Source organism: Lentzea sp. NEAU-D7 (assembly GCF_026242055.1).
Classification (GTDB): domain Bacteria; phylum Actinomycetota; class Actinomycetes; order Mycobacteriales; family Pseudonocardiaceae; genus Lentzea.
Window position 1 is genome coordinate 50100 of the sequence record NZ_JAPJDL010000033.1, and the last position, 54693, is coordinate 104792.

61 protein-coding genes and 1 tRNA gene (1 of these 62 cut by a window edge) are annotated in these 54693 nt (G+C 68.9%); 20 read left to right on the top strand and 42 right to left on the bottom strand.

Annotated features, from left to right (window positions below):
* Positions 1-140 precede the first annotated feature (140 nt).
* Entirely contained in the window at positions 141-920 is a 780-nt protein-coding gene (locus ORI60_RS41435) for an SDR family NAD(P)-dependent oxidoreductase (RefSeq protein ID WP_266043474.1), read from the bottom strand.
* Between the two features lie 14 nt (positions 921-934).
* Positions 935-1258, bottom strand: a complete 324-nt coding sequence (locus tag ORI60_RS41440; protein ID WP_266043475.1) for a 2Fe-2S iron-sulfur cluster-binding protein — start codon at positions 1256-1258, stop codon at positions 935-937.
* Positions 1259-1609: 351 nt separating this feature from the next.
* Here ORI60_RS41440 and ORI60_RS41445 point away from each other — a divergent pair, with 351 nt between their 5' ends.
* On the top strand, positions 1610-3028 hold the full coding sequence (locus tag ORI60_RS41445; RefSeq protein WP_266043476.1) for an alpha/beta fold hydrolase: 1419 nt from the start codon (positions 1610-1612) through the stop codon (positions 3026-3028).
* Positions 3029-3084: 56 nt separating this feature from the next.
* Here the strand turns inward: ORI60_RS41445 and ORI60_RS41450 are convergent, their stop codons facing one another.
* Together ORI60_RS41450 and ORI60_RS41455 are read right to left on the bottom strand one after the other, a co-directional pair.
* Positions 3085-4314 (bottom strand): cytochrome P450, encoded by a 1230-nt coding sequence (locus ORI60_RS41450; RefSeq protein WP_266043477.1) that lies wholly within the window; start codon positions 4312-4314, stop codon positions 3085-3087.
* 30 nt (positions 4315-4344) lie between these two features.
* Entirely contained in the window at positions 4345-5103 is a 759-nt protein-coding gene (locus tag ORI60_RS41455) for an SDR family NAD(P)-dependent oxidoreductase (RefSeq protein WP_266043478.1), read from the bottom strand.
* 99 nt (positions 5104-5202) lie between these two features.
* Between ORI60_RS41455 and ORI60_RS41460 the strand changes: the two genes are divergently transcribed.
* Positions 5203-5532, top strand: a complete 330-nt coding sequence (locus tag ORI60_RS41460; RefSeq protein WP_266043479.1) for a hypothetical protein — start codon at positions 5203-5205, stop codon at positions 5530-5532.
* Positions 5533-5580: 48 nt separating this feature from the next.
* Here the strand turns inward: ORI60_RS41460 and ORI60_RS41465 are convergent, their stop codons facing one another.
* Entirely contained in the window at positions 5581-6594 is a 1014-nt protein-coding gene (locus tag ORI60_RS41465) for an MDR family NADP-dependent oxidoreductase (protein WP_266043480.1), read from the bottom strand.
* 14 nt (positions 6595-6608) lie between these two features.
* Positions 6609-7823, bottom strand: coding sequence for a cytochrome P450 (locus ORI60_RS41470; protein WP_266043481.1), 1215 nt, complete (start codon positions 7821-7823; stop codon positions 6609-6611).
* 120 nt (positions 7824-7943) lie between these two features.
* Between ORI60_RS41470 and ORI60_RS41475 the strand changes: the two genes are divergently transcribed.
* Both ORI60_RS41475 and ORI60_RS41480 read left to right on the top strand, forming a co-directional pair.
* Positions 7944-9068, top strand: coding sequence for an epoxide hydrolase family protein (locus tag ORI60_RS41475; RefSeq protein ID WP_266043482.1), 1125 nt, complete (start codon positions 7944-7946; stop codon positions 9066-9068).
* The gene (locus ORI60_RS41480; protein ID WP_266043483.1) at positions 9065-10471 is read left to right on the top strand and encodes an MFS transporter; all 1407 of its coding nucleotides are present in this window, start codon (positions 9065-9067) and stop codon (positions 10469-10471) included. Before ORI60_RS41475 ends, ORI60_RS41480 begins: the two co-directional genes overlap by 4 nt.
* 47 nt (positions 10472-10518) lie before the next feature.
* Here ORI60_RS41480 and ORI60_RS41485 read toward each other — a convergent pair whose 3' ends face one another.
* A complete protein-coding gene (locus ORI60_RS41485) occupies positions 10519-11727 on the bottom strand; it encodes a cytochrome P450 (protein ID WP_266043484.1) in 1209 nt (402 codons plus the stop codon).
* A 142-nt stretch (positions 11728-11869) separates the two neighbouring features.
* On the opposite strand from ORI60_RS41485, the gene ORI60_RS41490 reads away from it, so the two are divergent.
* Complete coding sequence (locus tag ORI60_RS41490) at positions 11870-12706, top strand: NAD(P)H-binding protein (RefSeq protein WP_266043485.1); 837 nt, start codon at positions 11870-11872, stop codon at positions 12704-12706.
* A gap of 63 nt (positions 12707-12769) precedes the next feature.
* Here the strand turns inward: ORI60_RS41490 and ORI60_RS41495 are convergent, their stop codons facing one another.
* A complete protein-coding gene (locus tag ORI60_RS41495; protein ID WP_266043486.1) occupies positions 12770-13222 on the bottom strand; it encodes a hypothetical protein in 453 nt (150 codons plus the stop codon).
* Positions 13223-13394: 172 nt separating this feature from the next.
* On the opposite strand from ORI60_RS41495, the gene ORI60_RS41500 reads away from it, so the two are divergent.
* Both ORI60_RS41500 and ORI60_RS41505 read left to right on the top strand, forming a co-directional pair.
* Positions 13395-13619, top strand: coding sequence for an acyl carrier protein (locus ORI60_RS41500; protein WP_093600101.1), 225 nt, complete (start codon positions 13395-13397; stop codon positions 13617-13619).
* A 9-nt stretch (positions 13620-13628) separates the two neighbouring features.
* Complete coding sequence (locus ORI60_RS41505) at positions 13629-14669, top strand: ketoacyl-ACP synthase III family protein (protein ID WP_266043487.1); 1041 nt, start codon at positions 13629-13631, stop codon at positions 14667-14669.
* 54 nt (positions 14670-14723) lie between these two features.
* On the opposite strand, the gene ORI60_RS41510 is transcribed toward ORI60_RS41505, so the two are convergent.
* Positions 14724-16202 (bottom strand): amino acid adenylation domain-containing protein, encoded by a 1479-nt coding sequence (locus ORI60_RS41510; RefSeq protein WP_266043488.1) that lies wholly within the window; start codon positions 16200-16202, stop codon positions 14724-14726.
* A gap of 140 nt (positions 16203-16342) precedes the next feature.
* Here ORI60_RS41510 and ORI60_RS41515 point away from each other — a divergent pair, with 140 nt between their 5' ends.
* On the top strand, positions 16343-16816 hold the full coding sequence (locus tag ORI60_RS41515; protein ID WP_090070900.1) for a hypothetical protein: 474 nt from the start codon (positions 16343-16345) through the stop codon (positions 16814-16816).
* 117 nt (positions 16817-16933) lie between these two features.
* Here ORI60_RS41515 and ORI60_RS41520 read toward each other — a convergent pair whose 3' ends face one another.
* The 3 genes from ORI60_RS41520 to ORI60_RS41530 all read right to left on the bottom strand — a co-directional run bounded on the left by ORI60_RS41520 (position 16934) and on the right by ORI60_RS41530 (position 20456).
* Entirely contained in the window at positions 16934-18682 is a 1749-nt protein-coding gene (locus ORI60_RS41520; RefSeq protein WP_266043489.1) for a DHA2 family efflux MFS transporter permease subunit, read from the bottom strand.
* Positions 18683-18929: 247 nt separating this feature from the next.
* Positions 18930-20009 (bottom strand): acyl-CoA dehydrogenase family protein, encoded by a 1080-nt coding sequence (locus tag ORI60_RS41525; protein ID WP_266043490.1) that lies wholly within the window; start codon positions 20007-20009, stop codon positions 18930-18932.
* Positions 20010-20030: 21 nt separating this feature from the next.
* On the bottom strand, positions 20031-20456 hold the full coding sequence (locus ORI60_RS41530; RefSeq protein WP_036013177.1) for a nuclear transport factor 2 family protein: 426 nt from the start codon (positions 20454-20456) through the stop codon (positions 20031-20033).
* Between the two features lie 160 nt (positions 20457-20616).
* Here ORI60_RS41530 and ORI60_RS41535 point away from each other — a divergent pair, with 160 nt between their 5' ends.
* Complete coding sequence (locus ORI60_RS41535) at positions 20617-21099, top strand: SRPBCC domain-containing protein (RefSeq protein ID WP_266043491.1); 483 nt, start codon at positions 20617-20619, stop codon at positions 21097-21099.
* 78 nt (positions 21100-21177) lie between these two features.
* Here ORI60_RS41535 and ilvN read toward each other — a convergent pair whose 3' ends face one another.
* The 3 genes from ilvN to ORI60_RS41550 are packed head-to-tail and all read right to left on the bottom strand — an operon-like array spanning position 21178 to position 23985.
* A complete protein-coding gene (gene ilvN, locus ORI60_RS41540) occupies positions 21178-21444 on the bottom strand; it encodes an acetolactate synthase small subunit (RefSeq protein WP_266043492.1) in 267 nt (88 codons plus the stop codon).
* Positions 21444-23150 carry an acetolactate synthase large subunit gene (locus ORI60_RS41545; protein ID WP_266043493.1) on the bottom strand — a complete coding sequence of 569 codons (1707 nt, stop codon included), beginning with the start codon at positions 23148-23150 and terminating at the stop codon, positions 21444-21446. The genes ilvN and ORI60_RS41545 overlap by 1 nt, the downstream gene beginning before the upstream one ends.
* Before the next feature lie 19 nt (positions 23151-23169).
* Positions 23170-23985 carry an AfsR/SARP family transcriptional regulator gene (locus tag ORI60_RS41550; RefSeq protein WP_030474542.1) on the bottom strand — a complete coding sequence of 272 codons (816 nt, stop codon included), beginning with the start codon at positions 23983-23985 and terminating at the stop codon, positions 23170-23172.
* Positions 23986-24412: 427 nt separating this feature from the next.
* Here ORI60_RS41550 and ORI60_RS41555 point away from each other — a divergent pair, with 427 nt between their 5' ends.
* A complete protein-coding gene (locus ORI60_RS41555) occupies positions 24413-25516 on the top strand; it encodes a sensor histidine kinase (protein ID WP_266043494.1) in 1104 nt (367 codons plus the stop codon).
* A gap of 149 nt (positions 25517-25665) precedes the next feature.
* Here ORI60_RS41555 and ORI60_RS41560 read toward each other — a convergent pair whose 3' ends face one another.
* The 3 genes from ORI60_RS41560 to ORI60_RS41570 form a co-directional block, all read right to left on the bottom strand.
* On the bottom strand, positions 25666-26271 hold the full coding sequence (locus ORI60_RS41560) for a response regulator transcription factor (protein WP_030474540.1): 606 nt from the start codon (positions 26269-26271) through the stop codon (positions 25666-25668).
* Positions 26272-26545: 274 nt separating this feature from the next.
* Positions 26546-27229 (bottom strand): SDR family NAD(P)-dependent oxidoreductase, encoded by a 684-nt coding sequence (locus ORI60_RS41565; RefSeq protein WP_266043495.1) that lies wholly within the window; start codon positions 27227-27229, stop codon positions 26546-26548.
* A gap of 67 nt (positions 27230-27296) precedes the next feature.
* Positions 27297-27887 (bottom strand): TetR/AcrR family transcriptional regulator, encoded by a 591-nt coding sequence (locus ORI60_RS41570; RefSeq protein ID WP_266043496.1) that lies wholly within the window; start codon positions 27885-27887, stop codon positions 27297-27299.
* An 89-nt stretch (positions 27888-27976) separates the two neighbouring features.
* On the opposite strand from ORI60_RS41570, the gene ORI60_RS41575 reads away from it, so the two are divergent.
* From ORI60_RS41575 to lipA, 3 genes are all read left to right on the top strand, one after another.
* Entirely contained in the window at positions 27977-28285 is a 309-nt protein-coding gene (locus ORI60_RS41575) for a hypothetical protein (RefSeq protein ID WP_266043497.1), read from the top strand.
* The gene (locus tag ORI60_RS41580; protein WP_266043498.1) at positions 28282-29172 is read left to right on the top strand and encodes an oxidoreductase; all 891 of its coding nucleotides are present in this window, start codon (positions 28282-28284) and stop codon (positions 29170-29172) included. The genes ORI60_RS41575 and ORI60_RS41580 overlap by 4 nt, the downstream gene beginning before the upstream one ends.
* 219 nt (positions 29173-29391) lie before the next feature.
* On the top strand, positions 29392-30393 hold the full coding sequence (lipA, locus tag ORI60_RS41585) for a lipoyl synthase (RefSeq protein WP_266043499.1): 1002 nt from the start codon (positions 29392-29394) through the stop codon (positions 30391-30393).
* Positions 30394-30520: 127 nt separating this feature from the next.
* On the opposite strand, the gene ORI60_RS41590 is transcribed toward lipA, so the two are convergent.
* Genes ORI60_RS41590 through ORI60_RS41630 form a run of 9 tightly spaced genes read right to left on the bottom strand, consistent with a single transcriptional unit; the run spans position 30521 to position 34298 of the window.
* Positions 30521-31060, bottom strand: a complete 540-nt coding sequence (locus ORI60_RS41590) for an alkaline shock response membrane anchor protein AmaP (RefSeq protein ID WP_266043500.1) — start codon at positions 31058-31060, stop codon at positions 30521-30523.
* The gene (locus ORI60_RS41595; protein WP_266043501.1) at positions 31057-31575 is read right to left on the bottom strand and encodes a DUF6286 domain-containing protein; all 519 of its coding nucleotides are present in this window, start codon (positions 31573-31575) and stop codon (positions 31057-31059) included. The genes ORI60_RS41590 and ORI60_RS41595 overlap by 4 nt, the downstream gene beginning before the upstream one ends.
* Positions 31572-31886, bottom strand: coding sequence for an Asp23/Gls24 family envelope stress response protein (locus ORI60_RS41600; protein ID WP_266043502.1), 315 nt, complete (start codon positions 31884-31886; stop codon positions 31572-31574). Before ORI60_RS41600 ends, ORI60_RS41595 begins: the two co-directional genes overlap by 4 nt.
* Positions 31887-31888: 2 nt before the next feature.
* A complete protein-coding gene (locus ORI60_RS41605) occupies positions 31889-32065 on the bottom strand; it encodes a hypothetical protein (RefSeq protein ID WP_093600157.1) in 177 nt (58 codons plus the stop codon).
* Between the two features lie 11 nt (positions 32066-32076).
* The gene (locus ORI60_RS41610) at positions 32077-32517 is read right to left on the bottom strand and encodes an Asp23/Gls24 family envelope stress response protein (protein ID WP_266043503.1); all 441 of its coding nucleotides are present in this window, start codon (positions 32515-32517) and stop codon (positions 32077-32079) included.
* A gap of 57 nt (positions 32518-32574) precedes the next feature.
* Entirely contained in the window at positions 32575-32859 is a 285-nt protein-coding gene (locus tag ORI60_RS41615) for a hypothetical protein (RefSeq protein WP_266043504.1), read from the bottom strand.
* A gap of 2 nt (positions 32860-32861) precedes the next feature.
* Complete coding sequence (locus ORI60_RS41620; RefSeq protein ID WP_266043505.1) at positions 32862-33209, bottom strand: Asp23/Gls24 family envelope stress response protein; 348 nt, start codon at positions 33207-33209, stop codon at positions 32862-32864.
* Between the two features lie 4 nt (positions 33210-33213).
* Positions 33214-33756: an Asp23/Gls24 family envelope stress response protein gene (locus ORI60_RS41625; protein ID WP_266043506.1), complete on the bottom strand. Its 543-nt coding sequence runs from the start codon at positions 33754-33756 to the stop codon at positions 33214-33216.
* Entirely contained in the window at positions 33747-34298 is a 552-nt protein-coding gene (locus ORI60_RS41630; protein ID WP_266043507.1) for an RNA polymerase sigma factor, read from the bottom strand. Before ORI60_RS41630 ends, ORI60_RS41625 begins: the two co-directional genes overlap by 10 nt.
* Before the next feature lie 192 nt (positions 34299-34490).
* Between ORI60_RS41630 and ORI60_RS41635 the strand changes: the two genes are divergently transcribed.
* Positions 34491-34697 carry a CsbD family protein gene (locus ORI60_RS41635; RefSeq protein WP_266043508.1) on the top strand — a complete coding sequence of 69 codons (207 nt, stop codon included), beginning with the start codon at positions 34491-34493 and terminating at the stop codon, positions 34695-34697.
* Here ORI60_RS41635 and ORI60_RS41640 read toward each other — a convergent pair.
* The 6 genes from ORI60_RS41640 to ORI60_RS41665 all read right to left on the bottom strand — a co-directional run bounded on the left by ORI60_RS41640 (position 34687) and on the right by ORI60_RS41665 (position 38727).
* A complete protein-coding gene (locus ORI60_RS41640; protein WP_266043509.1) occupies positions 34687-35715 on the bottom strand; it encodes a saccharopine dehydrogenase family protein in 1029 nt (342 codons plus the stop codon). The two genes, ORI60_RS41635 and ORI60_RS41640, sit on opposite strands and share 11 nt — an antisense overlap.
* Positions 35716-35724: 9 nt before the next feature.
* Positions 35725-36018 (bottom strand): hypothetical protein, encoded by a 294-nt coding sequence (locus ORI60_RS41645; RefSeq protein WP_266043510.1) that lies wholly within the window; start codon positions 36016-36018, stop codon positions 35725-35727.
* A 76-nt stretch (positions 36019-36094) separates the two neighbouring features.
* Positions 36095-36580: a GNAT family N-acetyltransferase gene (locus ORI60_RS41650; RefSeq protein WP_266043511.1), complete on the bottom strand. Its 486-nt coding sequence runs from the start codon at positions 36578-36580 to the stop codon at positions 36095-36097.
* 12 nt (positions 36581-36592) lie between these two features.
* Complete coding sequence (locus ORI60_RS41655; protein WP_266043512.1) at positions 36593-37795, bottom strand: cytochrome P450; 1203 nt, start codon at positions 37793-37795, stop codon at positions 36593-36595.
* A 48-nt stretch (positions 37796-37843) separates the two neighbouring features.
* A complete protein-coding gene (locus ORI60_RS41660; RefSeq protein WP_266043513.1) occupies positions 37844-38206 on the bottom strand; it encodes a hypothetical protein in 363 nt (120 codons plus the stop codon).
* A 167-nt stretch (positions 38207-38373) separates the two neighbouring features.
* A complete protein-coding gene (locus ORI60_RS41665; protein WP_266043514.1) occupies positions 38374-38727 on the bottom strand; it encodes a hypothetical protein in 354 nt (117 codons plus the stop codon).
* Between the two features lie 565 nt (positions 38728-39292).
* Here ORI60_RS41665 and ORI60_RS41670 point away from each other — a divergent pair.
* Entirely contained in the window at positions 39293-39586 is a 294-nt protein-coding gene (locus tag ORI60_RS41670) for a GNAT family N-acetyltransferase (protein WP_266043515.1), read from the top strand.
* Positions 39587-39655: 69 nt separating this feature from the next.
* Here ORI60_RS41670 and ORI60_RS41675 read toward each other — a convergent pair.
* The 3 genes from ORI60_RS41675 to ORI60_RS41685 form a co-directional block, all read right to left on the bottom strand.
* Positions 39656-39730: transfer RNA gene (locus ORI60_RS41675), tRNA-Val, on the bottom strand.
* Between the two features lie 39 nt (positions 39731-39769).
* Complete coding sequence (locus tag ORI60_RS41680; protein WP_266043516.1) at positions 39770-40234, bottom strand: peroxiredoxin; 465 nt, start codon at positions 40232-40234, stop codon at positions 39770-39772.
* A gap of 75 nt (positions 40235-40309) precedes the next feature.
* A complete protein-coding gene (locus ORI60_RS41685) occupies positions 40310-40741 on the bottom strand; it encodes a DUF3052 domain-containing protein (protein ID WP_266043517.1) in 432 nt (143 codons plus the stop codon).
* 319 nt (positions 40742-41060) lie between these two features.
* On the opposite strand from ORI60_RS41685, the gene aceE reads away from it, so the two are divergent.
* Positions 41061-43820 (top strand): pyruvate dehydrogenase (acetyl-transferring), homodimeric type, encoded by a 2760-nt coding sequence (gene aceE, locus ORI60_RS41690; RefSeq protein ID WP_266043518.1) that lies wholly within the window; start codon positions 41061-41063, stop codon positions 43818-43820.
* Positions 43821-43868: 48 nt separating this feature from the next.
* Here aceE and ORI60_RS41695 read toward each other — a convergent pair whose 3' ends face one another.
* Genes ORI60_RS41695 through pnuC form a run of 3 tightly spaced genes read right to left on the bottom strand, consistent with a single transcriptional unit; the run spans position 43869 to position 46902 of the window.
* Entirely contained in the window at positions 43869-45086 is a 1218-nt protein-coding gene (locus ORI60_RS41695; RefSeq protein WP_266043519.1) for a GNAT family N-acetyltransferase, read from the bottom strand.
* A 41-nt stretch (positions 45087-45127) separates the two neighbouring features.
* A complete protein-coding gene (locus tag ORI60_RS41700; protein ID WP_266043520.1) occupies positions 45128-46300 on the bottom strand; it encodes a M14 family zinc carboxypeptidase in 1173 nt (390 codons plus the stop codon).
* Complete coding sequence (pnuC, locus tag ORI60_RS41705; RefSeq protein WP_266043521.1) at positions 46297-46902, bottom strand: nicotinamide riboside transporter PnuC; 606 nt, start codon at positions 46900-46902, stop codon at positions 46297-46299. Before pnuC ends, ORI60_RS41700 begins: the two co-directional genes overlap by 4 nt.
* 73 nt (positions 46903-46975) lie before the next feature.
* On the opposite strand from pnuC, the gene ORI60_RS41710 reads away from it, so the two are divergent.
* Both ORI60_RS41710 and ORI60_RS41715 read left to right on the top strand, forming a co-directional pair.
* The gene (locus ORI60_RS41710; RefSeq protein WP_266043522.1) at positions 46976-48064 is read left to right on the top strand and encodes a phytase; all 1089 of its coding nucleotides are present in this window, start codon (positions 46976-46978) and stop codon (positions 48062-48064) included.
* 9 nt (positions 48065-48073) lie between these two features.
* A complete protein-coding gene (locus ORI60_RS41715; protein WP_266043523.1) occupies positions 48074-49117 on the top strand; it encodes a winged helix DNA-binding domain-containing protein in 1044 nt (347 codons plus the stop codon).
* A gap of 160 nt (positions 49118-49277) precedes the next feature.
* Here the strand turns inward: ORI60_RS41715 and ORI60_RS41720 are convergent, their stop codons facing one another.
* The 3 genes from ORI60_RS41720 to ORI60_RS41730 form a co-directional block, all read right to left on the bottom strand.
* Complete coding sequence (locus tag ORI60_RS41720; RefSeq protein WP_266043524.1) at positions 49278-50321, bottom strand: glucose-1-phosphate thymidylyltransferase; 1044 nt, start codon at positions 50319-50321, stop codon at positions 49278-49280.
* 156 nt (positions 50322-50477) lie between these two features.
* A complete protein-coding gene (locus tag ORI60_RS41725; protein ID WP_266043525.1) occupies positions 50478-51248 on the bottom strand; it encodes a mechanosensitive ion channel family protein in 771 nt (256 codons plus the stop codon).
* Positions 51249-51544: 296 nt separating this feature from the next.
* On the bottom strand, positions 51545-53101 hold the full coding sequence (locus ORI60_RS41730) for an alpha/beta hydrolase (protein WP_266043526.1): 1557 nt from the start codon (positions 53099-53101) through the stop codon (positions 51545-51547).
* Between the two features lie 122 nt (positions 53102-53223).
* On the opposite strand from ORI60_RS41730, the gene ORI60_RS41735 reads away from it, so the two are divergent.
* Both ORI60_RS41735 and ORI60_RS41740 read left to right on the top strand, forming a co-directional pair.
* Positions 53224-54423, top strand: a complete 1200-nt coding sequence (locus ORI60_RS41735) for a PucR family transcriptional regulator (protein WP_266043527.1) — start codon at positions 53224-53226, stop codon at positions 54421-54423.
* Between the two features lie 194 nt (positions 54424-54617).
* Positions 54618-54693 carry the start of an ACP S-malonyltransferase gene (locus ORI60_RS41740; protein WP_266043528.1) on the top strand. The gene runs 854 nt beyond the window's last position, so the window shows 76 of its 930 coding nt (coding positions 1-76); it begins with the start codon at positions 54618-54620; its stop codon lies beyond the right edge, outside the window.

Consider the following 54693-nt stretch of genomic DNA (forward strand, 5'->3'; position numbering starts at 1 on the left):
GGGGGGGCGGGGGCCCGCCCCCCCCCCCCCCCCCCGCGGGGGGGGGGGGGGGGGGGGGGGGGCCGGCCCCCCCCCCCCCCCCCGCGACCTGGCAGCCCGCCTGCCCGGCCCCGACGACGACTACCGACTCGCCGCGCATGTCAGTAGTTGCCCAGCCCGCCGCAGACGTTGAGCGCCTGTGCGGTGATCGAGGACGCGGTGTCCGTCGTCAGGTACGTCACGAGACCGGCGACCTCTTCCGGCGTGCTGTACCGACCCAGCGGGATCTTGGCGTTGAACTTCTCGAGGACCTCTTCCTCGGTGACACCCCAGTGGTTCGCGTACCCCTGGCGCACCCGGCCGGCCATCGGCGTCTCGACGTAGCCGGGGCACACCGCGTTGACGGTGATGCCGGACTTCGCGAGCTCGATGCCGACGGCCTTGGTGAAGCCGACGACACCGTGCTTGGACGCCGAGTAGGGCGCGGCGAACACCACGCCCTGCTTGCCGCCGGTGGAGGCGATGTTGATGATCCGGCCCCAGGTCTGCTCGACCATCTTGCCGGTGGACAGCACCTCTTTGGTGAAGCGGAAGACGCCGTTGAGGTTGGTGTCGATGACGTCCAGCCAGAGGTCCTCGTCCAGTTCGGCGGTGATGCCACCGCCACCGCGGCCGGCGTTGTTCACGAGGATCTCGATGGGCCCGAACACGTCGACGGCCTTCTGGACCGCGGTGCGGATGTCCTCTGTGGACGTCACGTCGGACGCCGCGCCGTCCGCCTCGATGCCCTCTTCACGGAGCTGCTTCACCGTGGTCTGGACGTTCTCGGCGTTGCGGGCCACGACGAAGACCGCGTGCCCCTCCTTGCCGAGGCTGCGCGCGACCTCGAGACCGATTCCACTGGTGGCGCCCGTGACCAGGGCGACCCGTCGCTGGCTCATGCTTCTTCTCTCCCTCAGAGTTGCTTCTCAGGCATGTGCACGACGAGCCCGTCCTGCTCCTCGGTCACGGGGATCTGGCAGCTCAGCCGGCTGTTCTCCTTGCGCTCACAGGCCGTGAAGTACAGGAGCTCGTCCTCGACCTGGTGCATCTGCGACAGCGGCTTGGTGTTCTCGGGATCGATGTACACGTGGCAGGTGCCGCACGAGGCACCGCCGCCGCACTGGGCGACGATTCCCTTGATGCCGTTGAGAACCGCGCCGCGCATCACGGTGTCGTCCTGGGCAACGTCGACAACGGTCTCAACCCCGTCGTGCGCTACGTAAGTGATCTTTGGCATGGCAGTTCTCCCACGGATCTGCGGCTCGCCGGACGTGGTTCACCTTGAACGGCGGCGCTTTGCACGTGGTGGAGACCACCTTGAGCGTTTCCGCGCCTGCCGTGACCGCGGTTGGTTCGTGCTTCCGTACCGGCGCCGCAAGGGCCTGTCTCGGCATGGTCATCTTCGCCGCCGCAAGAGGAAGGCGCGGCCAAGGCAGGCACGATCGGGGCAGGCGCCGCACCCGGTACCCGGACGTCATCGCGAACCCACCGACAGCTGACCATGCGCTGAGCCCCGTGTTCCAGGGGCGTTCGAGCCCGCCTTGCGACTCTGCGGTGTCGGCGTACACCCACACGCGGAGGTTCCACCGTGCCCCTCAAGGAGTTCTACGACCAGCAGGTGAACTGGTCACCGCCGTTCGAGGACGGCCTTGAACGCGCGACGGTCGTCGTGCCACGCGACTATTCCGACCCGGACGGTCCGAAGCTCACCATCGCCCTCGCCCGCCTCAGGGCGACGGACCCGGCGCGCCGGCGCGGCGTGCTGCTCGCCGTCAACGGCGGGCCCGGTGGCGACGGCGGCGACGGCCTCGGGCTGATCAAGCGTCTCGGCAAGCGGGTGCGGACCGCCTACGACCTCATCGGGTTCGACCCGCGCGGGTACGGCGAGTCCACCAAGCTGTACAGCGAGGTGACGATTCCCAAGGCGCCCTTCGACTCTCGGCCGCCGGACTCGCTGTTCGAGCAGCTGGCCGAGGACATGCGGCTGCGCGAGCTCGGCTGCCAGAAGGGCGGCGGCGAGCTGCGCCCGCACATCACGACGCGCAACACCGCGCGGGACATGGACCTGATCCGGGTCGTGCTGGGCGAGGAGAAGATCTCGTTCGTCGGGTACGCGTACGGCACGTACGTCGGCGCCGTCTACGGCACGATGTTCCCGGAGAACCTGGACCGCACGGTCCTCGACTCGTGCATCAATCCACAGTGGACGTGGCGCGAGCAGTTCGTCACGCAGGCGGAGGCGGTCTACCGCAACGTCGCGCTGTGGGCGGAGTGGACCGCGGAGCGCGACGGGCACTTCCACCTCGGCACCAGCTCCGAGCAGGTCATCGCCGAGATCGAGGCGGTCGTCGAGAAGCTCGAGGAGGGTGACCAGATCCAGCTCCGCACGCTGTTCGACGGCGCGGTCGGCACCCGGTCGACGGACCGGGCGCAGTGGGACTCGCTGGGCTACCTCATCGGCGACCTGCGCACCACGTTGCAGGACGCCAACTACGAGAAGGCGCGGGCGCTGATCGTCGGGCAGGCCACGTGGCGGCCGCAGGACTCCGAGGGCGACCTGCGGGTCGGCGTGCTGGAGGCCATCACGCTGGAGACCTACTGGCCGCAGGACCTGGAGGTCTACTACGACGACGTCCGCAGGCACCGCGCCCAGCACCCGTACGGCTACGGCGTGCTGCGGGCCCAGCCGTGGGTCGGCGCGTTCCGGACGTTCGAGAGCCTGGAGCCGCCGACGAAGCTGGCGCAGCCGGGGTACCCCAAGGGTCTCGTGGTGCAGGCGGACGGCGACCCGATGGACCGCGTCGAGGGCGGCGTCGAGCTGGCCGCGCTGCTCGACCACCCGCTGGTCGTCATCGAGGACTCCGGCGACCACGAGGTGTACGCGCTGGCGGGCAACGAGGTGCTCGACGCCCTGGTCGACGACTACCTCGTCGACGGCGTGCTGCCGACGAACAAGCACACCAGGATCCCCGGGCACGTGCAGCGCCCGAACATCCCGAAGGACTGAAAGCACAACGCAAAGGGGGCCCCGCACCGAAGTGCGGGGCCCCCGTTGCGTGAAGCTCAGTCCTCTGCGGGGATGTCCCAGGTGACCGGCAGCTCCCCGAGGCCGTAGATCACGGCGCCCTCCTTGCGCGGGATCTCCAGGAACGGCTTCGCGAGCCGCAGCGACGGGATGCGCTGGAACAGCGTCGACCACACGAGCTGCATCTCCAGGCGCGCGAGGTCGGCACCGATGCAGTGGTGCAGGCCGTGCCCGAACCCGAGGTGCTTGCGGGTACCGCGTTCCAGGATCAGCTTCTCCGGCTCCGGGAAGATCTCCGGGTCGCGGTTGCCGTTGAGGCCCAGGCACAGGATGCCGTCGCCGGCCTTGATGGTCTTGCCGCCGATCTCGATGTCCTCCAGCGCGACGCGCGGGATGGCGGTGTCACCGATCGTCGCGAGGCGCACGAGCTCCTCGACGGCGGGCTCGATCATGCCCTCGGGGTCGTCCAGCAGCAGCTTGAGCTGGTCGGGGTTCTCCAGCAGCGCGGCGGTGCCGAGCGACAGCATCGAGGCCGTGGTCTCGTGGCCGCCGTTCATCAGCAGGCGGATCATGTTGAACAGGTCGCGGCGCGTGTACTCCTCGCCGGAGGCCGCGTACTCGGCCATCGCGCGCGACAGGAGGTCCTCGCCGGGCTCCTTCTCCTTCAACGTGATCAGCTTGTCGACGTAGGCGTTCACCTCGACGATCGCGGCCTGGCGCTGCTCCGGTGTGGAGTGTCCGCCCAGGAGACACGTGCCGTGCTCGATGAAGAAGTCGTGCTCGTCCTGCGGAATGCCGAGCAGCTCGCAGATGACCGTCATCGGCACGGCGAGCGAGAACTCGCGGTGGAAGTCGATCGGCGGCGTCATCGTGAGGATCTTGTCGATGTACTCGTCGACGATCTCCTGGATGCGCGGGCGCAGACGCTTCACCTGGCGGTTGGTGAACGTCACGGCCGCCTTGCGCCGGGTCTTGGTGTGCTCCGGGTTGTCGTAGCCGATGAACGACGTCTCGGTGCGGAACTCCGGCGGCGCGATGAAGTAGAACGGGAAGTTGTCGTGCTTGCGCGACGCGCTGATCCGCGGGTCCGTGAGGAGCTGCTTGATCGTGTGGTAGCCGCTGATCGTCCAGATCCGCAGACCGGAGCCGGTCAGCGTCACCTCGACGACGTCCTCCTCGGCCATCTGCGTGTACTGCGCGGGCGGCGTGAACGGGCACGTGCGCTTGTACGGGAACGTGTCCACACCCGGCTCGGCGGTGCTGGTCATCTGGGTCTTCCTCCTAGTCGAAAGGTTGGCTCACGCCAGATCAGCGCCGCCATCGAGCGTGATGACTTGGCCGGTGACCCACGAGCTCGCGGGCTCGGCGAAGCGGGTGATCCACGGAACGACGTCGTCGACCTCGCCGGTGCGCCCCAGAGGCGTCTGCGAGGCCTGGAAGCCGAAGTAGCCCTCGACCTCCTCGGGGCTCAAACCGTTGGCCGCGTAGACCTCCGTGCGCACCGCGGCGGGCGCGACGGCGTTGACGCGGATGCCCTGCGGTGCCAGTTCGAGGGCCCAGCTGCGCACGAGGCTGTCCACGGCCGCCTTGCTGGCGCCGTACACGCCACCGCCCGGCACGGCGATGTGCCCGGCGTTGCTGGAGACGAACACGATGCTGCCGCCGGGCGAAGTCAGCTGCGGCAACAGCTTGGCGGTCAGCACCAGCGGGCCGACCAGGTTGGTCTCCAGCACGTCGCGCGCCGTGGCGAGGTCGAACCCGGCGACGGGCGTGAAGCGGAAGATGCCGGCGTTGTGCACCAGCACGTCCACCTTGCCGCCGCCCAGTTTCACGGCGTCGGCGACCTTCTGCGCGCCTTCGTCCGTCGTCACGTCGGCGACGACGGCGGTGATCGCGGGGTGCAGGGCGACGACCTCGGTCAGCCGGCTCTCGCGACGACCTGTGATGATCACGTTCGCGGCGCCGAGGTCGGCGAACGCCAGCGCCGCCGCGCGGCCGATGCCGGTTCCCCCACCCGTCACGACGACCTGCTGTCCGGCAAATGGTGCGTCCGACATGACGCCTCCAGCTTCTTTCCACTCGGTAGGGCAGTCAGGAACAACCCTGCTGGGTGTTCCTTGAGTCCAGGTCTAGCTGGGACGGAAACCCTGGGGAGCATGGGAATTCTTGCGGTGGGCAGGTGGCGCGCACGGGTCGGCAGACCCGGTGGCCACACGGAGAGCGAGTTCGAGTTCGCGCGCGACGGCACGGCGATGCTGGTCGTGGGCGGAACAGGATCCGGCACGTGGACCCAGACGGGTCCCGACACGTTCAGCTACCGGATCAACGAGGAACTGACCGAAGCACCGGGCACGATCGAGATCGCCCAGGACGCCGTGCTGCGCGGCGACGAGTTCGTCAGCAACGGCAACGCGGTGGTGCGCCTGGCGAACGGCACCACGGCACGCGAGGCCGCGATCCGGATCACGGCACAAAGGCTGGGCTAGCACCTCGAAGGGGGCGCCAGGCAGGCGCCCCCTTCTACAACACGCGCGTCAGGAGATCTTGACCGTCACGTTGCCGGTGTACTTGCCCGCCAACAGCGACAGCAGCGCCTGCGGCGCGGTCTTGACCCCGCCCTCGTCGACGATCGTGTGCGGGAAGACGAACTTTCCCTCCTGCAACCACTGTCCGAAGTGGACGACCCAGTCCTGGATCTGCTCCGGCAGGTGGTAACAGGCGAACGGGCGGATCTCCAGGTGCTTCGTGATCGCCGTCATCAGGTCGAGCCGCGGGTGCTCGGCCGTGCCGTCGTTCTGGTTGGCGAGCGCGCCGCACAACGCGAAGCGGGCGTGCGGGCGGGCCGCCTGGATCGCGGCCTCGAACTGCTCGCCGCCCACGTTGTCGAAGAACACGCTGATGCCGTCGGGGGCGAGCTCGCGCAGCCGGTCGGCCACGGGGCCGTCCTTGTAGTTGAACGCGGCGTCGAACCCGAGCTCGTTCACCAGCCAGTCGACCTTCTCCTGGCTGCCGGCCGAGCCGATCACCCTGGCACCGCGGGCCTTCGCGATCTGCCCGGCGAGCGACCCGACGCCCCCGGCGGCACCGGTGACGAACACGACGTCACCCTCGCCGGCCTGCGCGAGGGTCGCCATGCCGTAGTAGGCCGTCGGTCCCTGCGACAGGAAGTAGACCGGCGAGGGCACGTAGTGCGGGTTCTGCTTGATGAACTGCTGCGCCGGCCCGGACCAGTACTCCTGCCACGGCCCGAACGACTGCACCAGGTCCCCGACCTCCAGGTCGGGGCTGTTCGACTTGACCACGGTGCCCACACCGCCGGCACCGGCCGGCTCGCCGACCTTCCACGGCGGCACACCGGGGATCTGGCAGTCGGACCTCATGAACTCCTTGAAGGCGGCGGCCACCGACACGTAGTCGACGCGCACCAACACCTCACCGTCGCCGGGCTCGGGGACGGCGACCTCGACGACGTCGAAGTGCTCGAGGGTCAGGTCGTTCTCGACGTGCTTGGCGAGCCTGACCTCCCACTGCTTCTCGGGGATGCTCATGGCTCTCCTTCTGACTATCCCCAGGTGACGGGGAGGCTGACGAGTGAGTGGTTGATTTCGCCCTGGTGCCACTGCAGGTCCTCGTAGGGCACCGCGAGCCGGAGGTCCGGGAAACGGCGGGTCAGACCTTCGATGGCGATCGCCATCTCCATGCGCCCCAGCTGCTTGCCGAGGCAGTAGTGCACGCCGTGCCCGAACGCGATGTGCGGGTTCGAGGCGCGGTCGATGTCGAGCTGCCGCGGGTTCTCGAAGACGTCCTCGTCGCGGTTCGCGGACGACAGCACGAAGAACACCGCGTCGCCCTTCGCGATCTTCTGCCCGCCGAGCTCCAGGTCCTCCGCCGCGATGCGGTGGAAACCCGTGGTGTCGGTGGCGAAGAGGTTGACGTGCCGCAGGAGCTCCTCGACGGCCGCGGGGATCAGCGACGGGTCGGCGACGAGCCGCCGCCACGTGTCCGGGTGGTCGTGCAGCAACGCCAGCACGGAGTTGGAGATCTGGTTCGCGGCGGTGTCGAAGCCGGCGCCGATGAGGGTGAACGCGAACGTCACCAGCTCCTGCTCGCTCAGCTTGTCGTCGTCGTCCCGCGCGGAGATCAGGTCGGACAGCATGTCCTGGCCGGGCTTCTCGCGCTTCTGCGCGATCAGTCCCATGACATACCCGGCGAGCCTGCCGAACGCCCGCATCGGCGCCTCGGGGTCGTTCTCGTCGAACGTCGCGAACGCCCGCGCGTCCGTCTCGAAGATCTTCAGGTCCTCGGTCGGCACACCGAGCAGGTCACCGATGATCGTCAGTGGCAGCGGAACGCACAGCGCCTCGACGAGGTTGACCGGCGCGCCCTTGAGCTCGACGGCGTCGAGCAGCTCGTCGGCCACCTTCTGCACACCCGCGCGCATGGCCTCGACCTTGCGGACGGTGAACGCGCCCATCACCAGCTTGCGCAGCCGCGAGTGCTCGGAGCCGTCCAGCGAGATGATCATCTCGGGCGTGGTGGTCATGGCGCCGCCGACCTGGGGAGCACCCTCGACGCACGTCAACGCGCGGCTCAGCCTGGAGTCGGCGAGCCCGGCGCGGACGTCGGAGTACTTGGTGATCACCCAGGTCGGCGTGCCGGAGTTGGTGGGCACCTTGGCCACCGGGCACTCGGCGCGCAGCCTGTCGTACTTGGGGTCCGGGCCGCGGTAGGAGGAACCGCTGAACGGGAACTCCTCGTCCAGTTCAAGGGGCAGCACGGGACACCTCCGGGATTGCTTCGGCCTGGCCTCGCGCCGAACCTTGCTACTCCCACCTCGAAGGCGGCTCGAAACCTGGATGTCGACCGGGATTTGAGCCCCCGTACCTACCTTCGCGCCATGGACACTGCACTCGTGCCGTTCCGGGTCGAGGTTCCCGACTCCGAACTGGCGGACCTCACCCGTCGGCTGGCAGCGACCAGGTGGCCGGACGCGGAGACCGTGGACGACTGGTCGCAGGGCATGCCGCTGGCCTATGCCAAGGAACTGGCCGAGTACTGGGGAGGCGTCTACGACTGGCGCGCCACCGAGGCGCGGCTGAACGCCATCCCCCAGTTCAAGACCGAGATCGACGGTGTGGGAATCCACTTCCTGCACGCGAGGTCGCCGCACGCCGACGCGAAACCGTTGCTGCTCACGCACGGCTGGCCGGGTTCGGTCGCGGAGTTCCTCGACGTCATCGAGCCGCTGACCAACCCGCCGGACCCGGCCGACGCCTTCCACGTCGTCGCGCCCTCGTTGCCCGGCTACGGTTTCAGCGACAAGCCGACCGGAACCGGCTGGACGCTGGAACGCATCGCCGCGTCGTTCGTCACGCTGATGGGCCGCGTCGGCTACGACAAGTTCTACGCGCACGGCAACGACTGGGGCTCGTTCATCACGGGCATCCTCGGCCACATCGCGCCGGACCACGTCGAGGCGATCCACCTCGTGATGCCGTTCGCCTCCGCACCCGAGGCCGAAGTCCAGCTGACACAAGAGGACTACAAGGGCCTCGGCGCTCTCAAGGAGTTCGCCGCCAAGGAGTCCGCCTACGCGGCGGTGATGAACACCAAGCCGCAGTCGCTCGCCTACGGCCTCACCGACTCCCCCGTCGGCCAGCTGGGCTGGGCCGGCGAGAAGTACTGGTCGTGGAGCGACCACGACGGTGACGCGGAGAAGATCATCTCGCGCGACCGGATCCTCGACATGGTCTCGGTGTGCTGGTTCACCGCCACGGCCGCGTCGTCGGGCCGGTTGTACTGGGAGAGCTACAACAAGTCCCCGCTGACTCGAGTCGACGTGCCGACCGGGTTCTCGGTGTTCCCCGCCGACGCCCGGATGCCGAAGGCGTGGGCGGAGCACCGGTTCACCGACCTGCGCTACTGGCGGGAGATGCCGTCCGGCGGCCACTTCCCCGCGCTGGAGAACCCCGTCGTGCTCGTCGAGGAGCTGCGGACGTTCTTCCGCCTGGTGCGCTCATGACGGCCACTCTCGACAAGCCGGGCACCAAACTCGGCCTGGTGCTGGCCGTCTGCTGCCTGGCGCAGTTCATGAACGTGCTGGACGCGTCGGTCATGAACGTCGCCCTGCCGTCGATCTTCGAGGACCTGCGGTTCGAACGCCACGACCTGCAGTGGGTCAACAGCGCGTACACGATCGCGGTGTGCGGCTTCCTGCTGCTGGGCGGACGGCTCGCCGACCTGTTCGGGCAGCGCAGGGTGTTCTTCCTCGGCGCCGCCCTGTTCACGGTCGCCAGCGCGGTCGGCGGCATGGCGACCTCGCCCGGCACCCTGATCGCGGCCCGCGGCTTCCAGGGCCTGGGCGCGGCCGTGATGGCACCGGCGTCGCTCACGGTCCTCGGCACCACGTTCCGCGATCCCACCGCCCGCGCGAAGGCTTTCGGCTGGTGGAGCGCGGTGTCCGGCACGGGCGGCGCGGTCGGTGTGCTGCTCGGCGGCATCGTCACCGAGTCGCTCGGCTGGCGCTGGGTGCTGCTGATCAACGTGCCGCTCGGCATCGCGCTGGTGGCCATGATCCGCGGTGCCGTGCCGGAGACGCCGAGCAACGGCGGCCGCAGGGCACTCGACGTCCCCGGTGCGTTCACCGTGACGATCGGCCTGATGGCGCTGGTCTACGGCATCGCGCAGTCGCACGAGCTCGGCTGGGGTTCCTGGCAGGTGGCCGGTTCGCTGACGCTGGCGCTGGTCCTGTTCGCGTTCTTCCTGCGCCAGCAGACGGTGTCCGCCCACCCGCTGATGCCGCTCGGCATCTTCCGCAACCGCGCGGTGACCGCGACGAACATCGTGGCGTTCTTCGCGATCGCCGCCCTGTTCAGCACCTTCTACTTCCTCACACTGGTGCTGCAGCAGGTGATGGGTTTCAGCGCGCTGCAGACCGGTCTCGGCTACTTGCCGTTGTCGATCGGCATCGCGCTGGGCGGCTTCGGCGTGGCGCGGATCGTGCCGAAGATCGGCCCGCGGCCGGTGCTCATAGCCGGTCTGCTCACGGCGACCGTAGGCCTGCTCTGGGTGTCCACAGCGGACGAGACGTCGACGTTCCTCGGCTCGATCCTCGTCCCGACCACGTTGCTTGGCCTGGGAATGGGCGCCGTTCTCAACGCGACCACGAACGCCGCCACGTCCGGTGTGCCTCGCGAGCAGGCGGGTCTCGCGTCCGGTCTGCTCAACACGATCCGCCAGATGGGCAGCGCGATCGGCCTGGTCGTCCTCGCCACGATGTCGTCGGCGCGGGCAGACTCCCTGCTGGCAGAGGGCGAACCGCTGCGGCACTCGCTCGGCTCAGGCTTCGGGCTCGCGTTGTTCGGTGCCGCCGTGTTTACCTTCTGCGGCGCGCTGGCCGCGATCGCCGTGCCCCGCAAGAAGTAGGCCGCACAGCAGAAGGCCCCCGGTTGATCCCGGGGGCCTTCCGCGTTTCAGAAACCCTTGCCGTGCAGGTCGACCGGCAACGCGACGAGCCGGTGGTTCATGTCGGCCTTCTGCCACTCCAGCGCCTCCTCGGCGACGGCGAGCCGCGCGGCCGGGAAGCGTCGGGTCAGCTCCTCGAACGCCGTGGTCAGCTCCATGCGCGCGAGCGGGGCACCGAGGCACCGGTGGATGCCGTACCCGAACGCGAGGTGCGCGTTGTCGGTCCGCGCGAAGTCGAGCGCGTCGGGGTCGGTGAACAGCGTCTCGTCCCGGTTCGCCGAGGTGGTCGACACGAACACCGCGTCGCCCCGGGGAATCGTGACCCCGAACAGCGTCACGTCCTCCGTCGCGATCCGCGGCAGGCCGGTCGTGTCGTTGGTGGACAACGTGATCCAGCGCAGCAGTTCCTCGACCGCCGCCGGCACCTCGTCGGGCCGCTCCCCCAGCCGCACCCAGACGTCGCGGTGGTGCCCGAGGAGCGTCAGGACCGAGCTGGCCAGGTGGCAGGCCGTGGAGTCGCCGCCGGCGCCCAGCAACGTGTATCCGAGGCCGATGAGTTCGCCGACCTCCAGCTTGTCGTCACCGATCCGGGCCTCGGTCAGCGCCGACAGCACGTCGTCGCCGGGCGCGGCCATCTTCCCGAACACCAGCCCGGCCATGAACTCGCCGAGCTGCTCGCCCGCGGCGGCCGCCAGTTCCGGCGCGTCGACGGCGGCGAACTCGCGGATCAGCCGTGCGAACGTGTCGCGGTCGCCGGCGGGCACACCCAACAGGTCGCTGATCGCGATGATGGCCAGGGGGAACGTGAACCCGCCGAGGAGGTCGACAGGCCCCTCGAGGGCTTCGGAGTCCGCTTGGTCGAGCAACTCTGTCACGAGCTGCTGGATTCTCGGTCGCATGGACTCGATGCGGTCGGCCGAGAACGCCTGCGAGACGAGATCACGCAGCCGGGTGTGCGCGGGCGGGTCGAGCGAGATGATCATTCCGGGCGGTGCCTGGAACAGTCCGGGGAAGGTCGGCGCCGACGGGTCGTAGGACGCCGCGCGGGAGAACCGGACGTCGTCGAGCACGACGCGGACCGAGTCCTGCGTCGTGGCGATCCAGCAGTGACCGCCGCCGTTCGCGGGCAGGCGCACGACAGGGCTCGACGCGCGGAACCCGGCGAACTCCGGCGCCGGACCGCGGTAGCTGGATCCGGGAACGGGAAAGGAAACCACCGTGCGCTCCTCGCGGCTCTGGGGATTGTTTCCGCAGGTTAGGAGCCTTGACCTGAAGCCCGATCTAGTGCCGTTCGAGTGACCGGGTGAACGCTGAGCGTGATCGGCCATCCAGGCGAACCACCCAGTACGGGAGATTCACATGACCATCCTCGTCACGGGAGCGCGCGGCAACGTCGGCCGCCGCGTGCTTCAGCGGCTTTACGCGGCGGGTCACAGCCTCCGCGCGTCCGGCCGAAATCCCGCGGAACTCGACGTCCCAGAAGGCGTGGAGACCGTCGCGCTCGACCTCAACGACCCGGAGACGTTCGTCGCGGCCCTCGCCGGCGTGTCCAAGGTGCTGCTCTACGCCGAGCCGGACGGCATCGTGAAGTTCCTCGACGAGGCCGAGAAGGCCGGCGTCGAGCAGATCGTGCTGCTGTCGTCGAACACCGTGGGCCTGCCGGGCGCCGACCAGGACCCGCTGGCACACCACCACGTGCTCGTCGAGGAAGCGGTGGTCGGCTCCGGGCTGAACTACACGATCCTGCGGCCCGGTGCTTTCATGAGCAACGCGTTCGGCTGGAGCTACTCGCTGCAGCAGGGCGACACGATCGACCAGGTCTTCCCCGAAGCGCAGGTGGCCCCTGTGCACGAGGACGACATCGCCGACGTGGCCGTGGTCGCGTTGACGGAGAAGAAGCTGCAGGACGAGATCGTCGACCTCACCGGTCCCGAGTCGCTGACGTTCCGCCAGGAGCTGGAGATCGTCGGTGAGGTGCTCGGGCGCAAGCTCGTGATCAACGGGCTGACCCGCGAGGAGGGCGAGGCGCAGATGAGCGACTTCGTGCCGCCGCCGGTGCTGACCTCGCTGCTCAACCAGTGGGAGGCCGCGGTCGGTGTCGTCGCGGACACCAGCGCCACGGCCGAGCGGATCACCGGCAAGCCGGCCCGCACGTTCCGCCAGTGGGTGGAAGAGCACGCCTCGTTCCTGGCGTGACGAGCACGGACGCGGAGCCGGGACGAGGGCGGCGGACCCGTCCCGGCTCCGTCGGCGCGCGAGTTACCCGCGCACCATCGTGAACGTGATGTTCGAGGTGCCCAGGTTCGTGCCGTCCGCGAGGAAGAACGTGGACGGGCCGGAGCTGGTGAAGTTGTCCGGTCCACTTTGGACGGCGTCCTGGTCGAAGTCGACGTAGGCGAAGTAGGCGCCGTTCTCGTCGTAGACCTTCTCCCCGCGGAACTTGTAGTGGAACGTGTTCGCGCCGGTGGACCACCAGGTCCCCTGCGTGGTCGTGTTCTGCTCGTTGGTGACGAACACCTTGCCGTTGGCCTTGAACTGCAGCTTGGTCGGGTGGTCCCCGTCTGTGCGGGTCACGTACCCGGTCCACGTGCCGACCGGCGTGCAGGTCGCGTGTGCGGCGGTCACCGTGCCCGACAGGGCGAGCAGGACGACTGCCGCGATCGCTCCCGTGCGTGCGAGGAAGGCCGAACGTTTCGGAGTGAACGTCTGCATCTGTGTGGCTCCTGATCCGGTTGCGTGCGACGGACGCGCGCAACCGTGGACGATCCCCCTCGGCCCAAACTCCAGAACGGCTCGAACACGCGGTTTTCCGCTGCGGCACAAGCTCATCTCGACTCGGGTAACGCAAAGTTTTCGTTACTCATGAGCTGACAGGGAGGACGCCGTGGCCGAACGGGAGACAGAGCTCTGCGAGCTGTTCGGGGAGGTGCTCGGGGTACCGGGGATCGAACCGGAGGACCACTTCTTCGATCTGGGAGGGCACTCACTGCTCGCATCGAAGCTGGTGAAGCAGGTCCACGAGCGGTACGGCGTCCGCGTCCCGTTGCGCAGCTTCTACGAGGACCCGACGGCGCGCGCCGTCGCCAAGCAGCTGGACCAGGCAGCCTAGGAGTTCGAGATGCGATGGAATGACCTGTACATCGCCGGTGTGGGCACATATCTGCCCGAGCAGGTCGAGACGGTGGACGACGCCATCGCGGCCGGCCGGTACACAGAAGAGAAGAAGGCCATGAACGGCTACCGGGAGCTGCGGGTCGCCGCTCCCGGTGAGACCGGGCCCGTCATGGCCGCGCGAGCCGGTCTGGAAGCGGTGGAGCGCTCCGGCCTGAGCCCGCTCGACTTCGGCCTGACCGTGCACGCCTCCCTCTCGCACCAGGGACTGGACCTGTGGACGCCGGCGAGCTACGTGCAGGCCAACACGGTCGGCGGCACCGGACCGGCCTTCGAGGTGAAGCAGGGCTGCAACGGCTTCATGGCCGCGGTGGACCTGGCCGCCTCCTACCTCTCTTCGCACCGGGACCTGCCGGCGGCGCTGGTGACCGCGGGCGACGCGTTCCACCTGCCCTACTTCGACCGGTGGGCCTCCGAGGAGCAGAACGTCAACGGCGACGGCGCGGGGGCGTTCGTCCTGTCGAACCGTTCCGGCTTCGCCCGCATCCGCTCGATCCACTCGCACGCCGACTCGACGCTCGAGCAGATGTCGCGCGGCTACCAGGAGTGGACCACTGGGCCGTTCGCGGACGGTCAGACCCTGCAGCTCAACAGCGGCGTCGAGGACTTCCTCCAGAACGCCGACGTCGACCTCGACGACATGATCGCGCGCATCGGCGGCGGCGTGCGACACTCGCTCAAGATGGCGCTTTACGAGGCGGAGATCGAACTCGCCGACGCGCGCTTCTTCCTGCACCAGCAGCTCGCGGAGACCATCGTCACGCACGGCATCTGCGGCCTCCTGGGCGTCGACCGCAGCTCCACCACGTACGACTGGGCCAAGCAGTACAGCATGGTCGGCACCGCGGACATCGCCCTGGGCCTCGACCACGTGCTGGCCGAACGCGACCCGCGGCCCGGTGACCTGATCGTCCTGCAGTCCTCCGGCGCCGGGTACGTGTGGACGGCGGCCGTGATCGAGATCCTCGAAGTTCCCTCCTGGGTCTAGAGAACACGGCGAAAGGGGCGGGCTCTCCCTGCGAGCCCGCCCCTTTCGCCGTGTTCAGATGTAGAGGGACTTCGAGTTCCAGTCCGGTTCCGGCAGCGCCTTGCGGTCTGTCTTGCCGTTGCTAGTGATCGGCAGCTCGTCCACGACGACGAACCCGGCCGGCACCATGTGCTCCGGCATGGTCGCGCGCATGTGGGCCTTCAGCGCCCGCTTGTCCAGTTCCCCACCGGACTTCACGACCCACGCGATCAGCCTGCGGTCGCCGCTGGGGTGCGCCCGGAGGCTGACCGCCGCGGTGCGGACCTGCGGGTGCTCGGTCAGCGCGTTCTCGACCTCGCCCGGTTCGATGCGGAACCCGCGCAGCTTGAACTGGTCGTCGATCCGGCCGAGGAACTCGACCACGCCGTCGGCGCGTGCCCGCCCCTGGTCGCCGGTGCGGTAGTAGCGCTCGCCGTTCCAACTGGCGCGCACGAACTTCTCGTCGGTGAGGTCCGCCCGCTTCCAGTAGCCGCGGGCCACCTGCGCGCCACCGATCCACAGCTCCCCCGCCGTGCCCGCCGGCGCGGGTTTCCCCTCCGCGTCGACGACCACGACCTCGACGTTCTGCAGTGGCGTGCCGATCGGCACGGCGCCACCCAGGTCCTCCTCCGCGCCGATGCGGTGGCAGGTGGCGAACGTCGTGGTCTCGGTGGGCCCGTAGCCGTTGACGATCTGCAGCTCCGGCACGGCCTCGCGCAGCTGCCGCACGTGCGCGACGGACACGACGTCCCCGCCGGTCATCACGGTGTGCAGACCCTTGAACGCGGCCACGTCGACGTCGATCTGCCGGTGGAACAGCGCCGCGGTCAGCCACAGGACGCTGATCTCGTAGGACCGCAGCAGGTCGCCGAGCTCCTCCGCCTGCACGACGCCGGGCGGGGCGAGCACGACGCGGGCGCCGTTGAGCAGCGCGCCCCAGATCTCAAATGTGGCGGCGTCGAACGCGACCGGCGCGAGCTGCAGGATCCGGTCCTCAGGAGTGATGTCGACGTAGTTCGGGCCGGTGACGAGGTTGGTGATGTTGCGGTGCTCGACCATCACCGACTTCGGCCTCCCCGTCGACCCCGACGTGTACATGAGGTAGGCGAGGTCCTCCGGCGCGACGGCCGGGAGCTCCACAGTGGACCGACCGGCGGACGGCGGCACCCGGATCGTCGTGAAGCCGGCGAAGAACTGACCGATCACGAGCGACACGTCGGCGTCCGCGAGCATCATGGAGACCCGCGACTCGGGGTCCTCCGGGTCGATCGGCACGTACGCCGCTCCGGCCTTGAGCACTCCCAGCAGCGCCACGACGAGCTGCGGCGACCGTTCCAGGCAGACCGCCACCCGGTCGCCGGGCCGCACGCCGGACTCGACGAGCTCACCGGCCAGGGCGTCCGACCACCTGTCCAGCTCGGCATAGCTCAGGGAACCCTGTTCCGCGGACAGCGCCACCGCGTCGGGCGTTCTGGCCGCCCGGCAGCGGAACGCGTCGGTCACCGTTGCAGACATGCGCCAGCTCCTCTCATTTCGCCCATCCTCCGCAACCGGCCTCGAAGTCAGCTCGGGTCACAACTGGCGCTACAGGGGTGCTTGAGCTGCCCGAACAACACTCAGCGCGTCCGCTGCCCACCTCACCGGAGGCGCATCCCATGAACGTCCGCAAGAAGGCAATCGCCGCCGTGGCCGCCTGCGTGCTGGCCGCCCCCGTCGTCGCCGCCGCTGGTGCCACCGCGAAACCCAACTACGACACGGCACTCGTCGGCCGCTGGGACCTCACCGTCACCATCCACATCGAGGAACCCCCGCTGCTCACACCGCTGTTCTGCGACTTCACCGCCGACTACCAGCTGCACTGCGAAACCAAGCCGGGGTACCCCGACCACCTCGAGGGCCGGGGGATCTGGACGATGGCCAAGGACGGCCAGTTCAGCTTCTGGATCACGCACCACGCCCACCGCGACGCGAACGGCAACCCGGTCGGCTCGATCAACGCGAGCCACCTCGGCAAGATCAGCACCAACAAGAAGAAGTTCAGCACCAAGGCGCACACCTACATCGACATGAACGACGGCACCCCGTGGCAGGGCCCCGTCGACATCGAGGGCGCCGCGTTCCGCATCTGAAGCCCTTCCTGCCAGAAGGCCCCTCGCAGTCCGCGAGGGGCCTTCTGACGTACCGGGAACACGCACCGAGGCCCCAGGCGGATCGCCTGGGGCCTCGGGGTTTCCAGCTGGGAGGAACTACGCCTTGGCGGTCTCCTCGGAACCCTCCTCGGAGGCTTCCTCGGCCGGCGCGCCCCACTCCTCCTGCTTCAGCCAGCGAGGCAGGAAGGAGGCGAGCAGCAGTGCCAGGGCGGCGAAGCCGAAGCCGACGTACAGCGTGGTGCGGAAGGCGTCCGTGAAGGACTGTCCCGCGGCCTGGTGCGTGTACTTGTCGGCGATCGCCTTGGCCTGCGCGTCGTTCTGGACCGCCGCGCACGCCGCCGCGTCCGGGTGACCGCCGAGCGTGGTGGCGGCACAGGACTGGAAGGCGCCCGTGAGCTCGGTGGCCTTGGCGTCGGCGACACCGGCGGCCACCAGTTCCTGGCGGAACTGCGGGGCCAGCGACTCCGCGTTGGTCGCGCCGTTGGAGGCCAGCGGAGCGAAGAACGCCAGGGTCACGATCGAGATGCCGACCGCGAAGCCGAGCTGCTGCTTGGTGTTGATCAGGCCGGATGCCGCACCCGCGTCCTCGTGCGGCACCTCCTGCAGTGCGAACAGCGCGATCGGGGTGGCGGTCATGCCGAAGCCGAGACCGATCAGCAGCAGTCCGGGCACCAGGCCCCAGCTGGTGACGTCGGGGCTGATCGTCAGCAGCATCACCGCGACACCGATGGCGATCACGACGGCACCGACCTGCAGGACGGCGCGGCCGAACTTCGGCACCAGCGCGATGACCGAGGCCGACGCGGTGATGAAGGCACCGATGCAGAACGCCAGCAGCGTGACACCGGTCCGCAGCGGCGAGAAGCCCAGACCCTCCTGCAGGAACAGGTAGAGCGCCAGCATGAACATGCCGGTGAAGCTGAACATGCCCAGCATCAGCGCGAGGGCCGCGGAGAAGCTGCGGGACTTGAACAGGCTCAGCGGCACGAGCGGCATGCCGTCCTTGCGCTGCTTGGCGCGCTCGTAGGCGACGAAGCCGACGAAGCCCACGACGGAGGCGGCCATCAGCACGAAGCCCCACGCCGGCCAGTCCATCTCACGGCCGAAGGTCAGCGGGAACAGCAGAGCCGTGAGGCTCACGGTCGCGATGACGACACCGATCAGGTCGAGCCTGATGCGGCTCGGCGCCTTCGACTCGTTGATGTACTTCCAGCCGAGGGCGTAGCCGATGATGCCGATCGGGACGTTGACCAGGAAGATCGTCCGCCAGCCCCAGTCGAAGACGTTCGCGGCGACGAGCACGCCGCCGACGAGCGGTGCGATCGTGGCGGCGAGACCACCGATGGTGCCCTGGATGGCGAAGACCGCGCCCTTCTCCTTGTCGGGGAAGGTGACGTGGATGATCGACATGACCTGCGGGACCATCAGGCCGGCCGCGAGACCCTGCGCGAGGCGGGAGACCACGAGCATCTCCGGGTTGGTGGCGATGCCGCACAGGAACGACGTGATCACGAAGCCGAGCACGCCGAGCTGGAACATCTTGCGACGCCCGTAGATGTCGCCCAGTCGGCCACCGGTGATCAGCGTGAGCGCGAACGCGAACACGTAACCGGCGGTGATCCACTGCAGCTGCACGAAACTCGCGCCCATGCCGTGCTGGATCGCGGGCAGTGCGACGTTGACGATGCTGCCGTCCAGCATGTCCATGAACGTCGCGACGGTCATGATGATGAACGCGATCCAGCGACGCGGGTCGGCCGCCGGCGCGTCAACGACCGGAGCCGCCTGCGCGCCGGCAGTCGCCGACGGCGACTCCAGGTCGTGGTTGGTGTTGGTGGAGGTCACGATTTCTCCTCAGAGGACTTGATTTCGCTGCGCACGACAGGCGATGGCTCAGGACTACTCGTTGTGGCGAAATGCCGTTCGAGTTGAACGAGGTCCCACCTCCTGCCTTGAAAACGACTGCCGGTCGATGACCCCCAGGGTGGTCCCCTCCGCTTGAGTCCCGGTCAGGTCGCGGCGGAGCGTTTCGGGCGCATGCCGAAGGCCCTGGTGCCGGGGAGGTGGGCACCAGGGCCTTCTCGGTTCCGGGTCAGCCGTACAGCGACGCCGGATAGGTGCGCACGGACGCGGTCTCGTACCGCAGCGCGACGTGGCTGGAGCAGCTCACCACGTCACGCCAGAACCGTTGCAGCGCACCGCCTTCCGCGAGTCCACTGGTGCCGGCGGCCCGCACCAGACCGCCGACCGCGTCGACCAGGACCTCGGCCGCGTAGGCGACGTTGCGCTCGTTGCGCGCCATCGCGGCCGGGGTGAACTCGCGGTCGTCGAGCACCTTGGCGTTCTGCTCCACGAGCAGCCTCGCCGACTCGACCTGGCCCGACGCGCGAACCAGGTCGACCGCGGACGTCACGGACTGCTTCTTCCCCGACAGCACCGCGACGCACGCGTCAAGTGCCCCCATCGCCGCACCGACGGCCGGAGCGGCGAACGTGAGGCCGCCGACCGCCTGGAACGGGACGTTGTGGCTCGGCACCGGTGACCAGCTGGTGCCGGTGATGAGATCCGCCCGGCCGAACGAGAGGTGGGACGGCACGAAGACGTCGTCCACCACGACGGAATGGCTGCTGGTGGCCTTCATCCCGACGCTGTCCCAGGTTTCGAGGACGGTGAAGTCCTTGCGCGGCAGAGCGAAGAAGCGGCCTTCCTCGCCGACCATGCCGCACAGCAGCGCCCAGTCGGCGAAGTCCACGCCGCTGACGTAGACCCACCGGCCGCTGAGCCGGTGCCCTCCGTCCACCGCCGTGCCCTTGCCCATGGGCGGCTGGCCGGTCACGACGAACGTGTCGGGGCCGGACGCCCAGATCTCGTCGTGGCCCTGTTCGGGCAGCAGTCCCGCGAACCTCGACGAGAACGCCGACAGCGACGCGCACCAAGCCGCGGCCGAGCAGCCCTGGCCCACGGTGAGGACGGCCTCGGTCAGCTCCGCGAACGTCCCTTCCGAACCACCTCGACCGGCTGCGACGAAGTGCCGCGCGAACCCGGCTTCGCGCAGTGCCTCCACGACCTCGGGAGCCAGCCTGCGGGTGGCGTCGGCCTCGGCCGCGTGCTCCGCGGCGATCAGCTTCACCTTCTCCGCGGCCGCGGCCAGCCCGGTGTTCTGAGCAGTCACCCCGTCACCTCCTGATGAACTTCACGCAGCCTGAACGGGCAGGTCGCGGTGGATCGTGCGGGACTTGGTGTAGAGCTTCCCGTCGATGCGCACGAGCACGTCCTCGATGGAGAAGGTCGGCTCGAAGCTGACCACTCCCTCGGCGGTCGTGCGGGTGACGAGCGACGCGTAGCTGACGTTCAGGGTGTTCTCGTCGACCTCTTCGATCAGGTAGTGGTCGTTCCAGTGCCGCACGGCGACGCCCTTGTAACGGGGCAGCGCCGCGCTGGCGCCGGCGATCAGGGCCGCCCGGCCCTCGACCTTCTCGCTCCGGTGGGCGTGGTCGGTGACCCCGTCCTCGGTGAACGTCTGGGCGTAGCCCTCCACGTCCAGCGCGTCGAGCAGCCGCATCTGCTGGGCGTAGAACGTCTGGACCTCGATGTGGACCGCAACATTGACTGGGGACACGACAACTCCTCGGTCTGCCGGTTTCGCTACCCGCGAATATGGGTGCGGCCGCTGGACATCCGGTCGAGCCGTCCTGGTTCGACCCCGGTTCCAGGTGGCGTCGAGACGAGCCGGGCACGGTCTGAGGCAACATCAACCCCCTATTCGCGAGGAGGGCCACATGGCCTCAACTCCCGATGTCGCCAAGTCGGTGACGGTCGAGGCGACGATCGAGCAGGCGTTCGCGATCTTCGCGACGAAGCCGATCGAGTGGTGGCCGGAGTCGCACGTGTTCGTCAAGGACCGGCAGGCCATCACGATCGAACCGTTCGTCGGCGGGCGCTACTTCGAGCGCGGTGCGGACGGCGAGGAGATCGCCTGGGGCACCATCACCGAGTGGGACCCGCCGAAGCGCCTCGTGATGACGTGGCGGGTCGGCCCGTACTGGCAGCCGATCTTCGACGACGAGAAGGCCTCGTTCATCAAGGTGGACTTCGAGGTCGTGGGCCCGACGACGACGAAGGTCACGCTGACCCACGCCGACCTGCACCGCCACGGCGACATCGCCGAGGGCATCCACAAGGCGCTGGACGGTCCCTCGCCCGGCGAGACGCTGGAGACGTACGCACGCGTCGTCGACAAGCACATCCCGAAGGCTGCCTGAGCAACCCCGGAAGTTCCTCAGGCACAACGAGAATCGGCCGCCCCAAGCCTCCGGGGCGGCCGATTCCTCTTCGCACTCCTAAGCGCCGAGTTCGAGCGCCTCGTCGTGCGTGCCGTCTACGACGTTCTTGACGTCCACGACGCGGCCGAGCTGCTTGATCAGCTGGACGACGGTGCGCCCCTGCTGCAGGCCGACGACGACGTCGAGGCGGGAGAGGTCACCCCGTTCGGCCGGCGCGAGGCTCAGCGACTCGACCTCGACTCCCCGGCTGGAGAACAGCACGACGATGCGCGCCAGCGCGCCGGGTTCGTTGCGCAGCAGCAGGGAAAGCGAATGTCTGGTCATCACTCCACCTCGTCGAACAGGGGCCGGATGCCCCGTGCGGCCATGATCTCGTCGTTGCCCGTGCCCGCGGCGACCATCGGCCAGACCTGGGCGTCCTGCCCCACCACGAAGTCGACGACGACGGGCCGGTCGTGGACCGCCATCGCCTCCAGGACCACTCCGTCCACTTCGGACTGGCTCTCGCACCGCAGCCCGACGCAGCCGAGCGCGTCGGCCAGCTTCACGAAGTCGGGGTGGCGCTGGTGCGTGCCGAGCCGGGTGTTGGAGTACCGGCCCTCGTAGAACAGGGTCTGCCACTGGCGCACCATGCCGAGGTTGCCGTTGTTGATGATCGCGACCTTGATCGGGATGCCCTCGGCGGCGCAGGTCGCGAGCTCCTGGTTGGTCATCTGGAAGCAGCCGTCGCCGTCGATGGCCCACACCGTGCGGTCCGGTGCGCCCGCCTGCGCGCCCATCGCCGCCGGCACCGCGAAGCCCATCGTGCCCGCGCCGCCGGAGTTGATGAACGAGCCGGGGCGTTCGTACTTCACGTACTGCGCCGCCCACATCTGGTGCTGCCCGACGCCGGCGGTGTAGATGGCCTCGGGACCGGCGAGCTTGCTGATGCGTTCGATCACGTACTGCGGCGCGAGCATGCCGTCCGCCGGCCAGTCGTAGCCGAGCGGGTAGGTCGTGAGCAGGCCGCCGAGGTAGTTCCACCAGTCCGTGAGATCGGTCTTCCGCGTGATCACCGCTGAGAGCGCGGCCATCACGTCGCGGCAGTCGCCGACGATGCCGACGTCCGCCTTGCGGTTCTTGGAGATCTCGGCGGGGTCGATGTCGGCGTGGATCACCGCGGCGTGCGGGGCGAACTCCGGCAGCAGACCGGTGACCCGGTCGTCGAACCGGGTCCCGAGCGCGATCAGCAGGTCGGCCCGCTGCAGTGCGGCGACGGCGGGAACCGTGCCGTGCATGCCGGGCATCCCCAGGTGCAGCGGGTGGGAGTCGGGGAAGGCGCCGCGGGCCATGAGCGTGGTGACGACCGGGATCCCGGTCTTCTCCGCGAGCTTGCGCAGCTCCTGCGCGGCGCCGCTGCGGATCACGCCGCCGCCGACGTAGAACACCGGCCGCTTCGACGAGCCGATGAGCTGGGCGGCGTTGCGGATCTGCACCGGCGAGAGCACGGGGCGCGACGGCGTCGTGATCTTCGGCGGTGTGTAGGTCGTGGCGGTGGCCAGCACGTCCTTGGGCAGGTCCACCAACACCGGGCCCGGCCGCCCCGATGACGCGAGCGTGAACGCCTCGGCGATCACCCGCGGAATGTCGGCCGGGTCGTGCACCTGGAAGCTGTGCTTGGTGATCGGCAGCGTGATGCTGCGGATGTCCGCCTCCTGGAAGGCGTCCGTCCCGATCATCGACCTGGCGACCTGGCCGGTGATCGCCACGATCGGCACCGAGTCCATGTAGGCGTCTGCGAGCGGCGTCACCAGGTTGGTCGCCCCCGGCCCCGATGTCGCCATGCAGACGCCCACTCGTCCGGTCGCCTGCGCGTATCCCTGGGCGGCGTGCCCGGCGCCCTGTTCGTGGCGCACCAGCACGTGCCGGATCTTCGAGTCGAACAGCGGGTCGTACGCGGGCAGGATCGCCCCTCCCGGCATCCCGAAGATCACTTCGCAGCCGACGTCCTCGAGCGCCTTGATCAACGCACCTGCACCGGTGGTATCCACGGTTGCTCCCGAACGGATCTCAGCCCGCGAGCTGGCGCTCCAGCTGGCGAGGCGACAACGGCTTGTCGAGCGACGGCTCGGAGCTCAGGATCGCCCGCTGCAACTGACGCAGCCTTTCGGACGGCTCAAGCCCCAGCTCCTCGATCAGCGTGTCGCGCAGCGACTGGTAGGCCTCCAGCGACTTCCACTGCCGTCCCGCCCGGTAGAGCGCGAGCATGTACTGCGCGCAGAGGTTCTCGTGCATCGGGTGCTGCGCGGTGAGCACCGACAGCTCGGACAGCAGCGACTGGTGCTTGCCCAGCTGCAGGTCGGCCTCGATGCGGGTCTCCAGCACGCCGAGGCGGCTTTCCTGCAACCGGGTGACCTCCATGCCGAGCCGGACGCCGATCTGCACGTCCACGAGCACCGGTCCGCGCCACACCTCGGCGGCGCTGCGCAGCAACCTGCTGGCGGACTCCAGGTCGCCGATCTCGAACGCGCGCTGACCGGCACTCGCAAGCCGCTCGTAGCTGCGGACGTCGACGCTCTCCGGCGGAACGTCCAGCATGTAGCCGCCGTACCGGGTCACCAGGACGTTCTTCGCGACACCGGGACCCTCACCCGGCATGGCCGCCTCGATGCGCCGGCGGACCTGCAGCACGTACGTCTGCAAAGTCGTGAGTGCGCTGCGTGGCGGTGTCATTCCCCAAAGCTCTTCGATCAACGTCGGAACCGTGACGACGTGTCCTGCCTGCAGTCCGAGCAGCGAGAGCACCTGCCTGGGCTTCACCGCGCTCGGCGCGATCGAGACGCCGTTCTCCCGTGCCTCCAGCGGTCCGAGAACCTTGATCTCCATTGGAGCCTCCCCTGCTCAGCGGCGGTCGACTTGGTCGTGCCACCAAGTTCACCTGAGCGGGGCTATCGGACGCCACGTATGCGGGCATGACTCTCGGATGGCGAACTACTGCGCCCGGCGTGAGATATTCATATACTCGGACGAACCCAAACCGTCCCGCCTCGTAATCGTTCGAACACAAGCCGTGACGGCAACTCAGAAATACTCGTCCATTGGCGTGACATTGAGCCGCGAGTCAATGCGACTTTGCATTCTGAACCGATTCAGTTGCCGTCCCGAACTGCCTTCGCATGTCTAGTATTCGGCCTGGGCGCGCGCCGTGCGAGGTCATTGACCGGCGTTGACTCTCAGACTTTGCTCTGGAGCAGTTGCTCTTGGGGGGCACGTGAATGCTTCGCCTGCGATACCGAGATACCGCGCGATCATCGTGGCGGTCTTCGCCGCGGTGTGCCTGACCGACCTGACCCGCGCGCTACTCCTCACCGGCGACGTCACCGAATTGGCGGTGTCGGTCATTGATTTAGCGGTACTTGTCCTGCTGCAAGTGTCGTATTTCCGGCATCTGAGCGCACTGCGCCGCCACCTCGCACTGGCAGCCCAGGCGGCACTGCTGGTACTGCCCTACGTCCTCTTCGGCCATTCCTGGACGGGCGTGGCGGGCCTGGTCGCCGGCAACGCACTGCTGGTCCTGCGCCCGGTTTTCGGCTGGTCGGTCTTCGTGCTGACCGTGGTGTCCACAGGCCTCGCCCAGGCCGTCCACGGCGAGGCGATGATGGCCACCGCGGCCACCGCCCTGCTGCTCGCGGGCCTGGCCACGGGCTTCGCGACCCACCGCGACTGGCCCGCCACCCCAGAACCGCGGCCGGCCACCGCCCCACCCGCCCCGGAGACCGCCGCCGCCCCGGACATCGCGATCACCACGACCGCGGCCGTGACCGCCGAACGCGTCCGCGTGGCCCGCGACCTGCACGACCTGCTCGGCTACAGCCTCAGCGCCATCAAGCTCAAGAGCGAACTGGCCCACCGGATCGTCGCCGACCGCCCGGACCACGGCTGGGAGTTCATGCAGGAGCACATCACCGACATCCTGGACATCACCCACCACGCCCTGGCCGACGTGCGCTCCCTCGCCCGCGCCTACCGCCCGCTGTCCCTGGCGGACACCTCGGACTCGGCGAAGGCGATGCTGGCGGCGTCGAACATCGACGTCCGCGTCGAACTGGCCCACGACCCGCTCCCGGAGCCGGTCGAGACCGTCCTGGCCGCCGTCCTGTGCGAGGCCGTCACGAACGTCCTGCGCCACAGCGACGCCAGCACCTGCACCATCGGCGTGCACCAGCGAGGCGCCACGATCCTGCTCGACGTCATCAACGACGGCGCCGCCGTCCGCCCGGTCTCAGCCGACTGCAACGGCGTCCGCAACCAGGCCGAACGCGTCAAGGCGGCCGGCGGCACGTTCACGGCCCGCCACGTCGGCGACGGCTCGTTCCACGTCCACGCCGCCATTCCGGCCACCGCCCCGAAGCCCTAGCTCCCAGGCCTCGCCGCCGCCGTTCACCCCGAAGACGATCTTCACGCAACGCCCTGACCTGGCCCGTAGCAATGACTCGTTTGACGACGACGACAAACGAGTCGTTGCAAGGGCCCACGTGGAGGTCAGATGGGGCGACGGGGAGCCGGTCAGAACCAGCCGGACTTGCGGGCGATGCGGACCGCGTCGACCCGGTTGCGGGCGTCGAGCTTGGCCGTCGCCGCCGTCAGGTAGTTGCGGACCGTGCCGACCGACAGGAACAGCGTCGTGGCGATTTCCATGGCGTCCGCGCCGTCCGAGGCGAGTCTCAGCACTTCCAGTTCGCGGGGCGTCAGCGGGCACTCGTCGGTGTCCCACGCGGAAAGCGCGAGCTGCGAGTCGATCACACGCCTACCAATTGAGACACCGCGAATGGCGTCAGCGAGTTCTCCAACCGGAGCATCCTTGAGGATGAACCCGTTGACTCGTGCGTTGAGTGCCCGGCGCAGAGTGCCCGGCCGGCCGAGACTGGTGAGAATGAGAGTGCGCGTCTCCGGTGCGGTGTCGTGGATCACGGTGGCGGCGGAAAGGCCGTCCATACCGGGCAGGTCGATGTCGAGCACCGCCACGTCCGGTTTGTTCTTCTCGACAGCGGAGATGATTTCGTCACCCGTCGCGACGGACGCGACGACCTCAATATCCGGTTCGAGATTCAACAAGGCGACCAAAGCACCGCGGACCATTTGCACGTCCTCGGCCAGTAGCACTCTGATCATCCGACCCCCTTGCTTGCCCCCAGGTCACCATTTTGAGTCTTACACTCGGTCACCATGCAGGACAAGCATTGAGTCCGGCTGCGCCGAGCGTTACTCCAAATGCGCTAGGAGCAATTAATAAGGGTGATCGGCGGATGACTTGGGGTCACCGCGCGCTCACAGATCGTTCAGGGACCGAATCGCGAACCGGGACAGCTCAAGCCGTACCCGAGCACAAAGCAGTACAAGCGATTCGACCCTGAAACGACCCCTCGAGCATGTGCGGTGACGGCGCTCAGCGCGTCTCGCCCCACCGCTCCAGCAGTTCCAGTCCACCGTCGACGGTGATCACCTGACCCTGGATCCACGCGGCCTCGTCGGTGCACAGCAACGAAACGGCGTTCGCGATGTCCTGGGGAAGGGTGACGCGACCGGACGGGCTCTTGATCGCGAGCCGGTCCACCATGTCCGGGTCGATGTTCATGGGGCCGTTGTCGACGACGGTGGTGACGACGGCGTTCACCGCGACCTTGTACCAAGCCATTTCCAGCGCCAGCGTCCGGATCACGCCGTGGACCGGTGTCACCGTGTAGCCGGCGATGACCACGCGCCCGCCGTCGACGAGCGCCTTGGCGAGCGGCTCCACGATGTTGAGCAACGGCGTGAGGTCCGGCGACACGGCGTGGTGGACGAACACGTCCAGCTGGCCGCGCTCTTCCTTGACCCGGTCGAGCAGGAGCCGGACCGAGTGCTCGTCGTGGATGTTGAGCTTGGTGACCGTCACCGAGCCGGGCTTGCCCGCGAGCACGGTCTTCGCGCGCTCCAGGTCGACGTTGTCCTCGTCGGAGGTCGTGAGGATGACGTGGGCGCCGTTGTCGCAGAGCTTGCTCGCGATGGCGAGACCGAGCCCGTGCGTCCCCGACGTGACTACTGCGATCTTGCCGTCGAGGCCCAGGCGCGTGTTGACAGGTTCGATCATGATGCCGACCACCTCTGTTGTCCGCGTGGTGATCGACGTTGCGCCGGGCCGCTAGGGTCGAACTCGACTACTTCTTGCGCAAACCCTCCAAAACACGCAGGATCGCCGCTTCGACCTCACGGCCGGTGCGCTTCGGGTCGGACGAGCTCGCGATCATGCTGGCGCCCGCGGACAGCGCGCCGAACAGCAGCCGGGCCATGATCTCGACCGGCGCCTCCTCGATCTCTCCCGCGTCCACCAGCAACTGCACGGCCGTGCGGAGCAGACCGAAGCTGAAGTGCTCTTCCGCCTCACGCCAGCGCTCCCAGCCCATCACCACCGGCGCCTCGTGGACGATGATCCGCTGGTACTCCGGCTCCAGGCACTTGCGGACGTAGGCGCGCAGGCCTCCCACCGCGGTCTCCCACGGGTCGCCGTCGGCCGTGATCAGCGCGGTCAGCGAGGAGATCGACTGGGTCTCCACCTGGGTGAAGGCCGCCTCGAACAACGCCTGCTTGCCGCTGAAGTGGTGGTAGAGGGCGCCTTTTGTCACGCGGGCGCGCTTGACGACCTCGTCGAGCGAGGTGCCGGCATAGCCGCGTTTGGTGAACAGGTGCACGGCGCTGTCCACGAGCGCCTGCCTGGTCGACTCCGAGTACTCGGCGCGTCGTGTTCGCACACACGAAACGTATCTCACATACCGCCGGTACGTACCGGTGGTATGGTCGTGTCATACCGACAGTATGCGAGAGACCGGGGGTACGAGACATGGGCTGGGCAGACCACTACCGCCGCCGTGACGCGCTCGACGCCGTCCTGAGCGACGCTCGCCGTGACCCGTCCGCACCGCTGATCGTGGATCCGGACGTCTTCGGCTCGTTGCACGAACTGCTGCTGGCGCTCGACCACCGCTGGCAGAACAAGCTGACCGCACGCATGGAGAGCGCCAGGCTCGACGGCCACGTCGACGAGGACCGCGTCGCCGCCGAACTCGCCGCGGAGGAACCGGTGTTGCGAGCGGTACTGGACGCACACCTTTCGCTCGGCAGTTACCGGACGGTAGGAATGACTCCATGAGTCGTTGGACCGAAGCTGACATCCCCGACCAGACCGGCCGCACGGTCCTGGTGACCGGCGCGAACTCCGGTCTGGGCCTGCGCACCGCCCAGGTGCTCGCGGCCAGGGGGGCCCACGTGATCATGGGCTGTCGCTCGGTCCAGCGCGGCGAGGCCGCGCGACGCACGGTCGAGGGCTCGGCCGAGGTCCTCGAACTCGACCTCGCCGACCTCTCCTCGGTGCGCACCGCCGCCGAGCAGGTCGCAGCACTGGACGTCCTCGTCAACAACGCCGGCATCATGGCCGTCCCGAACGGCCGGACCGTCGACGGCTTCGAGCGCCAGTTCGGCACGAACCACCTGGGCCACGCCGCTTTGACGTGGCTGCTGCTGCCCGCGCTGAGGCAACGGCCTGGCGCGCGCGTCGTCACCGTTTCGTCGCTGATGCACCGGGCGGGCCGCATCGACTTCGACGACCCCAACTGGGACCGGCGCCCGTACAGCCTCCAGGGCTCGTACGGGCAGTCGAAGCTCGCCAACCTCCTGTTCGCACGGGAGCTGGACCGCCGCTCACCGGACGTGACGTCCATCGCGGCGCACCCCGGCATGACCGCCACCGAGCTCACGAACAACATGGCCGACGCGCACAAGTCCGCGATCATGAAGATCGGCGGCCGGATCGGCAGCCTGGTCTCGCAGTCGGTGGAGATGGGCGCACTGCCCCAGCTCTACGCGGCGACGGCACCCGAGGCACGCGGCGGCGAGTACTACGGCCCCGGCGGGTTCAAGGGCCTGCGCGGCTACCCCGCCGTCGCGCCGATGACCGCCGCGGCTCGCGACGACCTCGCCGCCAACCGCCTCTGGGAGCTCACGATCAAGCTGACCGGAATCGCTCCAGACCTTCCGTAGGGGTGTCGGCGCCCTCGCCCCCGAAGGCGCCGACGGGCCCGGTCGTCACCTCCGGGCCGGGAACATCCTGCGCCCTGAGCGGTTGTTCATGTTCGACGGACCTGCGTCAACAACGGATCGTGAACAACGAGCGCTCCACCAGGAGCCCGGTTTCAGCACTTGGCCTGACCTGGGAGTGCGTGACCCCGGACACTTGAGCGCGCAGCGTAGGGTGGGAACGTGACTGTGGTACCTGAGGGTCGGAAGCTGCTGCGGCTCGAGGTCCGCAACAGCCAGACGCCGATCGAGAAGAAGCCCTCGTGGATCAAGACGCGGGCGAAGATGGGCCCCGAGTACCGAGAGCTCAAGGGCCTGGTCAAACGCGAAGGCCTGCACACGGTCTGCGAAGAGGCCGGCTGTCCCAACATCTACGAGTGCTGGGAAGACCGCGAGGCCACGTTCCTGATCGGCGGCGAGCAGTGCACCCGGCGCTGCGACTTCTGCCAGATCGACACGGGCAAGCCCGCCGACCTCGACCGCGACGAACCACGCCGCGTCGCCGAGTCGGTCCAGGCCATGGGCCTGCGCTACTCCACGGTCACCGGCGTCGCCCGTGACGACCTGGAGGACGGCGGTGCGTGGCTCTACGCCGAGACCGTTCGCCAGATCCACGAGATGAACCCCGGCACCGGTGTCGAGCTGCTGATCCCGGACTTCAACGCCGTCCCGGAGCAGCTGGCCGAGGTCTTCGAGTCCCGTCCCGAGGTGCTCGCGCACAACCTGGAGACCGTCCCGCGGATCTTCAAGCGCATCCGCCCGGCGTTCCGCTACGAGCGTTCCCTCGAGGTCATCACCAAGGCCCGCGAGTTCGGCCTGGTCACCAAGTCGAACCTGATCCTCGGCATGGGCGAGACCCCCGAGGAGGTCACGGAGGCGCTCGCCGACCTCTACGACGCGGGCTGCGACATCATCACCATCACCCAGTACCTGCGCCCGTCGCCGCGGCACCACCCGGTCGAGCGCTGGGTGAAGCCGGAGGAGTTCGTCCAGCACAAGGAGACGGCCGAGGAGATCGGCTTCCTCGGCGTGATGGCGGGCCCGCTCGTCCGCTCCTCCTACCGCGCCGGCCGCCTCTACGCGCAGGCGAAGCAGAAGCGCGGCGAGGACCTGCCGGAGAACCTCCAGCACCTGCTGACGGTGTCGGCGTCCCAGGAGATCACGAGCCTGCTCGCCCCGCGCTAGGCGGAGTGAACGGCGGACACACGCGCCCTACCAGCTGGTCACCCACCCCGGGTGACCAGCTGTTTTGCTTCCGGATGCAAAAAACGTTTGCGGACGTCCGCAAACGTTTTTTGCAACAGCGGGTGTGTCAGCGCACTCGGGCGTCGGCTTTGGAGGCCGACATCCGGAACTCCACGACGGCGCGGAGGTCGGGTGTGCCGAGCGCCTCGCGGAGCCGGGGAAGGCCCTCGTCGTCGATGCGGCGGCGGATCCCCCGCAGATCGGCGTCGCCGTGGGCGCGGACGACGAGGGCCAGGCGTGGAGCGGTGTGCGGACCGGTCAGCGCGGCCTCGACCTTGCGCACACCGGGGTAGGCGGTGATCTCCTCGGCGAACGGCTCGGTGGCCGTCGCCGTCGTGATGCGGGTGGCGCCGGCCTCGTCGGCCCAGCGCCAGGTCGCGACCTTGCGCCGCGGGATCTGGGCGGCGAGCCAGCGCAGGCACACGAGCGCGACGACGACCGCCGCGGCCGCGACCACCCACAGCACCCACGTCGGCGGCAACGCCGTGCCGGGCAGCACCGCGGCGTCTCGGTCCACCTGGGGCACGCGCCCCAGGTGGACCGCGATCGCGGCGCCTCCCGCGATCAGCAGGACGAGGCCCAGCAGGCCGAGCGCGAACCGGTTCATGACGTGCTCCTGAGGGCCTTGACCCGCACCACGACCTGCGGCGGCCGGGCGAGGGCGAACTCTCCGACGCGGTTTTCCAGCGCGGCGCGGACGGTGTCACCGAGACCGTCGGCCACGGAGCGCCGGGTGCGCACGACCGCGCGGACCCGGCGGCGGCGCACCTTCACCGCCGCCGACTCGACGCCGTCCACCTGGGCGGCGGACCGCAGAGCGTTGCGCAGGCCGCGCACCGACACGGCGGTGTGCTCGTCCAGTGGCGCGGTCCGCGCCTTTCCGGGCACCACCGCGACGAGGAGCAGCACGAGCCCGATGGCCGCGACGACCCCGCCCGCCACGGCCACCTCCCGCGCCGACCACGTCATGTCGTGCAACGAGCCGGCGAGCGAGTCGTAGGGCAGCAACGGTCGTTCGCCGAGCGCGAGCTGGATCGCGCACACCGCGACCAGCACCGACGCGGCCAGCAGGACGAACGCCGCGAGCGTGGCGGGCAGCGCCCGCCGGGAGCGGCGGGTCACAGGACCCTCCTCACCGGGGCCGTGTCCGCGCGCAGCACGCCGATGGACACGTCCACCACGGAGACCTGCAGCCCGGTGAGCGCGCTCACCCGTTCGACCAGATGAGCGCGCACACGAGCGGCGGTCGACGCGACCGGCGCCGGGTAGCGCAGGTCGACGCGGGCGTCGAGCGTCGTCACTCCCCCGGTCACCCGTGCGGTGACGGCGCAGTCGAGCACGTCCGGGACCTCCATGGCGGCACGTCCGGCGATGCGGCCCACCGCGCGGTCGGCGACGGTGGTCAATCCTGGCTGTGCGGTGAGCGTCGTCATGGTCAGTCCCGATCCCTGCCCAGCAACTGCGCGAGGTCGAGCTTGCCCTCGGCGACCCGGCCCGCGACCAGGCCGAGCGCGCCGAAGACGAGCACGAGCAGAAACGCGCTGAAGCCCCCGAACGCGGCGGCCAGGCCGAGCGCGAGCCCGGTCAGCAGGCCCAGTGCGGTGGTGCTCATGGCGTTTCCCCTCACTGCACGCGGGCGGTTTCGGGCTCTTCGCCCTCGGAGTCGCTCGGGATGTGCACGTCGTTCACGTTGATGTTGACCTCGACGACCTCGAGGCCGGTGATCTGCTCGATCGCGGTGATCACGTTGGTGCGCACCGACTTCGCGAGGTCCGCGATCGGCACGCCGTACTCGACCACGAGCTCCAGGTCGACGGCGGCCTGCTTCTCGCCGACCTCGACCGACACGCCCTGGCCCGCGCTCGCGGTGGCACCGGGGATGCGGTCGCGCAGCGCGCTCAGCGCACGCGTCGCGCCGCCGCCCAGCGCGTGCACGCCGCGGATCTCCCGCGCCGCGAGACCGGCGACCTTCTGGACCACGACGTCCGCGATGGTGGTGGATCCCTTGTCGGTCACCAGCTTCCCGGCCGCGACACCGTTCTTCTCCGCAGTCTGCGTGCTCATCGCAATTCCTTCCTTCGAAGCGTCCACACCAGAGAGACATCGGCCGAAGCCGAAACGTCACGACCCGTTCAGGTGATCGAGGGCACGTTTGTCCACATCGGTCACAACGATGCGCACGACAGCGGTTTCCCATTGCGTGCCAAGGAGAACGGATCGCAGTGCCGCGCCCGCCTCCGCCAGCGCCAGCGGAAGGCGGGTGGCGACGACCCGGACGCACACCAGGCCGTCCTCGACGTCGACGGCCAAGGTGTCGACGTCCCAGGAGATCCAGGAACGCGCGGGCTCGGGCACCGACGGGCGCAGTCCGTCGATCTTCTCCAGCGCCTTCAACAACTCCGTCACGATCACCATGCGACGTCCACCACCGTGACCACCACGGACTCCACCGCGACACCGGTCAGTTCGGGCACGAGCGCGCACACCGACCGTTGCACGGCGCGAGCCACGGCCGCGGCCTGGTCCTGGCCCGAGATCACCACGTCCACCTCCAGCAGCGCGACGGCACCGGACCACCGCACCCGCACGCCCTCGACCGGCGCCGGCTGCAACCCCTTGATCTGCTGCCGCGCCGCGCGCACCACCGAACTCACCAGGCCCGCCACGCCGGGCTGCACCCGCACGCCCGCGACCTTCTCGGCCGCGTGCACCGCGACCGCCGCCACCGCCGGAGCGGACACGACTGTTTCGATCACTCGCTCATCCTTCGAGAACGTCGGCCACGACGAGGTCCAGGCGGGCGAGCCGCACACCGATCCGCGCGGAGGCCGCCGCCAGCACCCGGCGCCGCACCTCGTCGTACACCTGGTGCGTGACGAGCCCCGCGGTGATCGCGATGCTCAGCTCGACCTCGATCACCGGGTCCGACACGGTCGACTCCGGCGCTTCCGCGACACAGCACGCGCGCGCTCGCACGCCGTCCACGCCATCCGCCGCGTACCGCAGCACCGCCGCGACGGCGCGCGTGCTGATCCGGGCCAGGCCGTCACCGGGCAACGGCACGACGTCGGACCTCCGCGCATCGGCGCGCACCGCGGACATCACACGGCTGACCAGGTCGAACGGCGGCTCGATCTCTTCGCGGACCATCTCTTCGGTGGCCGCGCGCAGCACCAGGAGGCTCTCTCTCACGGCCGCGCAGTGCGGGCACGAGCGCGTGTGCTCGTCAGAAAGGTCGATCGCCTCCCAGACTTCTTCGACGTCCCGGCCGCACGGCAGGACGTAGTCGGACGTCACCGCCACGGCGCCATCACCTCCGCGAGTTGTGCCCGTGCCCGCGCGAGCCTGCCGCGCACCGACTGCTGGGTCGTGCCGATCGCCTCGGCGATCTCGTCGTAGGACCGGCCGTGGACCTCGCGCAGCACCCAGCACGCCCGCTGTTCCGGCGTGAGGTCGCGCAGTGCGGCTTGCAGCGCGTCGAGCTGCGCGTTCACCTCCACCGCGCGTTCGGGCCGGGTGCGCGGTGCCGCCGACTCCTGCTCGTCGAGCTCGGTGTCGGCGTGCGGCTTGCGCTTGCGCAGCACGTTCAGGCACTGGTTGGTGGTGGTGCGGTAGAGCCAGCCGAGGAAGGCCCCGTCGTCGTTGAGCTGCCCGAGCCGCCTCCACGCGGTCAGGAACACGTCCTGCACCGCGTCCTCGGCGTCACCGCTGCTGCCCACGATGCGCAGCGCCAGCCGGTACATCGGCCTCTGGTAGCGGCGGACGAGCTGCTCATAGGCACGCATGTCGCCGTCACGAGACCTTGCCACCAGCGTGGCATCGTCGAGTGCGGCTGCTTCAGCCACGCCCATGCGCACACCCCCGCCCAAATTTGCTTCGTCGCCCGATGGACACGTTCGATCGCGGAACGTCACGCGGTTCCCAGATTTCCCGCCGGTGACCACACTCACCCGGTTTTCACCCGACCGTGGCGTGACGAAGGGACGGCGACGCGTATCGAACAGACGTCAGACGAACTTCAAGGCCAGGAGGACGCGATGTCGCTGTCGGACAAGATCGGCAACAAGGCGGAAGAGCTCGGCGGCAAGGCCAAGGAGACCGCGGGTGAGGTCACCGGCGACGAGCAGCTCGCCAATGAGGGCCGCGCCGATCAGGCGAAGGCGGCCGTCAAGGACGGCGTGGAGAAGGTGAAGGACGCCGTCGGCGGGGTCGTCGACAGCGTCGCGAAGCACCTCAAGAAGTAGTACGGACCTCACTCGCGACGACGCCGTCGAGCTCGCGCACGAAGTCGGCGCCGAAAGCGCTGGACGGCGTGTGCGAGCCGGGCGCCACTTCGGCGATCCTGCCGATGGCGCGGAGCACGGAGTCCGCGGTGAGGCTGTAGGCGTTCGGGGTGGTGATCGCGCATTCGACCCTCGTCTGCGCGTCCCACGCCTCGCCGTACACCTCGGCCCTGGTGTTCGCGCGCTTGCGCTCGTCAGGGCCTTTGACCTTGCCGGCGACGGTCGTGGCGAGGTTCTGCACGAACGACGTCCGCAGCACGGGCGCGAAGACCTGCTGCAGCTGACCGAGCATCCCCGGCACGGTCGTGAACGTGGTGATGTTCGGGATGCCGGTCGAGCGGTAGGCGGTGCTCACGTCGCCCCACGGGATGCTGCCGACCTCGCGCGGCCCCGACCGGAAGTGCGCGGTGCGCCTGCGGTGGCCGATGCGGACGCTCCTCAGCTCGCCGTTCACGCGGATCCGCCCGCCCACCGCGGCGGCCTCGACGGACGTCTTGGTCGTGCCCGCGCTCGCCCCTCCCCCGACGACGAACGCGAGGTCGAGGTGCGTGGCGGACGGCAGGGCGTTCTTCAGGATCGCGGCGAGGCAGTCCGTGGGCACGACGTCGAACCCCGCACCGGGCAGCAGCACGATGCCCGCCTCGCGCGCCTCGGCGTCCCTCAGCGCGACGGACTCGAAGACGTCGATCTCACCGGTGATGTCGAGGTAGTGCGTGCCGGTCCGCAGGCAGGCGTCGACCATCGCACCGGACGTGCGCGAGAACGGTCCCGCGCAGTGCACGACCGCCTCGACGTCCTCGAGGTTCGCCCGCGCCTGGTCCAGGCCGAACGCCCGGTGCTCCAGCCCCAGCGCGGCGGCGATCGGCTCGACCTTCTCGAGCGAGCGTCCGGCGAGCACAGGCCGCTCCCCGCGGGCGACCGCGAGCTCGGCGATGAGACGTCCGGTGTAGCCGTTGGCGCCGTAGACCATCCACGTCATACCGCGACCCTACCGGCGAGTAGCCCGTCGGGCGCCGACCAAAGAGCCGATCAGCAGCAACGCGCCGAGCCCGATCACCGGCAACCCCCACAGCATCCGGCGCTGCCGCAGGTCGGCGCAGATGTCCACATAGGCCGGACCGGCCGCGGACGCCACCGGCTCGTCGAACCCGAGGCCCAGGCTGTTGCCGCACGGGATCAGCGCCCCGCTCGGCGCCTCGACGGCCAGCATCACGAACAGGATCGCACCCCCACCGAGCAAGAACGCGAGACCGACCACGACGGCGAAGGTGCGCACTGACATGAGGAAAAGTTACGTCTCAAATGGACTTGAGGATAGCCCTGGTCAGACGCATTGGGGTTGATCCCCTAATCCCCCGCTAAACACCCCCGCGCCCCGATGCGGGCGAGAACGCGTACCGCTGCTCCACCCGGCCGTCACGCGGATGCGGCACGGGGTCGCCGACCTTGGTCCAGCCCAGGCGTTCGTAGAGCCGCACGCCCCGGACGTTGTCGACGTAGACCATCAGCTCGGCCTTCTCGTACCCGTTCTTGATCAACACTTCGGGCAGCGCCCGCAGCAACGCCTCGCCGACGCCCCTGCCCCACGCGTCGGGGTGCACGCCGACGTAGTTGACGAAGGCGGTGTTCGTCTCTTGTGGACCCCCGGCGAGGAAGCCCACCGCCCGGCCGCCTTCCCGGGCGAGCAGCAGCAGCGAGGGCTCCTTCGCGAGAGCGCTCTCCAGCCCTGGCCGCGCCAGTTCGAGCGACGGAACCTCGTCGTAGCCGTCCCTCGCCGCGACCGCGTGCGCCCAGAGCAACGCGGCCGTGTCGACGTGCTCGGGACCCCCTTGAATGATCTCCATCAGGCCAGCTTGTCAGCGCCTGAGCACGACCGGTAGCGATTTGAGGCTGGCCATGATGTCGCTGTGCGTCACCTCGGGCTTCCCCTCACCCGCGTGAACGGTGCGCGGGAACCGGCTCGTCAGCTGCCGCAGCACGGTCTCGGTCTCCAGCCGCGCGAGCGCCGACCCGAGGCAGAAGTGCGGACCGTGCCCGAACGTCGCGTGGCCGGTCGTCGCGCGGTCCAGCCGGTACTCGCCGGCCTTCTCGTGCGCCCGCGGGCAGCGTCCGGCGGAGCCGAGGTTGATCAGCAGCAGCGTGTTCTCGGCAACGGTCGTGCCGGCGATCTCGACCGGTTCGGTGGCGATGCGATGCGTGGCGCTGCGGACGGGCGGGTTGTGGCGCAGCGTCTCCTCCACGAGCCGCGGCACCAGTCCGGGATCTTCAGCGACCTCGTGCCACAGCCCGTTGTCCAGCGCGTCGTGCACGACGTTCGCGATGAGGCCCGCCGACGTCTCATGGCCGGCGACCACGAGCAGGAACGCCATCGCCATCAGCTCGTCGTGGCTGAGGCGGTCCCCGTCGTCATCGGCGGCCGTGGCCAGCACCCCGAACAGCGACCGCGGATCCAGACCGTTGCCGCTGAGCAGCCCGTGGAAGTAGCCACCCAGCTCGTCGCTGGCCGGCTGCGACACCTCGGGTTCCATCGACATCATCGTCTCGATCAACCTGCGGACGTGCGCGCGATCCTGCGCCGGCAGCCCGAGGACCTCCCCGATGACGTGCATGGGCACCGGCACGGTCAGTTCCTTGACGAGGTCGATCTCCTCGTTCTCAGGAAGCCCCCCGATCAGTTCCGCGCTGATCTCCTCGATGCGCGGCGCGAGCTGCTGCACCGCCTTGCCGTTGAACGCCTTCACCGCGAGCGCCCTGAGACGCGCGTGCTGCGGGTTGTCGCTGTTGAGCATGCTCGGCCCGAACAACCCGGCAAGGTTCTCCTGAGCACTTCCACGTTCCGCGAGCTGCCGCTTGATCTCGCGTTGCAGCTTCGCGCTGTCCTTGGAGAGCCGCTGGTCCGCGAGCAGCTGGCGGGTGAGCTCCAGCCCGACCGTGACCACCTGCATCCTGACGCCGTTGGGCAACGTCACGGGATGCAGCGGCCCTTCTTCGCGTGCGTCGTCCTCGATCCGGTGGTGGTCACGTGCGCGCAAGTCGCCGCCGGTCAACAGGTTCGACATGGCCGGTCTTCGCCTCCGTTTGGATTCGACTAAGACCGTTCTACCGGGCTACTGCAGCGCGTCCAACGCCCTGATCGTCTCGACCGAGGGCAACCGGGGCGGCTCCGCGGCGATGGCCTTCCGCCCGAGCACCCACTCCGGCAGGTGGTGCCGGAGCGCCGCCCGCCCCGAGGCCGTGATGTCGACCGGCGCCGCCATCCCGTGGTCCAGGCGCTGCTCCGAGGTGATCCAGTCGCGGAGCCGCATGATCTCCAGGTCGTCCGCGTCCCACTGCTTGGCTGGCCGGTGCTCCAGGTACCAGCTCGTGGCGCCGCGGTGCACGCCTCCCTGCTCCACCAGGGCGAGCAGCTTGATCTGCTCCTGCGTGACGGTGGCAGGGACGGGCTTCGCGGCCTTGGCCTTGCGCTTCACAGGTCGTGGTCCTTCAGAGGTGGCGGGCCCGAACGTCCCCCGACGAACTCGCACAAGGTACTGCACTGCCCCTAGTCGTTCCAGATGGTGGCCAGCAACACATGTGAAACACTTCAACCTTCGAGACCAATTCGACGCAACGCCCCTTCTCTCGTGACAACACGCGGTTATCGACGTAGCGATGCAACGTACTTGTCGACGTCGAACCCGTGATCCTCAAGACGCTGGCGAGCCACACGCAGTTCTTCTTCGGAAAAGAGCACCGCGTACTTCGGACGGAGTACGTAAGCCTCGACACTGTGGCCGAGCTCGCCTGCTTGCCACAGCCGGATGAAACCATCATGGGTATGAGGCCCGCGGAGCAGTATCTGCGCAGCGCCAACGCCTTCGTGAAGTGCCACCATTTCTATGAAAGCCTTGGCCCGATACCGGATCTTGTGCACCAAGTAGCGGTAACTCTCGTGCAGGTCTCGCGTGAACTCGCGGGCAAGCTCCTCGATGTTCGGCTCTGTGCCAGCCATGCGACCACTCCTCATCAGGTGGTGCACTTATCGTTCAACTGCCGATGCGCGTTAGCGAGCAACAGCAGCTGAACTCACATGACGTAGAGGACTTGCGTCTTACGGCGGCACTCGTGGGTGATGTGCTCCGCTGCTCCCCTGCACGGGAAGCTGCACATCTATCGCCGAGTGCTGGACGATGCAAAGCGTCTTCTGGAGCCAGGATGGACAGGATTTCAGAACCAGACAGAAGTCAGGGCCCCGTGGTGTCCGCGGCGCGGCGTGTCGCTGGAGGCTTGGAGGCGCGCCGCAGAAACCACGCAACCGCTCCGCCAGCGACTGGACTACCTACGCGGCCGCCGGAACTGCGATCAGCAATGAGACAACGAAGAACACTCTGGGAGCATCCACCATGACGTCCCCACACGGTGTCGATACGGCAGACCGACGAACGCGACACCGCAGCACTAGCGACCTTGCGGCGAGCTTGGTCGGAAGAACAGGCGGGGCATCCGCTCGACGACGATCTCTTCGAGGAAACTTCGCTCAGTGGTACGCGACGGAAGCGCCGCGCCGGGCGACGTTCGTGGCCGAGCTCGACGGCGAAGCCATCGGCATGATGAACCTCGCCCTGTTCGAACGGATGCCCAGACCGGGACGACCAGCCAGCCGATGGGCATACCTGGGCAACGCGTTCGTGCTCGCCGCTCCCCGCAACCGCGGAGTCGGAACCACCCTGCTCAACGCAGGCATCGCGCACGCTCGCGACCGTCGCTGCGCCCGGATCGTCCTGTCGCCCAGCGAACGCTCGGTGTCCTTCTACCAACAAGCCGGCTTCGGCCCAGCCACCATGCTGCTCGCGCACGTCCTGGACAGTTGACCAGTGGCACGGGCCGATCACACAGCTACACGACAGGTGCTCGCCGCCCTCAGAGGCGCCAGCGAGAACTGGTGGGCGCGACAGGGTTCGAACCTGCGACCGCTCGGGTGTAAACCGAGTGCTCTTCCGCTGAGCTACACGCCCCAACCCCCAAGCGCGCCGAAGCGCAGGGGTACAGCTACATCATGCCCTGAGAGAGGCTACGGCCTTCTTCCAGGCGTCCTGATCGCGGGCCTGACCGGGCGCGTTCACCTCGGCGAAGCGCACGACGCCGGAGACGTCGATCAGGAACGTGCCCCGCAGCGCCATGCCCACGGCCTCGTTGAACACGCCGTAGGACTGCGCGACGGCTCCGTGCGGCCAGAAGTCGGACAGCAGGGGGAACTGGTAGCCCTCCTGGTTCGCCCACGCCTTCAGCGCGAACGGCGAGTCCACGGAGACGCCCAGCACCTGGACGTTCTCGTCCTCGTAGGTCCCCAGTTCGTCACGCAGCTGGCAGAGCTCGCCACGGCAGGTGCCGCTGAAGGCGAACGGGTAGAACACCAGCAGCACGGCCTTGGAGCCTCGGAACGACGACAACGTCACACGTTGCTTGTTGTAGTCGTCCAGCGTGAAGTCCGGGGCCTCCGAACCGACCTCGACCGCCATGAGACAGACCCCTCCGGTGCGACAAAGGACCACGAGCGGGTGAGCGCCCGTGGTTCAACCCTATGCCAACGAAGGTCAGCGCTTGGCCTTGGCCGACTTCGGCCACACCAGGCGGATGCCCGCCCAGTCGTCGCCGACGCTGATGTTGGAGGTCTGCGACAGGCCAGCGGTCGGAACCGCTTCGGCGACGTCGCTCGGCTCGACGTGGCCAGGGCGGCCGGTCTTCGGGGTGAGAACCCAGATCACGCCGTCCTCGGCGAGCACGCCGGTGGCTTCGAGCAGGGCGTCGACCAGGTCGCCGTCGTCCTCCCGCCACCAGAGCAGGACGACGCTCACCGTCTCGTCGGCATCCTCGTCGAGGAGGTCGCCCCCGATCTGCTCCTCGACAGCGGCACGCAAGGCGTCGTCGACGTCCTCGTCCCAGCCGAGTTCTTGGACGACCATGCCCGATTCGATCCCGAGCTTCTCGGCGACGCCGATCTTGCCGGCGTCTTCCGCGGCGACCACGGTTTTCACTCCTCCAACTACGCAAGAGCGACAGCCCTAAGACTGCCGCCAGAGTCCGTTACTCGGGCTAGCGAACACTGTCGGCTACCTCCGGCGCAACTGTTGACCACGTGACACGCCGTAAGGGGGACCCCTGTGGAGATCTCTACACGGGCATGAGGCACGCTCTACATACCTCTTATCGCGCGCGCGTGAGCGACACGATCCAGAACTACCGACCGGTAGCGATGACGAAGTCGTCGCGCAAGGACAACGATAGGGGCGCGTGGCACGGTTTCCGGGCCAGCGCGAGTACCGCCAACGAAGCCGAGGAGACACCTTGAGCCCGCAGAACACCGGCCCCGAGCGGGTGCGTGTCATTCGCGACGGTCTGGCAGCGCACCTGCCGGACATCGACCCCGAGGAGACCTCGGAATGGCTCGAGTCGTTCGACGAGGTGCTCAAGGGCGGCGGTCAGCAGCGGGCCCGCTATCTGATGCTGCGGCTGCTCGAACGCGCTGGTGAGAACCAGGTCGGCATGCCCTCGCTGATCAGCACCGACTACGTCAACACCATCCCCACCGAGCGGGAGCCGTGGTTCCCCGGTGACGAGGAGGTGGAGCGTCGTTACCGTGCGTGGATCCGCTGGAACGCCGCGATGACGGTGCACCGCGCGCAGCGGCCCGGCGTGGGTGTCGGTGGACACATTTCGACCTACGCCTCCAGCGCCTCGCTCTACGAGGTCGGCTTCAACCACTTCTTCCGCGGCAAGAACCACCCCGGTGGCGGCGACCAGATCTTCATCCAGGGTCACGCCTCCCCCGGTGTCTACGCCCGCGCCTACCTCGAGGGCCGCCTGTCCGAGCACCAGCTCGACGGCTTCCGCCAGGAGTACTCGCACGCCGGACCGGGTGGCGGCCTGCCGTCGTACCCGCACCCGCGCCTCATGCCGGACTTCTGGGAGTTCCCCACGGTCTCCATGGGCATCGGCCCGATGAACGCGATCTACCAGGCGCGGTTCAACCGCTACCTGCGCGACCGCGGCATCAAGGACACGTCCGACCAGCACGTGTGGGCGTTCCTCGGCGACGGCGAGATGGACGAGCCGGAGTCGCGCGGCCTGCTGCAGCTCGCCGCGAACGAGCAGCTCGACAACCTGACGTTCGTGGTCAACTGCAACCTGCAGCGCCTCGACGGCCCGGTGCGCGGCAACGGCAAGATCATCCAGGAGCTGGAGTCGTTCTTCCGCGGCGCCGGCTGGAACGTCATCAAGGTCGTCTGGGGCCGCGAGTGGGACGCGCTGCTGCACGCCGACCGCGACGGCGCGCTCGTCAACCTGATGAACAACACGCCTGACGGCGACTACCAGACGTACAAGGCGAACGACGGCGCGTACATCAAGGAGCACTTCTTCGGCCGCGACCCGCGGACGAAGGCGCTCGTCGAGCCGATGACCGACGACGAGGTGTGGAACCTCAAGCGCGGCGGCCACGACTACCGCAAGGTCTACGCGGCCTACAAGGCGGCGACCGAGACCGTCGGCCAGCCGACCGTCATCCTCGCGAAGACGATCAAGGGCTACTCGCTCGGCAAGCACTTCGCGGCGCGCAACGCGACGCACCAGATGAAGAAGATGACCCTGGACGACCTCAAGGGCTTCCGGGACAGCCTGCGCATCCCGATCTCCGACGAGGTGCTCGAGAAGGACCCGTACCTGCCGCCGTACTACCACCCCGGGCAGGACAGCCAGGAGATCCAGTACATGCTGGAGCGCCGCCGTCAGCTGGGTGGCTTCCTGCCGGAGCGCCGCACGAAGTCCAAGGCGCTCGTGCTGCCGGGCGACAAGGTCTACGAGGGCATCAAGCGCGGCTCCGGCAAGCAGGAGGTCGCCACGACGATGGCGTTCGTCCGGCTCGTCCGCGACCTCGCGAAGGACCCGGAGATCGGCCCGCGCATCGTGCCGATCATCCCGGACGAGGCACGAACGTTCGGCATGGACTCCATGTTCCCGACGCAGAAGATCTACAACCCGAACGGCCAGGCGTACACCTCGGTGGACGCCAACCTGATGCTCGCCTACAAGGAGTCCGAGCAGGGCCAGATCCTGCACGAGGGCATCAACGAGGCGGGTTCCACGGCGTCGTTCACGGCGGTCGGCACGTCCTACGCCACGCAGGGCGAGCCGATGATCCCGATCTACATCTTCTACTCGATGTTCGGCTTCCAGCGCACGGGCGACGGCCTGTGGGCGGCGGCGGACCAGATGGCGCGCGGCTTCGTGCTGGGTGCCACCGCGGGCCGCACCACGCTGACCGGTGAGGGCCTGCAGCACGCCGACGGCCACTCGCTGCTGCTGGCGCACACGAACCCGGCCGTCATCTCCTACGACCCGGCGTGGTCCTTCGAGGTCGCGCACATCGTCAAGGACGGTCTGCGCAGGATGTACGGCGAGAACGCCGAGAACATCTTCTACTACATGACGGTCTACAACGAGCCGTACGTGCAGCCGGCCGAGCCGGAGGGCCTGGACGTGGAAGGCCTCCTGCGGGGCCTCTACAAGTACCAGGACGGCCCGCAGACCGGTGGCCCGCGTGCCCAGATCCTCGGCTCGGGTGTGGGCCTCCCGTGGGCTCTCAAGGCCCAGAAGATGCTCGCCGAGGAGTGGGGCGTCTCCGCGGACGTGTGGTCCGCCACGTCGTACTCGGAGCTGCGCCGCGACGCCGTCGAGACCGACCGCCACAACCTGCTGCACGTCGACGCCGAACCGCGCGTGCCGTACGTGACGCAGGTGCTGAAGGACGTGCAGGGTCCCGTGGTGGCCGTGTCCGACTGGGCGTCGGCGATCCCGGACCTGATCCGCCCGTACGTCCCGACCGACATGACGACCCTGGGCACGGACGGCTTCGGCTTCTCCGACACCCGCCCGGCCGCCCGCCGCCACTTCCTGGTGGACGCGGAGTCCGTCGTCGTCGCCACGCTGGCCGCACTGGCCAGGCGCGGCGAGGTCGAGCAGGCCAAGGTCGTCGAGGCGGCCCGCAAGTACCGCATCGACGACGTGCAGGCGGCCGGCCCGTCCACGGGCGACGCGGGCCTCGCGTAGTCACCAGCTGAACCGAAGGGCCGCTCCGCACGCGCGGGGCGGCCCTTTTCACGCCCTGAGGGCGTACTCGGTGAACTGACCGGCGATGGTGAACCCCAGACGCCGGTAGACGGTCTCGCCGTCCTCAGAGGCCTGCAGGACGGCAATGCGGTACCCCTCGGCGCGTGCGGTGCGCAATGCGGCCACGGTGATGGCACCGCCATAGCCGCGGCGGCGCTCTCCGGCGAGGGTCGCGATGTTGTAGATCCCGGCGACTCCCGCGTGCAGGAACACCTCCGCCGAGCACACCGCGCGGCCGTCCACGTACCCGACGAGATAGCGCGCCTGGCTGGTCAGCGCATGCAGGGCGGCCTCGGCGTAGAAGCGGCGGACCGTCGCGGCGGGCGGGTCCCAGTTGGCGGCGAGGATCTCGGCATAGTCGGCGAGTTCCACCTTTGTGGTCACCCGCCGGATTTCGAGCCCTTCGACTCGAGGTTCGGGCAAGGCCGCGTCGGCGAGGTCCATCCACATCGCGGCTTCCGTCTCCGCGGCCGCGACACCCGCCTGCACCAGCACCGGGCCGAGGCCGGCCGGAGTGGAGGCCGGTCCGGCCCACCACGAGAACGGCCTGCCCGCCGCCCTCACAGCGCTCACGGTCTCCGCCACGCGGGCAGCCACGTCGTCCGGGGTGAACCGGGCCGCCGCGACGATGTTGAACGTGTCGTCGTCCAGGCCGCTGTCCGCGATCAGCAGGTCGTCCGTCTCGACGACGGACGTGTGCGGCAGGTGGCGGTGGAGGTGGCACGCGTGCTCGGCGAGGTTCAGCTCCATGCTCGCCAGCAGGTCGGCGGTGACCTGGCGCAAGGGTTCGTCGGCAGGCTCGACGTAGTCGTACTCGTCGACATCGAGCGAGGCACGCACGGACGCGAGGAAAGCGAGGGATTCGGCAGAGATCCACCAGCCGAGGTCTGCGCCTTCGCCATCGCGGCAGTAGCGCACGACGACCAGGCTGGCTGACGTGTCGGATGTCGCGGTCAGCGCGACGAGCTCGTCTTGGACGGGGCGCAGCCGGTCGACGACGTGCTGGATCTGCTCGTCGAGCCGTCCTGCGCCGCGGCCGACGACCTTCCACGCGTGCATCCGCGGAAGGTCGTACTCCGGCCGCTTGCTGCCGCGGACGAGCACCTCGTCCGGCTCCAGTCCCAGACGCTGAGCGATCTCAGCGGCGGACACGGTGTCGCTCGTGAGAGCGAAGTAGGCGTACTGCTCGACACGCACGACGCCCATCGGACCACGCCGCCGCAATCACCGGCGAGCGATATTCACCGCTAGCACTGGGCCACGGGCTGCGCCTTCAGGAGCGGCTCGTCGGCGCGGGCGTCCATCAGCAACGGGATCAGGGCACGCGCCTCCTGCTTCAGCGGCACGATGCGGTCACCGCCCCGCAGGTACTGCGACTTGACGCCGTGCAGAGCCAGTTCGTCCCGCACGTCGGCGTACTGCGCACCGGTGAGGACGTACCCGCACGGAGGCGTCGTGACGACGTCCGCGGGGTCGGGGGCCTGGTTGTCGGCCCCGCCGAAGTAGATCGGGCCGGACCGCACGGCCCGGGACGCGGCGTTGGCGGCCTCGATGGCCGGGCGGTTCGAGCCGACGAACGACTGCGTGCCGTCCAGCGCCTTCAGGTGCGAGTCGACGCGGAAGAGCGGCGTGTTGTCGACGTTGGTCTCGACCAGCAGGCCCATGCCGTGCTTCAACCCGCCCGTGTTGCGCAGGATGCGCTCCTGGCCGTCGCCGGCGACCTGGCGGACGGGCTCGCCGGTCACCGGGTCGACGTAGATGCCGTAGACGCCGGAGGTGCGGCCGGCGGCTTCGACGGACGGCCGCACGTAGGAACGGGACAGCGTCTCCGACAGGTCGTGCACGCCGTCGGCCACGTTGAGGTTGCGGGGCCACAGCCAGAGGACGTCCTTCACGTAGTACGGCTCGGAAGGGCCGAACTCGTGCAGGTCGTGGATGACGTCGGGCTGCCAGTCGCGGATCACGGAGGCCATCGCGCGGGCCTCGGCGGTGCGCAGCAGCAGGTGGTCGCGGTTGATGTCGATGCCGGCCGAGTTGCCGCGGGTGTCGGCCGCGCGGCCGTCCGGGTTGGCGTTCGGCACGAAGAGGTAGGTCGTGCCGGACGAGCGCGGCAGCGAGCGCATGCGGATCAGGCACGCCTCACGACCGGCGGGTTCGTCGCCGTGCTGGGAGCAGATGAAGAGAACCACCGTGCGCGCGGAGCGGGAGCCGACGCGCACGAGCTGCACGGGGCGGCCCTGGGCGGTCACCCCGATCTCGGTCACGGGCAGGCCGGTGGCGCGCAGGTACGCCTGTTCCTCGGCCTCGGTGGTCCACTTGCCGGTGAGCTCGAATCCGGTGCGCGGCTCGGGTGCGGCGACGGCCGGAACAGCTGCCAGCGACGAGACAGCGGTCAGCAGAGCGATCAACAGTCCCCTCATAGGGGAGACTTTGCCGCCTGTGTCAACCGGTTGGCGGTGCGGTTCCAGTCGACGAAACCGTGGATCACCAGGCCCGCGAAGATCAGGTAGACGAACGCGCTGAAGTACAGGCCCGACTGGATCTGCAGCGGCACGCCGACGGCGTCGACCACCAGCCACACCAGCCAGAACTCCACCAGCCCGAGGCCCTGCAGCGCGAAGGCCAGGATGGTGCCGATGAAGATCGCGGCGTCCGGCCAGGGCGCCCACGAGGCGTCCAGCGCGTCCAGGACCAGCGCGAACGCGACGGTGCCCGCGACGAAGGCGCCGACGATCGCGAGCCGTTCCCGCGGGGAGCCCTTGCGCACCACGACGCCGAAGACCGGGTCACGCCGGCGCACCCACGCGTACCAGCCGTAGACGGCGATCGCGCCGACGGCGACCTGCCTGGTCGCGAGGCCGCCCAGGTGGGCCGACAGGTAGACGGTGAAGAGCAGCGCGACCGAGACCAGCTGAACGGGCCAGGTCAAGAGTGAACGGCGCTGCGCCAGGAACACGACCGCGAGCGCCAGCACCTGCCCGACCAGCTCCGTGTACGCGATCTTCTGGCCGAAGATCGTCATTCCTGTCTCGTACCACACGGCTTGTTCCCCCGCGGTTCAGTCGCAGTACATCGGTGTTTCCTACGGTCGCACCATGTCATCTTCCTTAGCGCTCGCGCTCGTGCCTTTGTTCCTCACCGCTCCCGCGACGCCCGTGATCACGCCGACGGTCATCACGCAGACGTTCGAGGAGCCCGCGGACGCGGACGACCCGGCCATCTGGGTGAACCCGCGCAACACCGAACGCAGTGTGGTCCTGGGCACGCTCAAGGAAGGCGGTCTGGCGGCGTTCGACCTGAACGGCCGGACCATCGGCGTCTACCCGGCACCGCAGCCGCCGACGCCCGACGCGAAGCCCGGCCGCTTCAACAACGTCGACGTCCACGGCGACCTGGCGTTCGTCAGCGACCGCGGCCGCGACCGCATCCGGGTGTTCCGAGTGGACGAGAACGGCGCGAGGGACGTCACGAACCCCGCCACCGGGCCGGTGTTCTCCAAGACCGAGGCCGAGGTCGACGACCAGCACACCGTCTACGGCCTGGCCGCCGGGCGCGTCGACGGCAGGGACGTCGTCGTCACCAGCCGCCGCAACGAGACCAGCATCGCGCTCCTGCAGGTCGTGAAGGGTGCCCGGTACGACACCAGGAAGGTGTCCACTCTGGACCTCCCGAGCACCTTCACCCTGCCGGACGGCCGGCAGTGGACCGTGTGCGGCGAGCCCGGAGAGGGCCCGCAGGTCGAGGGCATGGTCATCGACGAACGCACGAACACCCTTTACGCCGCCCAGGAGGACGTCGGCATCTGGCGCATCCCGTTGCGCTCCAACGGTTTCGGCAAGCCGCAGCTCGTCGACAAGGTCCGCACCTGGGGCGCGCCGCAGAAGTACGACCCCGAGACCGAGGAGTGCGTGGCCGACGGCCCGAACCCCGGCTTCGGCGGCCAGTGGCTCGAAGCGGACGCCGAGGGCCTCACGATCGCGGGCGACGTGCTGCTCGCGTCCAGCCAGGGCGACTCGCGGTTCGTCGCGTACCGCAAGGCGGACATGAAGCCGCTGAAGGACTTCAAGGTCGACGGCGTCGAGCACTCCGACGGCGCGGACATCGTCCTGGGCAAGCTCAACCTGCTCGTCGTCCACGACGGAGAACGCCCGAACGGCACCGGATTCGCGTTCATCAGGTTCTAGTCTGTCCCGATGGGGACGCTCAGCCAGGACCAGCTCAACAGAGCACTGATCGAACGCCAGATGCTGCGCGAGCGCGCCGACATGAGCGCGCTCGCCACCATCGAGCACCTCTTCGGCATCCAGGCGCAGGAACCGAAGTCGCCCTACGTGGGCCTCTGGACGCGGCTGAACGGCTTCCAGCCGAAAGAGCTCGAAGACCTCCTGACCAACCGCGAAGCCGTCCGCATGCTCCTGATGCGCGGCACGATCCACCTGGTCAGCGCACGGGACGCGCTCGGCCTGCGGCCCCACACCCAGCTCAAGCTCGACCGCGAGCTGCAGAGCGGCCCGTTCGCCGCCCGCCTGAGAGGCCTCGACTTCGACGAGGTCGCCGAGGCGGGCCGCAAGATCCTCGACGAGACCCCGCAGGGCACCGCGGACGCCGGCAAGCAGCTGAAGGAACGCTGGCCCGACCGCGAACACACCGTCCTGGGCAACGCCCTGCGCAACAAGCTCGCCCTCGTCCAGCTCCCGCCGCGCGGCCTGTGGCACAGCAGCGGCAGGGCCGTCTGCACGACCGTCGAGAACTGGCTCGGCAGCCCGCAGCAGGCCATGGACAAGGAAGAGCTCGTCCTGCGCTACCTCGGGGCCTTCGGCCCGGCGACGGTCATGGACGCCCAGCAGTGGTCCGGTCTCACCAAGCTCGCCGAGACGTTCGCGGCGCTGCGCCCGCGGCTCGTGACGTTCCGCAGCGAGGCGGGCAAGGAGCTCTTCGACCTTCCCGACGCGCCGCGCCCCGGCCCGGACACCCCTGTCCCGGTGCGGCTCCTGCCCGAGTTCGACAACATCCTGCTCGCCCACGCCGACCGCAGGAGGGTCATCGCGGACGACCGGCTCGGCGTCGTCATCGGCGGCAAGCCCACGGTCCTCGTCGACGGCTACGTCGTCGCCACCTGGGCCCTGTCGAAGGAACGCACGATCTCCGTCGACTACATCGACGAACTGCCCAGGAGCAGGCAGAAGGCGGTCGCCGAGGAGTGCGACCGCCTTCAGGACTGGGTCAGGCGGAGCTAGGGCCTGTATCGAAGTCTGGTTCGATGGGAGTCGCGCTTGAGGTGGTTTCTGGTGGTGCGGCCGGACGGCCGGCATACCGGTGTTGTATGTGGGCCGTCCGGCCGTGCCGCCAGGGGCCGCCTCGGGCCCGGCTGTCGCGGATCAGATTTCGATACAGGCCCTAGGCCGCGACGTCGACGTGCGCGCCGTCACCGACGACCAGCCGGTGCTGGCGCGCCGAGCCGACGCGGGCCCGGCGCCCGATCAGCGACGTCTCGATCCCGGACACGTTCTGCACGGTGGCCTCGTTCAGCACGATCGAGTCGGCCAGCCCGGAGTCGACGATCCGGCAGTCCGCGCCGATCGACGTGTACGGCCCGATGATCGACTCCTCGACCAGCGTCCCGGCGCCGATGATCGCGGGCCCGACGATGCACGACCGCACCACGCGCGCACCCTCCTCGACCACGACGTCACCGATCAGCCGCGACTCGTCGTCGACGATGCCCTGGATGTCGGTCCGCAGCCCCATCAGCAGCTCGCGGTTGCACTCCAGCACGTCCTCGACCTTCCCGGTGTCCTTCCAGAACCCCGAGTACATGCGCGCCCGCACGTCGCGTTCGTGCGTCACCAGCCACTGCAGCGCGTCGGTGATCTCGAACTCGCCGCGCCACGACGGTTCGATCGCGTCGACGGCGGTGTGGATCGCGGGCGTGAAGAAGTAGACGCCGATCATCGCGAGGTCGCTGCGCGGCTCCTGCGGGTGCTCGATCAGCCGCGTCACGCGCGAGTTCTCGTCCACCTCCGCGACGCCGTACAGCCTCGGGTCCTCCACCTTGTCCACGAGCACCTGCGCGGACGGCCGCAGGCGCGCGAACTCGTCGGCGATCTGGCCGATGCCCTCGACGAGCACGTTGTCGCCCATGTACATCACGAAGTCGTCGTCACCCAGGAACGGCCGGGCGATCCGCACGCAGTGCGCCAGGCCCAGCGCCACGTCCTGCTGGATGTAGGTGATCGAGACGCCCAGGTACGAGCCGTCTCCGAACAGCTCGGAGATCTCCTGCGCGCCCTCGCCGACGACGAGGCCGATGTCGGTGATGCCGACGTCCCGCAGGTTCTCCACGACGTACTCGAGCACCGGCTTGTTCGCGATGGGGACGATCTGTCGAGGCAGCGAGTATCCGGCCGGGCGCACGCCCGCGGACAGCACAAGGGCTTTCATAGGTCCTCCACCGCGACGGAACAGTTCGGGTGGCTACGAGGCTGCGTGCGGGCACTGGACCGGAACTGGAGAACTGTCAGAACACCTGAAAGGGGCCGTGCGCAAGATGTTTGCGCACGGCCCCTTTCAGGAGGTGAGAACTACTTTGCCAAATATCTACTTGTCGGACATCGGGGTGCCCGACGGAGGGGTCGGCATGTCGCCCATCCGGCCGCCCACGGTCTGCGGCATCTCCTGCGACGCGCGCGGCATCGGCGACCGGGTCTGCGCCTCGTCCTGCACGCGGGCCAGCCAGCCCTCCCAGCGCGCCTGCATCGGGCGGACCAGGCCGCCGCCCACACCGATGACGATCACGCCGGCGACGGTGGCGAGCACGGCGATCAGGACCGGCATGGTCACCGAGATCGCGATGCCCAGCTGGTTGAGCGCCGCGATGACGCCGAGCGCCATCACGAAGCCGTAGGTGATGTTGCCCATCAGCTTCGTGTACGAGCGCTGGCCCAGCGCACCGGTGACGAGACCCTTGAGCGCGGTGCCGATGGCCGACGCGACGATCACGAGCACGATCGCGACGACGATGCGCGGCAGGTACGCGATGACCTCGTTGAGCAGCGTGCTGACCGGGTTCGAGGCGCCGAAGACGCCGAACGCCAGCTGCAGCGCGATGAGCAGCACGAAGTAGTACACGATCTTGGCGATCAGGCTGGACGCGTCCATCGACGACTGCCGCATCGCGCCGTTGAGGCCCGACTTGTCGACGAGCTTCTCGAAGCCGACGCGCTTGAGAAGGAACTGAACACCCTTGGCGAGCGCCTTGGCGATGAACCAGCCGATGACCAGAACGAGCAGGAAGCCGAGCAGCTTCGGCACGAACGTGGCGACCATGGCCCACGCCTGGCCCAGGCCCTCGGTGATTTGCGAGCCCACGGGCCCTCCTAGAACGAAAGTTGCGATGAGTGAAGATCAGACGGGGTGATCGTTTCGTGGATCACACCGCTCCACAACTTCGACACTGCTACACGAAAGGGTGGCTGACGTGGATTTTTGTCGTAACACAGTCCAGAGTGGAACTACCGGTGGGGACCGGGGAGAGGGAAGCGGCCCCCCCCCGCCCGGGGGGGGGCGTGCGCAAGTGCCGCCCCGGGTGTAGGGGGGGGGGGGGGGGGGGGGCCCCCCCCCCCCCCCGCGCGGGGGGGGCCGCTTCCACATGTCCGGCCCCTGTTCTAGGGGCGTGCGGAGAAGCCGCGGCCGTCCAGGTAGGCCTGCATCCCCTCCGGTGACAACGCGGGGGCGGTGCCTCCCTGACCGTCCTTCGGCACGTCGGGCCGGGGGTCGCCGGTGCACTCGGAACTGCTGCCCGGCAGCGCCCCGTCGACCAGGTACCGGTCGACCCTGTCGTCGACGCACTTGTTGCCGCCGTTGTAGAGGCCGTGCTTGCCCTCGTCGGTGACGGTGATCAGGTTGTGCCCGAGGCGCCGCGCCATCGCCGGCCCGCTCGCGTACTGCGTCTGCGTGTCGCCCTCGGACTGCACGACGACGCCGACCGGGTAGCCGTTGCGCGCGATCCTGACCGGCGGCTCCGGCGGGGTGAACGAGCGGAACGTGCACGTCATGGGTGCGGCCCGCACGATGCCGAAGCCGTACGGGTAGCGCTCGCGGAACATCCGCATGTCCTCGTAGTAGTTGTGCAGGTCGGTCGGCCAGTCCGACTCGCAGGTGACCGTGTCGAAGACGCCCGACCGCAGTTCGTCCAGACCGGTCTTCGCGAGCACCTGGGCCGCCTTGGCGCCCTCGGCGTTCGCCGGCTGCTCGCCCGACCAAAGCCTGGTGACGATCGACGCCAGATCGGACCACAGTGGACGGTAGCGGGCGCCGACGCCCATCGCGCCGTCGAAGGAGGAGCGGTCGTGCTCGCCGACCGGCGTCACGTGCAGCTTCGCGGCGACCTTCTCGACCTCGGCCAGCACCTCCTCACGCGAGCGGCCCAGCCCGAACTTCTCGTTGCGCTCCCCAACCCACGCCGCCCAGTTCTCGACGTCCTTGCGGTACGCGACGGCCTGCTGGCGGAACTGCTCGCGCCAGATCCACTCCGGGTGCACGGCCGAGTCGAGCACGCTGCGGTCGAGCCGGTGCGGGAACAGCGTCCCGTACACCGCGCCCAGGTACGTGCCGTACGAGTAACCCAGGTAGTTGATCTTCGATTCGCCCAGCGCGGCGCGCACGACGTCCATGTCCCGCGCGGTGTTCGCGGTGTTGATGAACTGCCGGATCCCGCCGCTGGACTTCTGACAGGCCTCCTCGGCCTCGCGCGCCTCGGCCGCCCACTTGCCGAACTCGCTGTCCGCGGGCCGCGACTCCGGCGCGGCGATCGCGGGCGCGCTGCGGCAGTTCAGCGCGGTCGACCCGCCGACTCCGCGCGGGTCGATGCCGATCACGTCGTAGACCTGGGAGAGCGCGGACTTCGCGAGGAACAGCGGCAGGCCGAGCCCCGAGCCGCCCGGTCCACCCGGATTGGTGAACAGCACGCCCCGCCGGCGATCGGCCGCCGCGGCCTTCTTGCGGCTGATCGTCAGGTTGATCCTGTCGCCGGCCGGTTTCACGTAGTCGAGCGGCGCGACGAGCTTGGCGCACTCCAGTTCGGCGAGTTTTCCCTCGCAGGGGGCCCACGTGACCGGCTGGGAGTGGAACTCGACGAGCGGGTCGGGTGGATCAGCGGCGGCGGTCGCGCTCGCGGTCAGGAGAGCGACGCCGCCCAGGACGAGTGCCGGGAACCTACGCAAGACGGAACCTCCGAGCCGGACGAACATGACCTCTGCTGCCCGAAGGTATGGCGGTTAATCCAGGTACATGGGTTCTGTCACCCATCCCGGTGATGTCACCTCAGTGGCCCTAAGCTGCGGGTATGACCAGCAGCAAGGCGAAGGAGGAGCACCCGCCGACGCTCTCCGCCCGCACCATGCGCAAGATCGAACGCGCGTCGGGCTCGCTCGCCACCGCCAGCGTGGCCGAGATGGAGCGGCGCCTGCCGTGGTTCGCGCGGATGCCCCCGGACCAGCGCGCGAGCGTCCTGCTGCTGATCCAGAACGGCGTGGCCGGGTTCGTGGAGTGGCTGCACGACCGGCAGCAGGCGATCAGGCTGACCGCGGACGCGTTCCGCAGCGCCCCCAAGGACATCTCCCGCTGGGTGAGCCTGCGCCAGACCGTCGAGCTGGTCCGGATCGCGCTGGAGCTGTTCGAGGAGCAGATGCCGCTGATGGCGGCGACCGAGGCGGAGCGCGCGCTGCTGATGGAGGGCGTGCTGCGGTACGGGCGCGAGATCGCCTTCTCGGCCGCCACCTCCTACGCGGCCGCCGCCGAGGCACGCGGTGCCTGGGACGCGCGGCTGGAAGCGCTGGTCGTCGACGGCGTCGTGCGTGGTGACCCGGAGGAGTCGCTGCTGTCCCGTGCCGCCGCCCTCGGCTGGGACCCGGCGCTGGAAGCGACGGTGCTGGTCGGCAACCCCGGCGGGGAGGACCCGCCCGCGATCATCTACTCGGTGCGCAGCAAGGCCGCCCGCGCGGGCCGTCCGGTGCTGCTGTCCGTGCAGGGCTCACGGCTGGTCGTCGTGCTCGGCGGCTCGACGGAGACCGGCGAGGACGTCCTGGGCCGCATCGCCGAGGGCTTCGGCGAGGGCCCGGTCGTGGCGGGGCCCACGGTGGCCAGCCTCGCCGAGGCTCATCGCAGTGCGAGCGACGCTCTGAGCGGGTTGCGCGCGGTGGTGGGCTGGCCCGCCGCTCCCCGGCCCGTCCGCTCGCTCGACCTGCTGCCGGAACGGGCGCTCGCAGGCGACCCGGAGGCTGAGTGGCAGCTCGTCGACAGGGTCGCCCGGCCGCTGGAGGACGCGGGCGGCGCGCTGCTGGAGACCGTGGACGCGTTCCTGGAGGTCGGCGGCGTGCTGGAGACGTGCGCGAAAAGACTGTTCGTGCACCCGAACACGGTCAGATATCGCCTTCGGCGCGTTCAGGAAATGACGGGAAGAAATGCACATGACGCTCGAGACGCGCTTGTGCTTCGCGTCGCATTGTCTGTAGGACGCCTAGCGCGGTCCCGGGGCCTGTGGTAGCGATCAGCCTGTGACGGACTTCGCACACATCCGTTAGGGTGAGGGCCAAACGATCCGTCACCGCACTGAGCTGGGCTTACGTCGCGGAGCGTTCACTTGACCGACACTTTTGTAGGGTCTCTACAAATACGATCGCAGTACTTAGTTCTTCACAGCATGGGGTGCCGGTGGGTTCACCAGCTTTAGTAATCGGCGTGATCGCACTCCTCGCGCCCGGACAAGGGTCCCAGACGCCCGGCATGCTCGCCCCCTGGCTCGAATTGGAGGGGG

What these genes read in the sequence shown, in the direction of transcription:
- ORI60_RS41435 (WP_266043474.1), bottom strand. Translation starts at nt 920, where the DNA reads ATGAGCCAGCGACGGGTCGCCCTGGTCACGGGCGCCACCAGTGGAATC.
- ORI60_RS41440 (WP_266043475.1), bottom strand. Translation starts at nt 1,258, where the DNA reads ATGCCAAAGATCACTTACGTAGCGCACGACGGGGTTGAGACCGTTGTC.
- ORI60_RS41450 (WP_266043477.1), bottom strand. Translation starts at nt 4,314, where the DNA reads ATGACCAGCACCGCCGAGCCGGGTGTGGACACGTTCCCGTACAAGCGC.
- ORI60_RS41455 (WP_266043478.1), bottom strand. Translation starts at nt 5,103, where the DNA reads ATGTCGGACGCACCATTTGCCGGACAGCAGGTCGTCGTGACGGGTGGG.
- ORI60_RS41460 (WP_266043479.1), top strand. Translation starts at nt 5,203, where the DNA reads ATGGGAATTCTTGCGGTGGGCAGGTGGCGCGCACGGGTCGGCAGACCC.
- ORI60_RS41465 (WP_266043480.1), bottom strand. Translation starts at nt 6,594, where the DNA reads ATGAGCATCCCCGAGAAGCAGTGGGAGGTCAGGCTCGCCAAGCACGTC.
- ORI60_RS41475 (WP_266043482.1), top strand. Translation starts at nt 7,944, where the DNA reads ATGGACACTGCACTCGTGCCGTTCCGGGTCGAGGTTCCCGACTCCGAA.
- ORI60_RS41480 (WP_266043483.1), top strand. Translation starts at nt 9,065, where the DNA reads ATGACGGCCACTCTCGACAAGCCGGGCACCAAACTCGGCCTGGTGCTG.
- ORI60_RS41490 (WP_266043485.1), top strand. Translation starts at nt 11,870, where the DNA reads ATGACCATCCTCGTCACGGGAGCGCGCGGCAACGTCGGCCGCCGCGTG.
- ORI60_RS41495 (WP_266043486.1), bottom strand. Translation starts at nt 13,222, where the DNA reads ATGCAGACGTTCACTCCGAAACGTTCGGCCTTCCTCGCACGCACGGGA.
- ORI60_RS41505 (WP_266043487.1), top strand. Translation starts at nt 13,629, where the DNA reads ATGCGATGGAATGACCTGTACATCGCCGGTGTGGGCACATATCTGCCC.
- ORI60_RS41510 (WP_266043488.1), bottom strand. Translation starts at nt 16,202, where the DNA reads ATGTCTGCAACGGTGACCGACGCGTTCCGCTGCCGGGCGGCCAGAACG.
- ORI60_RS41515 (WP_090070900.1), top strand. Translation starts at nt 16,343, where the DNA reads ATGAACGTCCGCAAGAAGGCAATCGCCGCCGTGGCCGCCTGCGTGCTG.
- ORI60_RS41535 (WP_266043491.1), top strand. Translation starts at nt 20,617, where the DNA reads ATGGCCTCAACTCCCGATGTCGCCAAGTCGGTGACGGTCGAGGCGACG.
- ilvN (WP_266043492.1), bottom strand. Translation starts at nt 21,444, where the DNA reads ATGACCAGACATTCGCTTTCCCTGCTGCTGCGCAACGAACCCGGCGCG.
- ORI60_RS41550 (WP_030474542.1), bottom strand. Translation starts at nt 23,985, where the DNA reads ATGGAGATCAAGGTTCTCGGACCGCTGGAGGCACGGGAGAACGGCGTC.
- ORI60_RS41560 (WP_030474540.1), bottom strand. Translation starts at nt 26,271, where the DNA reads ATGATCAGAGTGCTACTGGCCGAGGACGTGCAAATGGTCCGCGGTGCT.
- ORI60_RS41565 (WP_266043495.1), bottom strand. Translation starts at nt 27,229, where the DNA reads ATGATCGAACCTGTCAACACGCGCCTGGGCCTCGACGGCAAGATCGCA.
- ORI60_RS41575 (WP_266043497.1), top strand. Translation starts at nt 27,977, where the DNA reads ATGGGCTGGGCAGACCACTACCGCCGCCGTGACGCGCTCGACGCCGTC.
- ORI60_RS41580 (WP_266043498.1), top strand. Translation starts at nt 28,282, where the DNA reads ATGAGTCGTTGGACCGAAGCTGACATCCCCGACCAGACCGGCCGCACG.
- ORI60_RS41590 (WP_266043500.1), bottom strand. Translation starts at nt 31,060, where the DNA reads ATGAACCGGTTCGCGCTCGGCCTGCTGGGCCTCGTCCTGCTGATCGCG.
- ORI60_RS41600 (WP_266043502.1), bottom strand. Translation starts at nt 31,886, where the DNA reads ATGACGACGCTCACCGCACAGCCAGGATTGACCACCGTCGCCGACCGC.
- ORI60_RS41605 (WP_093600157.1), bottom strand. Translation starts at nt 32,065, where the DNA reads ATGAGCACCACCGCACTGGGCCTGCTGACCGGGCTCGCGCTCGGCCTG.
- ORI60_RS41610 (WP_266043503.1), bottom strand. Translation starts at nt 32,517, where the DNA reads ATGAGCACGCAGACTGCGGAGAAGAACGGTGTCGCGGCCGGGAAGCTG.
- ORI60_RS41635 (WP_266043508.1), top strand. Translation starts at nt 34,491, where the DNA reads ATGTCGCTGTCGGACAAGATCGGCAACAAGGCGGAAGAGCTCGGCGGC.
- ORI60_RS41640 (WP_266043509.1), bottom strand. Translation starts at nt 35,715, where the DNA reads ATGACGTGGATGGTCTACGGCGCCAACGGCTACACCGGACGTCTCATC.
- ORI60_RS41645 (WP_266043510.1), bottom strand. Translation starts at nt 36,018, where the DNA reads ATGTCAGTGCGCACCTTCGCCGTCGTGGTCGGTCTCGCGTTCTTGCTC.
- ORI60_RS41650 (WP_266043511.1), bottom strand. Translation starts at nt 36,580, where the DNA reads ATGGAGATCATTCAAGGGGGTCCCGAGCACGTCGACACGGCCGCGTTG.
- ORI60_RS41655 (WP_266043512.1), bottom strand. Translation starts at nt 37,795, where the DNA reads ATGTCGAACCTGTTGACCGGCGGCGACTTGCGCGCACGTGACCACCAC.
- ORI60_RS41665 (WP_266043514.1), bottom strand. Translation starts at nt 38,727, where the DNA reads ATGGCTGGCACAGAGCCGAACATCGAGGAGCTTGCCCGCGAGTTCACG.
- ORI60_RS41680 (WP_266043516.1), bottom strand. Translation starts at nt 40,234, where the DNA reads ATGGCGGTCGAGGTCGGTTCGGAGGCCCCGGACTTCACGCTGGACGAC.
- ORI60_RS41695 (WP_266043519.1), bottom strand. Translation starts at nt 45,086, where the DNA reads ATGGGCGTCGTGCGTGTCGAGCAGTACGCCTACTTCGCTCTCACGAGC.
- ORI60_RS41700 (WP_266043520.1), bottom strand. Translation starts at nt 46,300, where the DNA reads ATGAGGGGACTGTTGATCGCTCTGCTGACCGCTGTCTCGTCGCTGGCA.
- pnuC (WP_266043521.1), bottom strand. Translation starts at nt 46,902, where the DNA reads ATGACGATCTTCGGCCAGAAGATCGCGTACACGGAGCTGGTCGGGCAG.
- ORI60_RS41710 (WP_266043522.1), top strand. Translation starts at nt 46,976, where the DNA reads ATGTCATCTTCCTTAGCGCTCGCGCTCGTGCCTTTGTTCCTCACCGCT.
- ORI60_RS41715 (WP_266043523.1), top strand. Translation starts at nt 48,074, where the DNA reads ATGGGGACGCTCAGCCAGGACCAGCTCAACAGAGCACTGATCGAACGC.
- ORI60_RS41720 (WP_266043524.1), bottom strand. Translation starts at nt 50,321, where the DNA reads ATGAAAGCCCTTGTGCTGTCCGCGGGCGTGCGCCCGGCCGGATACTCG.
- ORI60_RS41735 (WP_266043527.1), top strand. Translation starts at nt 53,224, where the DNA reads ATGACCAGCAGCAAGGCGAAGGAGGAGCACCCGCCGACGCTCTCCGCC.